At 66.4% G+C, this 56,843-nt stretch carries 50 protein-coding genes, 1 tRNA gene and 1 pseudogene (1 of these 52 running past the window's edge); 14 read left to right on the forward strand and 38 right to left on the reverse strand.

What is annotated here, in order from left to right; translation table 11 throughout:
- From QTI51_RS32545 to QTI51_RS32555, 3 genes are all read left to right on the forward strand, one after another.
- Positions 1-226, forward strand: a 226-nt coding sequence (locus QTI51_RS32545; RefSeq protein WP_286517413.1) for a hypothetical protein, incomplete at its 5' end; no start/stop codon positions are given.
- An 18-nt stretch (positions 227-244) separates the two neighbouring features.
- Positions 245-1,321, forward strand: coding sequence for a PLP-dependent cysteine synthase family protein (locus tag QTI51_RS32550; RefSeq protein ID WP_116914525.1), 1,077 nt, complete (start codon positions 245-247; stop codon positions 1,319-1,321).
- Positions 1,321-2,406, forward strand: a complete 1,086-nt coding sequence (locus QTI51_RS32555; protein WP_116914524.1) for a lipocalin-like domain-containing protein — start codon at positions 1,321-1,323, stop codon at positions 2,404-2,406. Before QTI51_RS32550 ends, QTI51_RS32555 begins: the two co-directional genes overlap by 1 nt.
- A gap of 69 nt (positions 2,407-2,475) precedes the next feature.
- On the opposite strand, the gene QTI51_RS32560 is transcribed toward QTI51_RS32555, so the two are convergent.
- The 8 genes from QTI51_RS32560 to QTI51_RS32595 all read right to left on the reverse strand — a co-directional run bounded on the left by QTI51_RS32560 (position 2,476) and on the right by QTI51_RS32595 (position 12,211).
- Complete coding sequence (locus QTI51_RS32560) at positions 2,476-3,483, reverse strand: branched-chain amino acid ABC transporter permease (protein ID WP_371086528.1); 1,008 nt, start codon at positions 3,481-3,483, stop codon at positions 2,476-2,478.
- Positions 3,484-3,496: 13 nt separating this feature from the next.
- Positions 3,497-4,372, reverse strand: coding sequence for a branched-chain amino acid ABC transporter permease (locus tag QTI51_RS32565; RefSeq protein WP_116914523.1), 876 nt, complete (start codon positions 4,370-4,372; stop codon positions 3,497-3,499).
- A 42-nt stretch (positions 4,373-4,414) separates the two neighbouring features.
- Complete coding sequence (locus tag QTI51_RS32570; RefSeq protein WP_286517429.1) at positions 4,415-5,563, reverse strand: ABC transporter substrate-binding protein; 1,149 nt, start codon at positions 5,561-5,563, stop codon at positions 4,415-4,417.
- Positions 5,564-5,697: 134 nt separating this feature from the next.
- The gene (locus QTI51_RS32575) at positions 5,698-6,894 is read right to left on the reverse strand and encodes an ABC transporter substrate-binding protein (protein ID WP_116914521.1); all 1,197 of its coding nucleotides are present in this window, start codon (positions 6,892-6,894) and stop codon (positions 5,698-5,700) included.
- A gap of 70 nt (positions 6,895-6,964) precedes the next feature.
- On the reverse strand, positions 6,965-7,672 hold the full coding sequence (locus QTI51_RS32580) for an ABC transporter ATP-binding protein (RefSeq protein WP_116914520.1): 708 nt from the start codon (positions 7,670-7,672) through the stop codon (positions 6,965-6,967).
- A gap of 1 nt (position 7,673) precedes the next feature.
- A complete protein-coding gene (locus tag QTI51_RS32585) occupies positions 7,674-8,444 on the reverse strand; it encodes an ABC transporter ATP-binding protein (RefSeq protein WP_013542391.1) in 771 nt (256 codons plus the stop codon).
- A gap of 250 nt (positions 8,445-8,694) precedes the next feature.
- Positions 8,695-9,729 carry a DUF4123 domain-containing protein gene (locus tag QTI51_RS32590; protein ID WP_165840601.1) on the reverse strand — a complete coding sequence of 345 codons (1,035 nt, stop codon included), beginning with the start codon at positions 9,727-9,729 and terminating at the stop codon, positions 8,695-8,697.
- A 1-nt stretch (position 9,730) separates the two neighbouring features.
- Positions 9,731-12,211, reverse strand: a complete 2,481-nt coding sequence (locus QTI51_RS32595; RefSeq protein WP_286517414.1) for a type VI secretion system Vgr family protein — start codon at positions 12,209-12,211, stop codon at positions 9,731-9,733.
- Positions 12,212-12,457: 246 nt separating this feature from the next.
- Here QTI51_RS32595 and QTI51_RS32600 point away from each other — a divergent pair, with 246 nt between their 5' ends.
- Positions 12,458-13,657 (forward strand): AGE family epimerase/isomerase, encoded by a 1,200-nt coding sequence (locus QTI51_RS32600; protein ID WP_116913085.1) that lies wholly within the window; start codon positions 12,458-12,460, stop codon positions 13,655-13,657.
- Positions 13,658-13,715: 58 nt separating this feature from the next.
- On the opposite strand, the gene QTI51_RS32605 is transcribed toward QTI51_RS32600, so the two are convergent.
- Genes QTI51_RS32605 through QTI51_RS32620 form a run of 4 tightly spaced genes read right to left on the reverse strand, consistent with a single transcriptional unit; the run spans position 13,716 to position 18,742 of the window.
- Positions 13,716-15,278 (reverse strand): DHA2 family efflux MFS transporter permease subunit, encoded by a 1,563-nt coding sequence (locus QTI51_RS32605; protein WP_116913084.1) that lies wholly within the window; start codon positions 15,276-15,278, stop codon positions 13,716-13,718.
- A gap of 56 nt (positions 15,279-15,334) precedes the next feature.
- Positions 15,335-16,678: an HlyD family secretion protein gene (locus QTI51_RS32610; protein ID WP_286517415.1), complete on the reverse strand. Its 1,344-nt coding sequence runs from the start codon at positions 16,676-16,678 to the stop codon at positions 15,335-15,337.
- Between the two features lie 38 nt (positions 16,679-16,716).
- Positions 16,717-18,210, reverse strand: coding sequence for an efflux transporter outer membrane subunit (locus tag QTI51_RS32615; protein WP_116913082.1), 1,494 nt, complete (start codon positions 18,208-18,210; stop codon positions 16,717-16,719).
- Positions 18,203-18,742, reverse strand: coding sequence for a MarR family winged helix-turn-helix transcriptional regulator (locus QTI51_RS32620; protein WP_116913081.1), 540 nt, complete (start codon positions 18,740-18,742; stop codon positions 18,203-18,205). The genes QTI51_RS32615 and QTI51_RS32620 overlap by 8 nt, the downstream gene beginning before the upstream one ends.
- Positions 18,743-18,818: 76 nt before the next feature.
- On the opposite strand from QTI51_RS32620, the gene QTI51_RS32625 reads away from it, so the two are divergent.
- On the forward strand, positions 18,819-20,612 hold the full coding sequence (locus QTI51_RS32625; protein WP_116913080.1) for an ABC transporter transmembrane domain-containing protein: 1,794 nt from the start codon (positions 18,819-18,821) through the stop codon (positions 20,610-20,612).
- Between the two features lie 46 nt (positions 20,613-20,658).
- Here QTI51_RS32625 and QTI51_RS32630 read toward each other — a convergent pair whose 3' ends face one another.
- The 25 genes from QTI51_RS32630 to QTI51_RS32750 all read right to left on the reverse strand — a co-directional run bounded on the left by QTI51_RS32630 (position 20,659) and on the right by QTI51_RS32750 (position 44,692).
- On the reverse strand, positions 20,659-21,111 hold the full coding sequence (locus QTI51_RS32630) for a DUF1178 family protein (RefSeq protein WP_116913079.1): 453 nt from the start codon (positions 21,109-21,111) through the stop codon (positions 20,659-20,661).
- A gap of 7 nt (positions 21,112-21,118) precedes the next feature.
- Positions 21,119-21,736, reverse strand: a complete 618-nt coding sequence (locus tag QTI51_RS32635; RefSeq protein ID WP_116913078.1) for an NUDIX domain-containing protein — start codon at positions 21,734-21,736, stop codon at positions 21,119-21,121.
- A gap of 4 nt (positions 21,737-21,740) precedes the next feature.
- Positions 21,741-22,046, reverse strand: coding sequence for a DUF2818 family protein (locus QTI51_RS32640; protein WP_116913077.1), 306 nt, complete (start codon positions 22,044-22,046; stop codon positions 21,741-21,743).
- 24 nt (positions 22,047-22,070) lie between these two features.
- On the reverse strand, positions 22,071-23,558 hold the full coding sequence (gene nuoN, locus QTI51_RS32645; RefSeq protein ID WP_116913076.1) for an NADH-quinone oxidoreductase subunit NuoN: 1,488 nt from the start codon (positions 23,556-23,558) through the stop codon (positions 22,071-22,073).
- Between the two features lie 24 nt (positions 23,559-23,582).
- A complete protein-coding gene (locus QTI51_RS32650) occupies positions 23,583-25,061 on the reverse strand; it encodes an NADH-quinone oxidoreductase subunit M (protein ID WP_116913075.1) in 1,479 nt (492 codons plus the stop codon).
- 25 nt (positions 25,062-25,086) lie between these two features.
- The gene (nuoL, locus tag QTI51_RS32655; RefSeq protein ID WP_116913074.1) at positions 25,087-27,141 is read right to left on the reverse strand and encodes an NADH-quinone oxidoreductase subunit L; all 2,055 of its coding nucleotides are present in this window, start codon (positions 27,139-27,141) and stop codon (positions 25,087-25,089) included.
- 7 nt (positions 27,142-27,148) lie between these two features.
- On the reverse strand, positions 27,149-27,457 hold the full coding sequence (nuoK, locus tag QTI51_RS32660) for an NADH-quinone oxidoreductase subunit NuoK (protein WP_019653383.1): 309 nt from the start codon (positions 27,455-27,457) through the stop codon (positions 27,149-27,151).
- A complete protein-coding gene (locus QTI51_RS32665; protein WP_116913073.1) occupies positions 27,454-28,113 on the reverse strand; it encodes an NADH-quinone oxidoreductase subunit J in 660 nt (219 codons plus the stop codon). The genes nuoK and QTI51_RS32665 overlap by 4 nt, the downstream gene beginning before the upstream one ends.
- Before the next feature lie 37 nt (positions 28,114-28,150).
- The gene (gene nuoI / locus QTI51_RS32670; protein ID WP_116913072.1) at positions 28,151-28,696 is read right to left on the reverse strand and encodes an NADH-quinone oxidoreductase subunit NuoI; all 546 of its coding nucleotides are present in this window, start codon (positions 28,694-28,696) and stop codon (positions 28,151-28,153) included.
- A gap of 17 nt (positions 28,697-28,713) precedes the next feature.
- Complete coding sequence (gene nuoH, locus QTI51_RS32675) at positions 28,714-29,790, reverse strand: NADH-quinone oxidoreductase subunit NuoH (RefSeq protein WP_116913071.1); 1,077 nt, start codon at positions 29,788-29,790, stop codon at positions 28,714-28,716.
- Positions 29,787-31,949 (reverse strand): NADH-quinone oxidoreductase subunit NuoG, encoded by a 2,163-nt coding sequence (nuoG, locus tag QTI51_RS32680; RefSeq protein WP_116913070.1) that lies wholly within the window; start codon positions 31,947-31,949, stop codon positions 29,787-29,789. Before nuoG ends, nuoH begins: the two co-directional genes overlap by 4 nt.
- 17 nt (positions 31,950-31,966) lie before the next feature.
- Positions 31,967-33,307: an NADH-quinone oxidoreductase subunit NuoF gene (gene nuoF / locus QTI51_RS32685; protein ID WP_116913069.1), complete on the reverse strand. Its 1,341-nt coding sequence runs from the start codon at positions 33,305-33,307 to the stop codon at positions 31,967-31,969.
- Complete coding sequence (locus QTI51_RS32690; RefSeq protein WP_116913068.1) at positions 33,307-33,864, reverse strand: NADH-quinone oxidoreductase subunit NuoE family protein; 558 nt, start codon at positions 33,862-33,864, stop codon at positions 33,307-33,309. Before QTI51_RS32690 ends, nuoF begins: the two co-directional genes overlap by 1 nt.
- A gap of 10 nt (positions 33,865-33,874) precedes the next feature.
- On the reverse strand, positions 33,875-35,128 hold the full coding sequence (locus QTI51_RS32695) for an NADH-quinone oxidoreductase subunit D (protein WP_116913067.1): 1,254 nt from the start codon (positions 35,126-35,128) through the stop codon (positions 33,875-33,877).
- A 1-nt stretch (position 35,129) separates the two neighbouring features.
- Positions 35,130-35,741 carry an NADH-quinone oxidoreductase subunit C gene (locus tag QTI51_RS32700; RefSeq protein ID WP_116913066.1) on the reverse strand — a complete coding sequence of 204 codons (612 nt, stop codon included), beginning with the start codon at positions 35,739-35,741 and terminating at the stop codon, positions 35,130-35,132.
- Positions 35,742-35,754: 13 nt separating this feature from the next.
- A complete protein-coding gene (locus QTI51_RS32705) occupies positions 35,755-36,234 on the reverse strand; it encodes a NuoB/complex I 20 kDa subunit family protein (protein ID WP_007837763.1) in 480 nt (159 codons plus the stop codon).
- Between the two features lie 15 nt (positions 36,235-36,249).
- On the reverse strand, positions 36,250-36,609 hold the full coding sequence (locus tag QTI51_RS32710; RefSeq protein WP_012748607.1) for an NADH-quinone oxidoreductase subunit A: 360 nt from the start codon (positions 36,607-36,609) through the stop codon (positions 36,250-36,252).
- A 67-nt stretch (positions 36,610-36,676) separates the two neighbouring features.
- Positions 36,677-36,761: transfer RNA gene (locus QTI51_RS32715), tRNA-Leu, on the reverse strand.
- Between the two features lie 120 nt (positions 36,762-36,881).
- Entirely contained in the window at positions 36,882-37,292 is a 411-nt protein-coding gene (secG, locus tag QTI51_RS32720; protein ID WP_116913065.1) for a preprotein translocase subunit SecG, read from the reverse strand.
- 36 nt (positions 37,293-37,328) lie between these two features.
- On the reverse strand, positions 37,329-38,093 hold the full coding sequence (gene tpiA / locus QTI51_RS32725) for a triose-phosphate isomerase (protein ID WP_116913064.1): 765 nt from the start codon (positions 38,091-38,093) through the stop codon (positions 37,329-37,331).
- Between the two features lie 10 nt (positions 38,094-38,103).
- The gene (locus QTI51_RS32730; RefSeq protein ID WP_286517416.1) at positions 38,104-39,114 is read right to left on the reverse strand and encodes an NAD(P)H-quinone oxidoreductase; all 1,011 of its coding nucleotides are present in this window, start codon (positions 39,112-39,114) and stop codon (positions 38,104-38,106) included.
- Positions 39,115-39,205: 91 nt separating this feature from the next.
- On the reverse strand, positions 39,206-41,527 hold the full coding sequence (pnp, locus tag QTI51_RS32735) for a polyribonucleotide nucleotidyltransferase (protein ID WP_116913062.1): 2,322 nt from the start codon (positions 41,525-41,527) through the stop codon (positions 39,206-39,208).
- A gap of 205 nt (positions 41,528-41,732) precedes the next feature.
- Positions 41,733-41,999, reverse strand: coding sequence for a 30S ribosomal protein S15 (gene rpsO, locus QTI51_RS32740; RefSeq protein ID WP_007837783.1), 267 nt, complete (start codon positions 41,997-41,999; stop codon positions 41,733-41,735).
- Positions 42,000-42,173: 174 nt separating this feature from the next.
- A complete protein-coding gene (locus QTI51_RS32745; protein ID WP_116913061.1) occupies positions 42,174-43,343 on the reverse strand; it encodes a pyridoxal phosphate-dependent aminotransferase in 1,170 nt (389 codons plus the stop codon).
- Between the two features lie 29 nt (positions 43,344-43,372).
- The gene (locus tag QTI51_RS32750; RefSeq protein ID WP_286517417.1) at positions 43,373-44,692 is read right to left on the reverse strand and encodes a branched-chain amino acid ABC transporter substrate-binding protein; all 1,320 of its coding nucleotides are present in this window, start codon (positions 44,690-44,692) and stop codon (positions 43,373-43,375) included.
- 124 nt (positions 44,693-44,816) lie between these two features.
- On the opposite strand from QTI51_RS32750, the gene QTI51_RS32755 reads away from it, so the two are divergent.
- A complete protein-coding gene (locus QTI51_RS32755; protein WP_116913102.1) occupies positions 44,817-45,188 on the forward strand; it encodes an Hsp20/alpha crystallin family protein in 372 nt (123 codons plus the stop codon).
- A 189-nt stretch (positions 45,189-45,377) separates the two neighbouring features.
- Positions 45,378-46,130, forward strand: coding sequence for an alpha/beta hydrolase-fold protein (locus QTI51_RS32760; protein WP_116913059.1), 753 nt, complete (start codon positions 45,378-45,380; stop codon positions 46,128-46,130).
- Here the strand turns inward: QTI51_RS32760 and tsaD are convergent.
- Complete coding sequence (gene tsaD / locus QTI51_RS32765; RefSeq protein ID WP_116913058.1) at positions 46,069-47,127, reverse strand: tRNA (adenosine(37)-N6)-threonylcarbamoyltransferase complex transferase subunit TsaD; 1,059 nt, start codon at positions 47,125-47,127, stop codon at positions 46,069-46,071. The genes QTI51_RS32760 and tsaD overlap by 62 nt on opposite strands.
- 132 nt (positions 47,128-47,259) lie before the next feature.
- On the opposite strand from tsaD, the gene QTI51_RS32770 reads away from it, so the two are divergent.
- The 7 genes and pseudogenes from QTI51_RS32770 to ybiB form a co-directional block, all read left to right on the forward strand.
- Positions 47,260-48,522, forward strand: coding sequence for a nitrate regulatory protein (locus QTI51_RS32770; RefSeq protein WP_116913057.1), 1,263 nt, complete (start codon positions 47,260-47,262; stop codon positions 48,520-48,522).
- 364 nt (positions 48,523-48,886) lie between these two features.
- The gene (locus tag QTI51_RS32775; RefSeq protein ID WP_116913056.1) at positions 48,887-50,131 is read left to right on the forward strand and encodes a CmpA/NrtA family ABC transporter substrate-binding protein; all 1,245 of its coding nucleotides are present in this window, start codon (positions 48,887-48,889) and stop codon (positions 50,129-50,131) included.
- A gap of 10 nt (positions 50,132-50,141) precedes the next feature.
- Positions 50,142-51,077, forward strand: coding sequence for a nitrate ABC transporter permease (gene ntrB / locus QTI51_RS32780; protein ID WP_116913101.1), 936 nt, complete (start codon positions 50,142-50,144; stop codon positions 51,075-51,077).
- Positions 51,074-51,883 carry an ABC transporter ATP-binding protein gene (locus QTI51_RS32785; RefSeq protein ID WP_116913055.1) on the forward strand — a complete coding sequence of 270 codons (810 nt, stop codon included), beginning with the start codon at positions 51,074-51,076 and terminating at the stop codon, positions 51,881-51,883. Before ntrB ends, QTI51_RS32785 begins: the two co-directional genes overlap by 4 nt.
- Before the next feature lie 33 nt (positions 51,884-51,916).
- Positions 51,917-53,164, forward strand: a pseudogene (locus QTI51_RS32790) (NAD(P)/FAD-dependent oxidoreductase); the annotation flags it as partial.
- A 142-nt stretch (positions 53,165-53,306) separates the two neighbouring features.
- Positions 53,307-56,138: a nitrate reductase gene (locus QTI51_RS32795; protein ID WP_116913100.1), complete on the forward strand. Its 2,832-nt coding sequence runs from the start codon at positions 53,307-53,309 to the stop codon at positions 56,136-56,138.
- A 200-nt stretch (positions 56,139-56,338) separates the two neighbouring features.
- Positions 56,339-56,843, forward strand: partial view of a DNA-binding protein YbiB gene (gene ybiB / locus QTI51_RS32800; protein WP_116913054.1) — the 5' portion only. Its footprint extends 401 nt past the window's final position; the window shows 505 of its 906 coding nt (coding positions 1-505); its start codon is at positions 56,339-56,341; its stop codon lies beyond the right edge, outside the window.

Here is a 56,843-nt window from a genome sequence, read left to right on the forward strand (position 1 = left end):
GTTCGTAACTCCTGGTCATGCAAGCTCTTCCTTTCAGGATCGAGTGTGTTGCACTTCAGGTTTGAAACCGCCCTTACTTTCTTTTGGCGAAGCAAAAGAAAGTAAGTCGCCCGCCGGGGCGAGTCCCGGCCCCGAAACCAAAATCCCAAAGCCAATCAACGCCCAGCCAAAAAAATCCGCTCAACAGCCCGACCACGCAAGCGCCATTGGGAGTCACAAGGCATGACTTGTAGACTGACGCGCTATGCAGCAAACCCCCTCCTCCACAGCCATCACCGACTGGCTAGACAGTGCCATCCGCCGCATCGAGGCCGACTACCAGCGCAGCGCCGATACGCACCTCATCCCCTTGCCGCTGCCCTCGCTGGCCGCCGCCGGCATCGACCTGTACCTGAAAGACGAGTCCACGCACCCGACCGGCAGCCTGAAGCACCGGCTCGCGCGTTCGCTCTTCCTCTATGCGCTATGCAACGGCTGGGTGCGCGAGGGCACCACCATCGTCGAGGCCTCCAGCGGCTCCACGGCGGTGAGCGAGGCCTACTTCGCGCGGCTGCTGGGCCTGCCCTTCATCGCGGTCATGCCGCGCACCACCTCGCCCGAGAAGGTCGCGCAGATCGCCTTCTACGGCGCGAGCTGCCACTTCGTGGACCATGCGGCGCAGGTGTACGAAGAGGCCCGCGCGCTGGCCGAGCGCACCGGCGGCCACTACATGGACCAGTTCACCTACGCCGAGCGCGCCACCGACTGGCGCGGCAACAACAACATCGCCGAGAGCATGTTCCAGCAGATGGCGCGCGAGCGGCATCCGGTGCCCAAATGGATCGTGGTGGGCGCGGGCACCGGCGGCACCAGCGCGACCATCGGGCGCTACGTGCGCTTTCGCTGCCACGACACGCAGGTGTGCGTGGCCGACCCCGAGGGCTCGGTGTTCTCGGCCTACCACCGCACCGGCGACGCCACGCTCACCGCCGCCGGCTCGCGCATCGAGGGCATCGGCCGACCGCGCGTGGAGCCCAGCTTCATCCGCACGCTGGTCGACCGGATGATCGAGGTGCCCAACCTCGACTCGGTGGCCGCGATGCATGCGCTGTCGGCGCTGCTGGGGCGCAGGGTAGGCCCGTCGACGGGCACCAACTTCGTCGGCATGCTGGCCGTGGCGCGCGAGATGCGCGCGGCCGGCCAGCAGGGCTCCATTCTTTCGCTGCTGTGCGATGCCGGCGAGCGCTACCTGCCGAGCTACCACGACGCCGCATGGGTGAAGAACGCGTTCGGCGACATCGGCCCCGCGCAGCAGCGCATCGACGCGCTGGTGGCGGCGTGATGCAGCCCGGGCGCACCTCCTTCGCGCTGTCGCGGCGCGGCCTGCTGCTGGCGGCGCTTGCCGCTCCGGCGCTCGGCCCTGTCACGGCATGGGCGTTGCCCGAGCGCAGGCTCGAGTTCCCTCGCGACTTCGGCAGCCACCCCGACCTGCACACCGAGTGGTGGTACATCACCGGGCACGCGAAGACGCCGGCCGGACGCGAGTTCGGTTTTCAGGTGACCTTCTTCCGCTCGCGCGTCGATGCCGCGCTGGGCATGCGCTCGGCGTTCGCGGCGAAGAACCTGGTGTTCGCGCACGCGGCCGTCACCGACCTCGAGGGCCGCGTGCTGCTGCACGACCATCGCATCGCACGCGCCGGCTTCGGCGTGGCCGAGGCCAGCACCAGCGACACAGACGTGCGCATCCGCGACTGGTCTCTGGTGCGCGAGAACGGCCTCTACATCGCGCGCATTCCGGCCGGCGAGTTCGCGCTCGACCTGCGCTTCACGCCCACGCAGCCGGTGTTGCTGCAGGGCAAGGCGGGGCTGTCGCGCAAGGGGCCGGACGAATCGCAGGCGAGCTACTACTACAGCGAGCCTCAGCTGAAGGCGCAGGGCAAGCTGACGCTGAAGGGCCAGGCGTTCGACGTGGGTGGCGCGGCGTGGCTGGACCACGAGTGGAGCGAAGCGCTGATGCACCCCGAGGCCGTGGGCTGGGACTGGATCGGCATGAACCTGGACGACGGCAGCGCGCTGACGGCCTTTCACCTGCGGCGCAGCGACGGCAGTGCGTTGTGGGGCGGCGGATCGTTTCGGCCACGCGATGGCGTGGCGCGCATTTTTGCGAACGACGAGGTGCGCTTCGAGGCGCTCAAGTCATGGGACAGCCCGCGCACGCAGGCCAGGTACCCGACGCAGTGGCGTGTGCAGACGCCAGCAGGTGCGTTCGAGGTGCGGGCGCTGCTCGATGACCAGGAGCTGGACAGCCGTGGCTCTACGGGCGGGGTGTACTGGGAAGGGGTGAGCGATCTGCTCGATGCGCAAGGCCGGCGCGTGGGGCGGGGGTATCTGGAGATGACGGGGTACGCGGCGCCTCTTCGGTTGTAGCGCTTGTTCCTGCTGCTGCCCGGGGCGCGATCGCGCCCTGAGCAACGGCCACGACCCCGCCGACAGCGCTCAGTGCGACTTGCCCGATGCGCCCTTGCGCCGCTCGATGAACGCAATGATCTCGCCCATGATCCCCTTGCGGAAGGCCAGCACGCAGATCACGAAGATCAGCCCCGTCACCATGGTCACCGACTCGCCCAGCGTGTTGAACCAGTCGACCGTGGTGATGCGCGCGAGCAGGTTGCCCAGTTCGCCGATCTTGTTCTCCAGCAGCACCACCACCGCCGAACCCACCAGCGGGCCCGAGAGCGTTCCCAGCCCGCCCACCAGCGTCATCAGGATGACCTGGCCCGAGGCGGTCCAGTGCACGTCCGACAGCGTGGCGAAGCCCAGCACCAGCGTCTTGAGCGAACCGGCCAGGCCCGACAGCGCCGCCGAGATCACGAAGGCCAGCAGCTTGAAGCGGCTCACGTCGTAGCCCAGCGACAGCGCGCGCGGCTCGTTCTCCTTGATGCCCTTGAGCACCTGCCCGAAAGGCGAGTGGATGGTGCGCACGATCAGCAGGAAAGCCAGCACGACCACGACCAGCGCCACGTAGTACATCGTGAGGTCGTTCGACAGGTCGATGAGCCCGAACAGCTTGCCGCGCGGCACGCCCTGCAGGCCGTCTTCGCCGCCCGTGAACTTGGCCTGCAGCGCGACGAAGAACATCATCTGCGCGAGCGCCAGCGTGATCATCGCGAAGTAGATGCCCTGCCGGCGAATGGCCAGCACGCCGAAGATCCAGCCCAGGAAGCCGCCCGCCAGCGTGCCCGCGATGAGGCCCAGCTCGGGCGTGAGGCCCCACACCTTCATGGCGTGGCCCGCGACGTAGGCGGAGCCGCCCAGGAAGGCCGCGTGCCCGAAGGACAGCAGGCCGGTAAAGCCCAGCAGCAGGTTGAACGCCGCCGCGAACAGCGCGAAGCACATCAGCTTCATCACGAACACCGGGTAGGCGCCGAAGAACGGCGCCAGGATGAGCGCGACCAGCAGCAGGCCGTAGACGACGGTGGAGATTTTCTTCATGTTCAGGTTCATGGTGCCGCTCGCCTTACTTCTCTTTGCCGAACAGGCCGGCGGGGCGAATCAACAGCACGATGACCATGATCACGAACACAACCGTAGACGAAGCCTCTGGATAGAAAACCTTGGTGAAGCCCTCGATCACGCCCAGCCCCAGGCCCGTGAGGATGGCGCCCATGATCGAGCCCATGCCGCCGATGACGACCACCGCGAACACCACGATGATGAGGTTCTGCCCCATCAGCGGCGACACCTGGATCACCGGCGCGGCGAGCACGCCGGCGAACGCCGCGAGGCCCGCGCCGAAGGCGTAGGTCAGCGTGATCATCAGCGGCACGTTCACGCCGAAGGCCTCCACCAGCCGCGGGTTCTCGGTGCCGGCGCGCAGGTAGGCGCCCAGGCGCGTCTTCTCGATCACGTACCAGGTGGCGAAGCACACCACCAGCGAAGCCACGACGACCCAGGCGCGGTAGTTGGGCAGCACCATGAAGCCGAGGTCGGTGGCGCTCGACAGCGCCTCGGGCGCGTCGTAGGGCAGCCCCGACACGCCGTACACCGAGCGGAACACGCCCTCGATCAGCAGCGTGAGGCCCAGCGTGAGCAGCAGGCCGTAGAGGTGGTCGAGCTTGTAGATCCAGCGCAGCAGCAGCCGCTCGATGAGCACGCCGAACAGGCCGATGACGATGGGCGCCGCGATCAGCATCACCCAGTAGTTGATGCCGAGGTACTCCATGGCCATCCAGGTGAGGACGGCACCGAGCATGAACAGCGCGCCGTGCGCGAAGTTGATGACGTTGAGCAGGCCGAAGATCACCGCGAGCCCAAGGCTCAGGATGGCATAGAACGAGCCGTTCACCAGCCCCAGGAGGAGCTGGCTCAGCAGGCCGGGAAGGGAAATGGTCATAGGCGTTTCAACGAACCCGGGCGCCGGGGCGCCCGTGAAAAATCACTTCCAGAGGGCGCACTTGCTCTCGGCCTTCGTCGTGTACACGTCCTCGCCCTTGAGCTTCTGGACCACCTTGTAGTAGTCCCACGGCTGCTTCGACTCGGCCGGCGACTTCACCTGCATGAGGTACATGTCGTGCACGAAGCGGCCGTCCTCGCGCACCACGCCCTTGGCGTAGAAGTCGTCGATGGGGGTCTTCTTGATCTGCGCCATGACCGTGTCTGCGTCGGTGCTCTTGGCGGCCTGCACGGCCTTCAGGTAGGTCATGGTGGCCGAGTAGTCGGCGGCCTGGATGTCGGTGGGCATGCGCTTGGTCTTGTCGAAGAACTTCTTGCCGAAGGCGCGCGTCTTGTCGTCCAGGTTCCAGTCCCAGCTGGTGGTGAGCAGCAGGCCCTCGGTGTTCTTCAGGCCCAGGCTGTGCACGTCGGTCACGAAGACCAGCAGGCCGACCATCTTCATGGTCTTGGTGATGCCGAATTCCTTCGCGGCCTTGATGGCGTTGATGGTGTCGCCGCCCGCGTTGGCCAGCGCCAGCACCTGCGCCTTGGAGTTCTGCGCCTGCAGCAGGAACGACGAGAAGTCCGACGTGTTCAGTGGGTGCTTCACGCTGCCCACCACGGTGCCGCCTTTCTCCTTGACCACCTTGGACGCATCGGCTTCCAGCGCCTGGCCGAAGGCGTAGTCGGCCGTCAGGAAGTACCAGCTCTTGTCGCCGCGCGCGATGACCGCGCTGCCGGTGCCCTTGGCCAGCGCCACGGTGTCGTAGGCGTAGTGCACGGTGTAGGGCGAGCACTGCTCGTTGGTGAGCGCCGAGCTGCCCGCGCCGTTGACGATGAACACGCGCTTCTTCTCCTGCGCCACCTTGGCCATGGCCAGGCCTGTGCCCGAGCTGGTGCCGCCGAACAGCATCGTCAGGCCCTGCGTGTCGATCCACTCGCGCGCCTTGGAGGCGGCGATGTCGGCCTTGTTCTGGTGGTCGGCCTGCAGCAGCTCGATGGGCATGCCGTTGACCTTGCCGCCGAAGTCGTCGATGGCCATCTGGATGGCGAGGGCGCCGTTCTTGCCCTCCACGTCCGCGTAGAGGCTCGACATGTCGGTGATGAAGCCGATCTTGACCTTGTCCTGCGCCTGCGCGGCGCCGGCCGCCATCAGGCAGGTGGCGACGAGGCAGGCGGAGGCGATGAGCGTGCGTTTCATGGAAGGGTTCTCCTCGTTGGCTTCGGTGGTGGCTTGGGTGGTGGTGTCTGCGCGGGGGTCAGCGGTCTATGCCGTTTATTTGCCGCTTATTTCCAGGCGGCGCACTTGGTCTCGGCCTTGGTCGTGAAGACCTGGTCGCCCGGCAGCGTCTTGAGCACCTTCAGGTAGTCCCAGGGCTTCTTCGACTCGGCGGGCGACTTCACCTCGACCAGGTACATGTCGTGGATGAAGCTGCCGTCGGCGCGGATCTGGCCCTTGCCGTAGAAGTCGTCGATCTTGGTGCTCTTGAGCTGCGCCATCACCTTGTCGGAGTCGGTGGTCTTGGCGGCGGCCACGGCCTTCAGGTAGGTCATGGTGGCCGAGTAGTCGGCGGCCTGCACGTCGGTGGGCATGCGCTTGGTCTTCTCGAAGAAGCGGTTGGCGAACTTGCGCGACTCGTCGTTCAGGTCCCAGTACCAGCTGGTGGTGTGCAGCAGGCCTTCGGTGTTCTTCAGGCCCAGGCTGTGGATGTCGCTCAGGAAGACCAGCAGGCCGGCGGTCTTCATGGTCTTGTTGATGCCGAACTCCTTCGCCGCCTTGATGGAGTTGATGGTGTCGCCGCCCGCGTTGGCCAGGCCCAGGATCTGCGCCTTCGAGTTCTGCGCCTGCAGCAGGAACGAGGAGAAGTCCGATGCGTTCAGCGGATGGCGCACCGCGCCCACCACCGTGCCGCCCTTTTCTTTCACGACCTTGGTGGTGTCGGCTTCCAGCGCGTGGCCGAAGGCGTAGTCCGCCGTCAGGAAGAACCAGCTCTTGCCGCCGCGGTCGACCACCGCGGCGCCCGTGCCCTTGGCCAGCGCCACGGTGTCGTAGGCGTAGTGGATGGTGTACGGGCTGCACTGCTCGTTGGTGAGCACCGAGCTGCCCGCGCCGTTGTTGAAGTACACGCGCTTCTTTTCTTCGGCCACCTTGGCCGTGGCCAGCGCCACGCCCGAGTTGGTGCCGCCGAAGATCATCGTCACGCCGGCCGTGTCGACCCACTCGCGCGCCTTCGAGGCGGCGATGTCGGCCTTGTTCTGGTGGTCGGCCACCAGCAGCTCGATCGGCTGGCCCAGCGCCTTGCCGCCGAAGTCGTCGATGGCCATCTGGATGGCCGTGGCGCCGCCCTTGCCTTCGAGGTCGGCGTACAGGCTCGACAGGTCGGTGACAAAGCCGATCTTCACTTTTTCCTGTGCCTGCGCGGCGCCCGCGCCGAGCGCGAGGATGCCGATGGCGGTAGCGACGAGGCCGATTTTCTTGTTCATGGTGTTGTCTCCTGGAGGAATCTTTGTGGGATGGGAGTGAGGTCTTGTGGACGTTTCTTTTTTTCTCTTCTCAGACGCCCAGCAGCTCGGTGAGCACGGGCATCTTGGCTTCGAGCTCCGCGGCGCCGAACTTCTCGACGATGCGGCCGTGCTCCATCACGTAGAAGCGGTCGGCCAGCGGCGCGGCGAAGCGGAAGTTCTGCTCCACCATCACGATGGTGTAGCCCTTGGCGCGCAGCGTGGTGATCATGCGGGCCAGCGCCTGCACGATGACCGGCGCCAGGCCTTCGGAAATCTCGTCGAGCAGCAGCAGCTTGGCGCCCGTGCGCAGGATGCGCGCCACCGCCAGCATCTGCTGCTCGCCGCCCGACAGGCGCGTGCCCTGGCTGTGGCGGCGCTCGGCCAGGTTGGGGAACATGGCGTAGATCTCTTCGACCGACATGCCCTGCCCGCCCCCTTTGAGCTCCGGCGGCAGCAGCAGGTTTTCTTCGCACGAGAGGCTGGCGAAGATGCCGCGCTCTTCCGGGCAATAGCCGATGCCCAGATGGGCGATGCGGTGCGTCGGCATGCCGATGGTCTCTTTGCCGTTGACCTCGATGCTGCCCTTGCGCGCGCCCGTCAGGCCCATGATGGCGCGCAGCGTGGTGGTGCGGCCTGCGCCGTTGCGCCCCAGCAGCGTGACGACCTCGCCCGGCTGCACGACCATGTCGACGCCGTGCAGCACGTGCGATTCGCCGTACCAGGCTTGCAGGCCCTTGATTTCGAGTGCGGCGGTCATGTCAGTGGGCGCCCTGCATTTCGCCGTCGGTGGTGCCCATGTAGGCCTCCATGACCTGCGGATTCTTCGAGACCTCGGCGTACGGGCCCTCGGCCAGCACCGCGCCGCGCTGCAGCACCGTGATGGTGTCGGCAATGGTCGACACCACGCTCATGTTGTGCTCCACCATGAGGATGGTGCGGCCCGCGGACACGCGCTTGATGAGCTCGGCCACGCGGTGCACGTCTTCGTGGCCCATGCCCTGCGTGGGTTCATCGAGCAGCATCAGCTCGGGCTCCATGGCCAGCGTGGTCGCGATCTCGAGCGCGCGCTTGCGGCCATAGGGAAGGTTCACGGTCTGCTCGTCGGCGAGCTCCTCGAGGCCCACTTCGGCCAGCAGTTCGCGCGCGCGTGCATCGAGCGGCTTGAGCGACTTCTCGCTCTTCCAGAAGTGGTACGAGGTGCCCAGGCGGCGCTGCAGGCCCAGGCGCACATTTTCCAGCAGCGTGAGGTGCGGGAACACGGCCGAGATCTGGAACGAGCGGATGATGCCGCGCCGCGCGATCTGCGCGGGGCGCTCGCCCGTGATGTCCTGGCCGTTGAAGAGGATCGTGCCGGTGGTCGGCTCGAGGAACTTCGTCAGCAGGTTGAAGCAGGTCGTCTTGCCCGCGCCGTTGGGACCGATGAGCGCGTGAATGGAGCCGCGCACCACCGACAGGTTGACCTTGCTGACCGCGGTGAACCCTTTGAATTCCTTGGTGAGCTGGCGTGTTTCGAGAATGACGTCGCTCATCTCGCGAAGTCGCCCGGATGCGGAAGAAGAAAGTCGGTCATGCGGTCCATCTGAATTCGCCACTACCGGGCGCGGACTGATTGTTGGTGGGCGTTCCGCGCTTGGATACTGGGGCAAATGCCTATGCTGCAGTGCAACCATGCATGGCCCGGCTTGAGCTGTTCAGAGGGACTGTCGTCGCAACGACAAACGGTCGATGCAACGCCTTGCCTGCCTTGGGCGGCATGCAGATGACTGTAGCCGCCGGTGTTCAGTTCACCGCGCCAAGCGCAACCTTCAATTCCTCGCACAGGCGCGCGAGCGCGGGTTGCCGGTCTTGCGCCCACCCGGCGTGCACGCGCGCAGGCAACTTCGCAAGCACATCGACGAGCCGCGTCGGCGCCGTGGCGGACCACACCGAACCGAAGGCCGGATGCTCGTAGAACTTCGGATGGGTCGTCAAGGCGAGCCGGCAGGCGAGCAAGCGGTCGTCCCATCCGAATAACCCAGCGCCACGGGCAAACACCAGTGCATCACGTGCAACCTGCCTGCGCAGCCAGGCGTGCATGCGTGAAAGATCGAGCAACGCCGGGGAGCCCGCCGCCTCCATCTCCTCGAGCAGCAGCGCGACGATCAGTTGCGGCTCGCCCACCTCGTCGACGGCCTTGAGCCATCGGGTGTCCAGTTCGATGGACTCGCTCGACGATGAACCATCGCCGCTTGCAGCGCCGGAGAAGCGGCGAAATTCAAAGCCGCCATCCCAGCCTGCCCACCACGCCAGCGGTGCAAGAAAGCGTTGCCTGACAGCATCCGGCCAATGCACCAGCATGTCGAAGCCGATCCGTGGATCGAACCAACGCAGCAACACCGGGGAACCGTCCGGCAGCACGCCGGACATGAAGCTGCGCAGGTGTTCGGCCAGCTTGGGGATGCGCAGCGCGCTGCACAACAAGGTCATCGACTGCGAGGTCGCCATGTCGGCCAACGCATCGAGCAGCTCAGGCCCAGGCGTGGACGGCAGCTCGATCAGCCAGGGCCCGATGTCCGCCATGTCCGACTCGGGCGTCTGCATGAACAGGCGCTCGTCAGGCAAACGGTGATCGCGTACCGCGGCTGCGACGACGCCTTCATTGCATTGGCCCGCGCTGACGAGCGCGTAACGGCATAGCCCGGCGTTCGCTTCGCCCGGGGCAAGCAACGGGGCAACCTGCGCGCAGAGATAGCGATGCAAGGCCTCGTGAAGCTCGGCGCCATGATTCAGTGCATCGTTCGCACCCAGTGCCGGGAACATCTGCGGGTGGCTCATCTCATGCCCTCGGCGCAGCCGCGGTCCCCCGCCGCATGGCGCGCTGCATGCACTCCCAGCACACCTTGGGTGCCGAGGGAGTCGGCGCGGCATCAGGGCCCGGCGTGGCATGCATGGCGGCATGCTCGATCCAGGTGCCCAGCGTGCCGTGACGAATGCCGCCCTCGTTCCATTCGCTGAAGCTGGTGCCGCCATTGATCGTCACCTTCTTGCTGGCGACGACGTAGACGGTGTCCTGCGTGCTGACGATGTCGACATCTCCCAGCGCCGTGGCCGCCAGCGCATCGCCCTGGGCCTCGATGCGGATGTCACCCTGCAATGCAAAGGCCTTGATGCCGCTCTGGAGCGCGAAGATGCGGATGCCCTCGCCCACGCTCGCCAGGATGCGCTTTGCCGCGCCGATGCACACGTGGCCACCGCTGGTCAGCTGCGTGTGCGCGCCCGTGTGGCTGTGCAGGCTTTGTGCTGCCGTGATCGCCATGCCCGCGGGGCTGGCGAGCACCAGGTGCGGCGCGTCGAGTTCGGGAAAGCTGTGCTGGCTGCGAGGTTCGCCGCCTCCATTGAGCGCATCGTTCTGTTGCTTGGCGGCCCGGGCGACGACGGCTTGGTCTTCGCCCTGCTCCTGCGCGCCGGCCGACTGCGCGGCTTGCGAGAGGCCTTCGATCTGGTCGCGGGCCTGCGCGAGACGCTGGATGGTCTCGCCCATGTCCTTGGCATGGCGGGCCGCATCGGGCCGCGCTTCGGTGGTTATGAGCAGTCCGTCTTGCGCGCGCAGCACGCCGTGGCCGTCCGTGCGCAGTTCGAAGCCCTCGCCTCTCGCCTCCTTTCTCCCCGCGTTGTCCTCCACCCGGGTGATGTTTCCCAGGCTTAGGCTCGAACTCTGGTGGTCGCTTTTCAGTTGCGCCTGGATGCGGCCCTCGGTGTCGTCCATCAGCAGGTGGTTCGATCTGCCCGCTGCGCCGTTGCCGCCACCGTCCTTCGTCAACTCCCGGCTCCTGAAGCCGCTCAGCGCGCTCTGCCCCGGCAGCGCCCACGGCGGCAGGTTCGCCTGGTTATGCACCCGGCCCGTGCAGATCGGCAGGTCCGGGTCGCCCGAGATGAAGTCGACGATCACTTCCTGGCCGATCCGCGGAATGTGGATGCCGCCCAGCTGGTTGCCCGCCCACGGCGAGCTCACGCGCAGCCAGCAGCTGCTGTGCGCGTCGTTCCCGCCGAGGCGGTCCCAGGGGAACTGCACCTTGATGCGGCCCAGCGCGTCGGTCCAGATGTTCTCTCCCGCTGGCCCGACCACCACGGCCACCTGGCACCCGCCCGCGCGGGGTTTGGGCTGGGTGAGCGCGGGGCGCAGGGGTTCGGTGACGGGGTGCGCAGTGAAGTCGACGCTGACGCGCCATTGCTGCTTTTCCTCGTTGTCGACGAGACCGTCCTTGCGCTGGCTTTCTTGCGCGACGTTCTCGATGAGGAAGCGCGTGGTCAGGACCAGGTATTCGGCGTTGGCGGACTCCCTGGGATGCTTCTGCAGCCTGAAGGTGCGCCCGGCCACCATGCCCCGGAGGTTGCCGCTGGCCTGTGCCCTGGCGCCGTGGGTGCGCAGGGCCTGCATGCGCAGCATCGCCAGCAGGTCGCCTTCCGCCTTCGGGTCGTTGTTGCCGGCGCTGCCGGCATTGGGCTGAACGAAATGAGCGCCGCCAGTCTCCGCATGCCACTGGTAGACCTCGCCATCGGCGTGCCCCGTGGGCCTCGGGTCCTTGCGGCTTGCGCTCAGGTCAGCCCGGGGCCGGGTGTAGTCGTAATCCCGTGCCGCATACCGCCCGCTGGTGAGTTGGTGCATCGGCACGAAGCTGTGGATGTATTCCGCATCCAGCTTCCAGCCTGGGGCGTGGTATTCGACCTCGCGGTATGCGGCGCTCTCGGCGGGCTTGAAGGCGCCCATGGCGTCCGACAGCACCAGCCGGTGCCTGCCCTGCGAATGTTCGAAGTGGTAGCTGATGCCCCATTCCTGGCACAGGCGGCTGAAGAACTGGAAGTCGCTCTCGTTGAACTGGGTCTGGTAGTCCCGCGGCGGGTAGCTCTCGGCCAGCCTCTTGTCGACAGGAAACCCGTAGTTCGCCAGCAGCGCGTCGAGGATCTGCGCGACCGTCTGGTTCTGGAAGATCCGGCAGTCGGTGCGCAGGGTGGCCAGGTGCAGCCAGGGGCGCAGGGTGAGCTTGTAATGAACGTGGCGCCCCTGCTCGCCCCACAGCGCCGCATCGGTGATGAGCGCATTGATCTGGCGAGGCGCCGCGCCATCGAGCTCGATCTCGCAACAGATCTCTCGCCCGACAAACCCATCGAGTTCCAGCTCCGCAGCCCCAGACAGCCACAGCTCATAGGCAAACAACCCATCGACGCCTTCTTCGCCAGACAGCCGCACAGGCTCCAGCACTGGGCGACCAAAAACAACAGGAATGGCGGAACAAGAAACAGACAGCGTGCGCGACATCGACGACCTTCCATCACGGACATGAGGTCGCGGCAGTTTGCGGGGGCCTTGCGAAACGCACTGCAAACAATGGTCATACAGCCGAGCGCCGAACACGCGAAGGTGAGGAATTCAGCACTCCATTTGCTTCGCTTCACGCCCAAGGCTGGCGTTCGACATGGCGTCTTGTTCGGGGAAACCACAAGGCCCATTCGCCCATACCCCTGCCTACACTGGTTCGGCAACCCGCATGCCGCTTCATTCCAGATGCCGAACTTTCGCTCCCCCGATTTCCTGGTCGACCACATCCTGCACACGCTCGCGTTCTACGAGCCGCGCAGCCTCGACGCCACGGGCGGCTTCTTTCATTTCTACAAGGACGACGGCACGGTGTACGACCGCCGCACGCGCCACCTGGTGAGCAGCACGCGCTTCGTCTTCAACAACGCGATGGCCTACCGCCGCTTCGGCAACCCGCAGCATCTCGCGGCGGTACGGCACGGGCTGGCCTTTCTTCAGGCGGGCCACGCAAAGCCCGAGGGCGGCCACGCGTGGCAGGTCGACTGGCACCAGCAAGGCGCCACCGTGCAAGACGGCACCAACCACTGCTACGGACTGGCCTTCGTGCTGCTCGCGCATGCGCACGCGCTGATGGCGGGCGTCGAGGAGGCACGCGCCGGCCTCTCGCACACATGGGAGCTGATGGAGCAGCACTTCTGGGAGCCGCGGCACCAGCTCTATGCCGACGAAGCCACGGTCGACTGGCGCGTAGGCGCCTACCGCGGGCAGAACGCCAACATGCACGCCTGCGAGGCGATGCTGGCCGCCTTCGAGGCGACGAAGGACACGCGCTACCTCGACCGCGCGCTCACGCTCGCCGAAGCGGTCACCGGCAAGCAGGCGGCGCTGGCCAACGGGCTGGTCTGGGAGCACTATCGCGAAGACTGGTCGCCCGACTGGGACTACAACCGCGGCGACAAGACCAACATCTTCCGGCCCTGGGGTTTCCAGACCGGCCACCTGACCGAGTGGGCCAAGCTGCTGCTGCAGCTGGAGCGGCAGCTCACCGCGGCGGGCCGCAGCGCCGACTGGGCCGTGCCGCGCGCGCGCCACTTCTTCGACACCGCCATGTTCCGCGGCTGGGACGCCGACAACGGCGGGCTGGTCTACGGCTTCGCCCCCGACGGCACGGTGTGCGACGGCGACAAGTACTTCTGGGTTCAGGCCGAGAGCCTCGCGGCCGCCGCGCTGCTGGCGGTGCGCACCGGCGACGCCGGCTACTGGGACTGGTACGACAGCATCTGGGCGTACAGCTGGGAGCACTTTGTCGATCACCGGCACGGCGCCTGGTATCGCATCCTCACGCCGCAGAACACGAAGATCAGCGACGAGAAGAGCCCGGCCGGCAAGACCGACTACCACACCATGGGCGCCTGCTACGACGTGCTGCGCGCCCTGCAGATGTGAAAACCCCCGGGTCTTCCTGAAGAAGCCCGGGGGTCGAGTGCGTTCTACAGCGTGACGCTCAGTGCGCGCCGGCCGCGGCGTCGCCACCGGCACCGCCCTTTTGCGGCTTGGCCAGCCACACCAGCGGAATCAGCAGCAGGAACAGGATGGCCGACGCATAGAAGATGTCGTTGGTGGCCAGCATGTAGGCCTGCTGGTCGACGATGCGGTTCATCTGCCCCAGCACCTGGTCGGTGCTGAAGCCGCTGCTGGTAAGGCCCGACATGGCGCTCGTGGCGGCGTTGTTGCCCTGGTTGATGGTCTCGGCCAGCTGCGAGTGGTGCAGCGTGGCGCGGTTGTCCCACAGCGTGGTGGTCAGCGACGTGCCCATGGCGCCGGCCGTGATCCGCAGGAAGTTCGACAAGCCCGAGGCGGCCGGAATGCGGTCGGGCGTGAGGCCCGACAGCGTGATGGTCACCAGCGGAATGAAGAAGAACGCCATCGCAATGCCCTGGATCACCGTCGGAATGATGATGGTGACGAAGTCGGCCTGCGTGTTGAAGTTCGAGCGCATCCACAGCACCAGCGCGAACACCAGGAACGAGAAGGTCGCGTAGCGGCGCGGGTCGATCTTGCTCACCGTGAGCCCGACGATCGGCGAGAAGAAGATCGCCAGCAGCCCCACGGGCGCCATGATCATCCCCGCCTGCGTGGCGGTGTAGCCCATCCACTGCTGCAGCCACAGCGGCAGCAGCACCACGTTGCCGAAGAACAGGCCGTAGGCCACCGCCGTCGCCACCGCGCCCGACCAGAAGTTGCGGCGCTTGAACAGCGACAGGTCGACCACCGGGTGCTTGTCGGTCAGCTCCCAGACCAGGAAGAACGCGAAACCCACCACCGCGACCACGGCCATGGTGACGACCTCGGCCGAGTGGAACCAGTCGAGCTCCTTGCCCTTGTCGAGCATCAGCTGCATCGAGCCCACCCACAGCACCAGCAGCGCGAGGCCGATGGCGTCGATGGGCACCTTGTGCGTGGTGCTCTCGCGCTTGCGGTACAGCGCCCACGTGATGGACGCGGCCACGATGCCCACGGGGATGTTGATGTAGAAGATCCACGGCCACGAGATGTTGTCGGTGATCCAGCCGCCCAGGAGCGGCCCCATCACCGGCGCGACCAGCGTGGTCATCGACCACATGGCCATCGCCAGCCCTGCCTTGGCGCGCGGGTAGCTCGACAGCAGCAAGGTTTGCGACAGCGGAATCATCGGCCCCGCGACGAAGCCCTGCAGCGCGCGGAACAGGATGAGCGTGGTCATGTTCGGCGCCAGGCCGCACAGCAGCGAGGCGATCATGAACAGGATCACGCTGGCCATGAACAGGCGCACCTGGCCGAAGCGCTGGGTCATGAACCCCGTGAGCGGCACCGCGATGGCGTTGGCCACCGCGAAGCTGGTGATGACCCAGGTGCCTTGCGTGGTGCTCACGCCAAGGTCGCCCGAGATGGCGGGCAACGACACGTTCGCGATCGACGAGTCGAGCACGTTCATGAAGGTTGCCGCAGACAGCGCTACCGTGCCCCAGATGCGGGCGGAGCCCTCGAGTGGCGGGTGCGCGATGTAGGCAGGAGCAGCGGTGGCCATTGCGGTCGCGCGAACTGTTCAGCTGACTGTGACGGGTGTGCGGGGCGCGCGGGCGATCAGCCCGGCTGGCCCTGCACGGCCACGGATGCCGCAGCGGGCGCGGCGCTGGGCGCGGCCGAGCCCTTGGACGGCACGGCGGCCGTGGCCGGCGCGCTGCGGCCGAGGTTGGCCGCGACGATGCGGTCCACTTCGGCGTCGGCGCCGCGGTCGAGCTGGCTGTACACCGCCGTCTGCGTGAGCGCGGTGGCGCGCGGCGCGTCGGCGAGCATCTTGCCGCTCTTGGACGAGATGTCGATCTCGGCGTCCATCGACAGGCCGATGCGCAGCGGGTTGGCCTTGAGCTGCTCGGGGTCGAGCGCAATGCGCACGGGCACGCGCTGCACCACCTTGATCCAGTTGCCGGTGGCGTTCTGCGCGGGCAGCAGCGCAAAGGCGCTGCCGGTGCCCACGCCCAAACCGGCGACCCGGCCGGTGTACTCGACCTTCTTGCCGTACACGTCGGCCGTGAGCTTCACGGGCTGGTCGATGCGGATGTTGCGCAGCTGCACTTCCTTGAAGTTGGCGTCGACCCAGAGCTGGTTGAGCGGCACGATCGACATCATGGGCGTGCCGGCGGCCACGCGCTGGCCGAGCTGCACGGTGCGCTTGGCGACGTAGCCGTCCACCGGCGCGGGCATGGCGACGCGCTGCGTGGCCAGGTAGGCCTCGCGCACCTTCGAGGCGGCGGACAGCACGCTGGGGTGCTGCGCCACGCTGGTGCCTTCGGTGAGCGACTGGTTGCTCACCAGGGCCTCCTTGGCGGCCACCACGCCGGCCTGGGCCGCGGCGAGCTGGCTCTTGGCGGTGTCGAGCTGGGTTTCGGCGTGGTTGAGTTCTTCCTTCGACACGGCGCCGTTGCCCGACAGCGCGCGACGGCGTTGCAGGTCGTCCTGCGCCTTGGCGATGTCGCTCTGCGCCTTGACGATGTCCGACTGGCGCAGGGTGACCTGCGCGGCCAGCGAGCCGTTGTTGGCGTACAGCGTGCGCACCTGGCGCACGGCCTGCGCGAGCGCGGCCTCGGCCTGCTCCAGCGCCACCTTGGCGTCGGCCGGGTCGAGCTGCACCAGCGGCTGGCCAGCCTTGACGAAGTCGGTGTCGTCGGCGCCGATGGACATCACGGTGCCGCCGATCTGCGGGGTGATCTGGATGACGTTGCCCGACACGTAGGCGTTGTCGGTGTCCTCGTAGTGGCTGGCGACCAGCCATTCGTACAGGCCCCAGCCGCCGCCGGCGACGATGACCACCGCGGCGAGCGCGGTGAGGGCGCGACGGCGCTTGCCGTTGCTGGCGGGCGCCTCGGGCGCCGTCGGGTTCGCGGAGGCTGCGGCAGCAGCGGGCGTCGGAGTGTTGTTATCGCTCATGGTGAAGTTCTTTCCGAAGACGAAGGAGTCGGGTCTGTTCAGTTGGTCAGTGCGGCCGTGGCGGTGGCCGGGGGCTGCCAGCCGCCGCCCAGTGCGCGCGCCAGCGCCACCTGCGTGTCGAGCGCGCGCGCGGCGAGGTCGACCGCCAGGCGGCGTTGCGCCAGCACGGCGGTTTCGGCCGTCAGCACGTTCAGGTAGTTGCCCAGGCCCGCGCGGTAGCGCTGCACGGCGATGTCGTAGGCACCTTCGGCCGCGGTCTGCGCGGCGCGCTGCTCGGCCTGCTGGCGCGTGATGGACTGGGCGCTGGCCACCTGGTCGGCCGCGTCGCGCACGGCGTCGATCACGGCGGCGTTGTAGCTTTCGATGGCCACGTCGAGGTCGGCCGACTTGCCGCGCAGGTTGGCGCGCAGCTTGCCGCCCTCGAAGATCGGCAGGCTGATGGCCGGGCCCACGCCCCACTGCTCGCTGCCCGACTTGAGCAGCTTGCCGAAGCCCAGGCTCTGGAAGCCGGCGAAAGCCGTGAGGTTCACGTTGGGATAGAAGAGCGTCTTGGCGTTCTTCACGTCGCTGGTGGCGGCCTCGACGCGCCAGCGCGCGGCGGCGATGTCGGCGCGGCGGCCCAGCAGGTCGGCCGGAATGTTGGACTGCAGCGCCATCGTCTTCACGCTGTCGAGCACCGGCGGCTTCAGCGAAACCGACACGTTGGGCTGGCCCACGAGGGCGTCGAGCGCGTGCTGCTGCAGCGCGATCTGCTCGTTGAGCGCTTCGATCTGCTGGCGCGCCTCGGGCAGGCCGCCTTCGCTCTGGCGCAGTTCGAGGCGGGTGTCCAGGCCGGCGGAGACGCGGTCGCGCACCAGCTTCAGGGTTTCGTCGCGCTGGGCCAGCGTGCGCTTGGCCACGGTGAGCTGGTCGTTCAGGCGCGCCCACTGGAAGTAGCTGCGCGCGACGTTGCTGGCCAGCAGCACACGGGAGGCGTCGGCATCGGCTGCGGCGGCGTTCACCGCGCCGATGGCGGTGTCGAGCGCGCTGCGGTTCTTGCCGAAGAAGTCGAGCTCCCAGCTGGCGCTGAGCTGCAGCAGGCCGATGTTCTGCGTGGAGCCGCCCAGCGGTGCCGGGTAGATGTAGTTGCTGTTGAACTTCTGGCGGTTCAGGTCGAGATCGCCCTTCACCTGCGGCTTGAGGGCCGCACCGGCGATGTCCGCAGAAGCCTGCGCGCGCGCGAGGCGGGCTTGCGCGATCTGCAGGTTCGGGTTGCCGGCCACGGCCTGGTCGATCAGCGAATTGAGCTGCGTGTCGCCGAAGGCGAGCCACCACTGGCTGTCGAGCGTGGCGGCCGGCGCGGCGGCGCTGTCGGGCGCGATGCCCAGCGAGGACGCGTCGCGCAGCTTGGCCTGCGAGCCGATGCCGGACATGTCGGCGCAACCGGCGAGCGCGATCACCAGCAGCGCGGCGGCTGCGACGGTAGTGCGGCGCTGCGCGACAGCTTCGACAGGAGTGCGACGCTGCGCGCGCACGGCGAGGGAATCAGTCATTTTTATCTCCACGGACCGCGAGGGCCTGTGCGTTGTCGAGGATGCGGCGCAGATAGCCTTTCAGCTGCTCCCACTCCTCATTGGAAAAACCTGCAAGGTGTTCGTTCTGCACGCGGCTGAGCACGTAGGGCACTTCCTTGGCGGCGGCACGGCCTTCGTCGGTGAGCTCGATGTTGACCACGCGCCGGTCTTCGAGCGAGCGCACGCGCCGGCACAGGCCCTTGGCCTCCAGGCGGTCGAGCAGGCGCGTCATGGCGCCGGTGTCGAGCTCGCAGGCACGGGCCAGTTCGGCCACCGTGGTGGCGGCGCCCACATGCAATTTATAGAGGGGCACCCACTGCGGATAGGTCGGGCTGCCAGGCTCGCAGATGCGGCTCTCGATCGACTGGCCCACGGCCGTCACGATGCGGCGCATGAGGTAGCCGATGCTCTCTTCGGTCTGGTAGGTTTCCGGCCGGTAGAAGGCGGCAGGCGCGCGACGCTCGGCGTCGGCTTGCGCCGACGTGGCTTGGGTTGAATTGGCATCGCTCATGGCCGAAATATTAGTTGCCGCGGCAGTTATTGTCAAGGCTTCCTTTGTAGAGGCAAGGGATCGTTAGAATCGCCGGATGGCTTCTACCCCCCCGTCTTCCCAGGTATCGCAGGCCAAGGGCTCGCCCCGCTCTCTGTCGGGCCTGAGCCCTTTTCTTCGCCCCTACCGAGTCCAGATCGTCCTGGCGGCTGTCTTTCTGGTGATGGCGGCGGTCACGACGCTGGCTTTTCCTATCGCCTTGCGCAGCCTGATTGACGGCGGCTTGATCAACCCCGACAAGGGCGCCCAGACCATGGCGCTGCGCGAGCACTTCGGCGCGCTGTTCGCGGTGGCGGTGGCGCTGGGGCTTTTCTCGGCGGCGCGCTTCTATACGGTGAGCTGGCTCGGCGAACGCGTGACGGCGGACATCCGCAATGCGGTCTACGGCCACGTGCTCAAGCAAAGCCCGGCATTCTTCGAAACCACGCAAACCGGCGAAGTGCTCTCGCGCCTCACGGCCGACACCACGCTGGTGCAGACGGTCGTCGGCTCTTCCCTGAGCATGGGCCTGCGCAACGCGGTGATGGGCGTGGGCGCGCTGGCGGTGCTGGTGTGGACCAACCCCTATGTGATGGTGCAGGTGCTGGGCATCCTCGTGCTGGTGGTGTTGCCCAGCATGTGGTTCGGCCGTCGCGTGCGCAAGCTGTCGCGCGCCAGCCAGGATCGCGTGGCCGACTCCAGCGCCATCGCGGCCGAGGTGCTGAACGCCATTCCCGTGGTGCAGAGCTATACCGCCGAAGACCGCGAGGCCGCGCGCTTCAACGGCTCGACCGAAAACGCCTTCCGCACCGCCGTGCGCCGCACCAAGGCGCGCTCGGTGCTGGTGGCGTTCATCATCATCGCGACCTCGGCCGCGCTGCTCTGGGGCCTGTACCAGGGCACGCAAGCAGTGCTGCGCGGCGACATCACAGCAGGCCATCTAGGCCAGACCGTGGTCTACGTGGCCATCCTGGCCAGCGCGACGGCCGTGCTCGGCGAGGTCTACGGCGACCTGCTGCGCGCCGCCGGGGCTACCGAGCGGCTGATGGAACTGCTGCACGCGCCCGCGGCCATCGTGTCGCCCACGCGGCCGGCGGTGTCGCCCGTGCCCGTGGCCGGCAGCGCCATCCGCTTCGATGCGGTGACCTTCCACTACCCATCACGGCCGGGCACGCCCGCGCTGCGCGACTTCAGCCTTGACGTCGCGCCCGGCGAAACCGTGGCGCTCGTGGGCTCCAGTGGCGCGGGCAAGAGCACGGTGTTCCAGCTGCTGCTGCGCTACTACGACCCGCAATCGGGCAGCCTGCTGCTCGACGGCACGCCGCTGGCGTCGCTCGCCCTGCCCGACCTGCGCACGCGCATCGGCCTGGTGCCGCAAGACGCGGTGATCTTCTCGGCCAGCGCGTTCGAGAACATCCGCTACGGCCGCCCGGAAGCCACCACCGAAGAAGTGCACGCCGCCGCGCGCGCCGCCTTCGCGCACGACTTCCTGCAGGCATTGCCCGAGGGCTACGACACCTTCCTGGGCGAGCGCGGCGTGCGGCTGTCGGGCGGACAACGCCAGCGCATCGCCATTGCACGCGCCATCCTGAAGAACCCGCCGCTACTGCTGCTCGACGAAGCCACGAGCGCGCTGGACGCGGAGAGCGAGCGCATGGTGCAGGCCGCATTGGAGTCGGCGATGGAGAACCGCACCACCGTCGTCATCGCGCACCGGCTCGCGACCGTGCAGAAGGCCGATCGCATCGTGGTGCTGGACCACGGCGGCATCGTCGAACAAGGCACCCACGCGACGCTGGTCGCGCAAGGCGGGGTCTACGCGCGGCTGGCCGCGCTGCAGTTCACGGCCTGAACTGCGTCTTGCTGTTCCGGCGCCGAATTGCGCGCCGCAGCGATGACTACTGCAGCGTCTCCTTGAGCGCCGCCGGCATCGGCAGCGCCATCACCGCGATGCCTTCGTCGAGCAGCGCCTCGGCCTGCTCGGGCGTGGCCTGGCCGCGAATGCCGCGCTCCTCGGTCTCGCCGTAATGCATCTTGCGGGCTTCGTCGGCAAAGCGTTCGCCGACGTCTTCGGTCTTCGACAGCACCTCGCGCACCGCACGCATCCAGCGCGCCTCGGGCGAAAGCTCGGCCGGAACGTTCGAGGAAGCGATGGGTGTGGCCGCTTGTTGCGGTGGCTTCGCGTTGCCGAGATTCAGCCGCGGTGCGCTCAGCAGCTTGACGATGGCGGTGTCGCCACACACCGGGCACTCGACCTGGCCGTTGGCCAGTTGCGTCTCGAAGGCTTCGCTGGACGCGAACCAGCCCTCGAAGCCATGGCCATGCGTGCAGCGGAGATCGAGAACCTTCATGCGCGGATTATCCCGCGCGGCCTTCTGCAGGCACCGGCTGCCAGTCCAGAGCCCATGCGCCGGAAAGGACGTTCTGCAACCACAGCGTGCAGGTCAGCGTCTTGGCGTCGGTCACGCTGCCGTCGCGGCACCAGCCGGCCAGCTCGTCGGGCGTGGCCGTGAACACGTCGAGAAACTCGCCGTGATCGAGCTTGCGCTCGCCCAGCGAGAGGCCGCGCGCAAAGTAGATGTGGATGATCTCGGTCGAATACGCCACCGCCAGGTGCATCGCACCCGCATGCGCCCATTCGCGCGCGGTGTAGCCCGTTTCCTCGAGCAGCTCGCGCCGGCCGCACACGAACGGGTCTTCGCCCGCGTCGATCTTGCCCGCCGGAAACTCGACCATCACGTGGCCGATCGGGTAGCGGAACTGGCGCTCGAGCACCACGCGCCCGTCGTCCAGCAGCGGAATCACCACCACCGCGCCCGGGTGCACCACGTACTCGCGGGTGGCGGTGTGGCCGTCGGGCAGGCGGATGGTGTCGCGCTTGGCGTGCAGGAAGTTGCCCTTGACGAGCTCCTCGCTGCTGACGAGCTCCTCGCGCAGGTGCGAGTCGGTGGCCGATGCGGGCGTGGGTGATGTCATGTCGTCAGTGCCTGTGCTTCATCAGGTAGCGCCAGGTGAACCCCGGAAAGGCCAGCACGATGAAGAGCGCGCCGGTCACCGCATAGAACTCCCAGCCCTGCGGGGCGATCTGCCCTGCCCTGCGCTCGAACAGCAGCCCGACAGCGCCAGCCAGAAAGTACAAGACCACCAGTTCGGCGAGGCGCACCGCGAGCGACTTGGGTTTCGTCGACAGCGGCACGACCCCGAACAGGCGGTCGTTGAAGAAAGGCAGGTTGGCGGCCACCAGGGCCACCAGCAGGACCACCCAGACCGACGCGGTTTGCGACACCGTGAGTGAGCGAGCGTGGCGCCGTCAGTGGGCCAGCGTCGCCACGATGGCGTCGTAGCACAGCGTCATCAGGCCGCCGGGCACGATGCCCAGGATCAGGATCAGCGCGCCGTTGATCGTCAGCACCGCACGCACATCGCGCGGGGCCGACACGGTGGTGGCCGTGACAGGTGCGTCGAAGTACATCACCTTGACCACGCGCAGGTAGTAGAAGGCGCCGATCAGCGACATGATCACCGCGAACACGGCCAGGCCGATGTAGATGGCCTGGCCCGAGGCGATCAGTGCCTGCAGCACGGCCAGCTTCGCGTAGAAGCCCACCAGCGGCGGCAGGCCGGCCAGCGAGAACATGGCGATGGCCATCACGCCGGCGTACAGCGGGCTGCGCTGGTTCAGGCCGGCCAGGTCGGTGATCTCTTCGCTTTCGAAGCCTTCGCGCGCCAGCAGCAGGATGATGCCGAAGCTCGCCAGCGTCGTCAGCACGTAGGTCACGATGTAGAACATCGAGGCGCTGTAGGCGTACTGGGCGTTGTAGGTGCCCTGCTGGTCCGAACCGGCGACCAGGCCGAGGAGCATGAAGCCCATCTGCGAGATGGTCGAGTACGCCAGCATCCGCTTGAGGTTGCTCTGCGCAATGGCGGCCAGGTTGCCCACCAGCAGCGAGGCGATCGCCAGCACGGCCAGCATCTGCTGCCAGTCGATGGCCAGCGGCTGCAGCGCGTCGACCAGCAGGCGGATGATGATCGCGAAGGCGGCCAGCTCGGGCGCGGCGCCGATCAGCAGCGTGATCGCCGTCGGAGCGCCCTGGTACACGTCGGGCACCCACATGTGGAACGGCGCAGCGCCCACCTTGAATGCCAGGCCGGCGACGATGAACACCAGGCCGAACACCAGCACCTGGTGGTTCACCTTGCCGCTGGCAATGGCCTTGAACACCTCGTTCACGTCCAGCGAACCGGTCGCGCCGTACATCATCGACAGGCCGTACAGCAGGAAGCCGCTGGCCATGGCGCCGAGCACGAAGTACTTCATGGCGGCCTCGCTGGCCACCGCGTTGTCACGGCGCAGCGCCACCAGCGCGTAGCTCGAGAGCGTGAGCAGTTCCAGGCCCAGGTAGATCAACAGGAAGTTGCTGCCCGAGATCATCACGAACATGCCCAGCAGCGCGAACATGCTCATGGTGAACATTTCGCCGCCGCGCAGCATGTCGCGGTCGGCCGCGTAGGGACGACCGTAGACCAGCGTGACCATCAGGGCGATGGTGGCGAAGCACTTGAGCCAGTTGCCCATCGGGTCGCTGACGACCATGCCGCCGAAGCCGTAGGAGGTCTTGCCATTGAGGGCCGCGAGGCCCGACAGCACGCCCACCACGGCGAGCGTGAGCAGCGTCAGCACATAGGTGCGGGTGCGGCGGTGGCTCGTGGTCGACAGGTCGACCAGCGCAATGATGCAGGTCATGACCAGCAACACGATTTCAGGGTAGATCGTGACCCAGCTGATTTTGTCAATCATCTCGTTCTCTTCTTCAGCGTGGAATCAGGAAGGCAACTTCGAAATCGCCACATGGCGCAGGAGCCCGCTCACCGAGGCGTCCATGGCATCGGTGAAAGGCTTCGGATACAGGCCCATCCACAGCACCGCGATGGCGAGCAGCGACAGCATCAGGAACTCGCGGGCGTTGATGTCCTTCAGTTCCTTGACATGGTCGTTGCCGACCGGGCCAAGATACACGCGCTTGTACATCCACAGCGTGTAGGCCGCACCGAAGATCAGTGCGGTGGCGGCGCCCAGGCCGACCCAGAAGTTGGCCTTGACGGCACCCAGGATCACCATCCACTCGCCCACGAAACCGGCGGTGCCCGGCAGGCCGCAATTGGCCATGGCGAACAGCAGCGCGAACGCTGCGAACTTGGGCATGGTGTTGACCACGCCGCCGTAGTCGGCGATCTGGCGCGAGTGCACGCGGTCGTACAGCACGCCGATGCCCAGGAACATCGCGCCCGAGACGAAGCCGTGGGCAATCATCTGCACGATGCCGCCGGACACGCCGAGCTCGTTGAAGATGAAGAAGCCCAGCGTCACGAAACCCATGTGAGCCACCGACGAGTACGCCACCAGCTTCTTCATGTCCTGCTGCACCAGCGCCACCAGGCCCACGTAGATCACGGCGATCAGCGACAGCGCGATCATGAGCCAGGCCCACTCGTGCGAAGCGTCGGGTGCGATGGGCATCGAGAAGCGCAGGAAACCGTAGGCACCCAGCTTCAGCATGATCGCGGCCAGCACGGCCGAGCCGCCGGTGGGCGCCTCGACGTGCACGTCGGGCAGCCAGGTGTGCACCGGCCACATCGGGACCTTCACCGCGAAGGCCGCGAAGAAGGCGAAGAACAGGAAGGTCTGCGCGGTCGACCCCAGCGGCAGCTTGTGCCAGGCCAGGATGTCGAAGCTGCCGCCCGACTTGTTGTACAGGAAGATCAGCGCCACCAGCATCAGCAGCGAGCCGAGCAAGGTGTACAGGAAGAACTTGAACGCCGCGTAGATCTTGTTCGGGCCGCCCCAGATACCGATGATCAGGTACATCGGGATCAGCGTGGCTTCGAAGAACACGTAGAACAGGATGCCGTCGAGGGCGGAAAACACGCCGATCATGAAACCCGACAGGATCAGGAACGCGCCCATGTACTGGTTCACGCGCTCGGTGATCACTTCCCAGGCCGAGATCACGACGATGACCGTGATGAACGACGTCAGCAGCACCAGCCAGAGCGACATGCCGTCGATCCCGAGGTGGTAGTTGACGTTGAAGCGCGCGATCCAGCTCGTCTTCTCGACGAACTGCATGGCGTCGGTTCCGTTCTGGAAGCGCGTAAACAGCGGCACCGTGACCAGGAAGCTCACGATGGCACCGACCAGCGCGACCCAGCGGACGCCCCTGGCGTGCTCGTCACGGCCGAACGCCAGCAGCGCGGTACCGAATGCGATCGGCACCCAGATGGCAAGGCTCAACAAACCCATTTTTCTTTTTCTCCAGCGTTCAGGCTCAGCGTTTGAACCAGACGAAGTACGTCATCAGGATGAAGATGCCGAGCAGCATCGCGAAGGCGTAGTGATAGATGTAGCCCGACTGCATCCAGCGCACCACACCCGAAATACGGCCGACCAGCTTCCACGAACCATTGACCACGGCGCCGTCGATGATGGCCTGGTCGCCGCCCTTCCAGAGGCCGGTGCCGAGCGCACGCGTGCCGCGGGCGATGATGTTTTCGTTGATCCAGTCGAGGTAGTACTTGTTTTCCAGCAGGCGGTAGATCGGGCCGCAGGCACGCTTGATCGCGGCCGGCACGGCCGGGTTGATCATGTACATGTACCAGGACAGGACCACGCCGGCCAGCGCCAGCCAGAACGGTGCCGTCGTCAGGCCGTGGATGGCCATAGCCACCGGACCGTGGAAGCCCTCTTCCAGCTCCTTCATGGCGTGGTGCTTGGCACCGTCCACGAAGATCGCGTTCTTGAAGAACTCGCCGAACAGCATCGGCTCGATCGTCATGAAGCCGATCACCACCGAGGGAATTGCCAGCAGCACCAGCGGCAGCCAGACCACCCAGGGCGACTCGTGCGGCTTGTGGGCGTCATGGCCGTGGCCGTGGTCGCCGTGACCATGTGCGTCGTGCGCGTCGTGACCATGGTCGTCATGGTGCGCATCGGGGTTCTGGTCGTAGCGTTCCTTGCCGTGGAAGACCAGGAAGTACATGCGGAACGAATAGAACGCCGTGATGAACACGCCGGCCAGCACCGCGTAGTACGCGAAGTTCGCGCCCCACAGGTGGCTTTCGTGCACCGCTTCGATGATGCTGTCCTTCGAGTAGAAGCCTGCGAAGAACGGCGTGCCGATCAGCGCGAGCGAACCCAGCAGCGACGTGATCCAGGTGATGGGCATGTACTTGCGCACGCCGCCCATCCAGCGGATGTCCTGGTTGTGGTGCATGCCGATGATGACCGAGCCGGCACCGAGGAACAGCAGCGCCTTGAAGAACGCGTGCGTCATCAGGTGGAACACTGCCACCGAGTAGGCAGAGGCACCGAGCGCCACCGTCATGTAGCCGAGCTGCGAGAGCGTCGAGTACGCGACCACGCGCTTGATGTCGTTCTGGATGATGCCCAGGAAGCCCATGAACAGCGCGGTGATGGCACCGATCACGAGGATGAAGCTCAGGGCCGTGTCGCTCAGCTCGAACAGCGGCGACATGCGCGCCACCATGAAGATGCCGGCGGTCACCATCGTTGCCGCGTGAATCAGCGCGGAGATGGGGGTCGGGCCTTCCATCGAGTCGGGCAGCCACACGTGCAGCGGGAACTGCGCGCTCTTGCCCATCGCGCCGATGAACAGGCAGATGCAGATCACGGTGATCAGCATCCACTCCGTGCCCGGGAAGGTGATGCCGGCCAGCGTGCCCGCCTTGGCGAAGGCTTCGGTGTAGTTCAGCGTGCCTGCGTAGGCGGCGATCAGGCCGATGCCCAGGATGAAGCCGAAGTCGCCCACGCGGTTGACCAGGAAGGCCTTCATGTTCGCGAAGATCGCGGTCGGCTTGTTGAACCAGAAACCGATCAGCAGGTACGACACCAGGCCCACCGCTTCCCAGCCGAAGAACAGCTGGAGCATGTTGTTGCTCATGACGAGCATCAGCATCGAGAAGGTGAACAGCGAGATGTACGCGAAGAAGCGGTTGTAGCCGTCGTCTTCTTCCATGTAGCCGATGGTGTAGATGTGGACCATCAGCGACACGAAGGTCACGACGCACATCATCATGGCGGTGAGGCCGTCGACCATGAAGCCGACTTCCATCTTCAGGCCGCCGACAACCATCCACTCGTAGAGGGTGGCATTGAAGCGGGCACCGTCGGCTACCACGCTCTTGAGCGTCATGGCCGAGATGATGAAGGCGACCAGCACGCCCAGGATGGTCAGCGAATGCGTGACCTTGCGGCCGATGTGATTGCCGCCGAACTTGGTGCCGAACAGGCCGGCGACAGCGGCGCCGACCAGGGGTGCCAGCGGCACGGCCAGCAAGGTGGATGCGGAAAGGGTTGCGCTCATGTTGCTTTCAACCCTTGAGCGAGTTGAGTTCGTCCACGTTGATGTTCGACTTGTTGCGGAACAGCAGAACCAGCAGCGCCAGCCCGATGGCCGACTCGGCCGCGGCCACCGTCAGGATGAAGAACACGAAGATCTGTCCGTGCATGTCGCCCAGGAAGTGGGAGAACGCCACGAAGTTCATGTTGACCGCCAGCAGCATCAGCTCGATGGCCATCAGCAGCACGATCAGGTTCTTGCGGTTCAGGAAGATGCCGATCACGGACAGCGCGAAGAGCATCGCGCCGAGCGAAAGAAAGTGTCCTAGCGTGAGCGTCATGCCTTGTTTTCCTTTGCAGCATCCGCAGCTGCAGCTTCAGCCACAGGTTCGGCCGCACGCGTCGCCTGCATCTGCACGATGCGCACGCGGTCGCGCGCCTTCACGCGCACCTGGTCGGCCGGGTTGACGTACTTGCTGTCCTTGCGGGTGCGCAGCGTCAACGCGATGGCGGCCACGATGGCCACGAGCAGGATGACCGCGGCAATTTCCAGCGGGTAGAGGTATTCGGTGTACAGCAACTTGCCCAGTTCGAGCGTGTTGGATGCGTTGGCCGCCATCGGGCCCGAGGCGGCGCGAGGTGCTTCGCCCAGGCGGAAGCCGCCCATGAGCACGGCCGCCATTTCGAGTGCGATGAGCGCGCCCACCCCTGCCGCCAGCGGGAAGTGCTTCCAGAAGCCCTCTCGCAAGCCGTCGACGTTGATGTCCAGCATCATCACGACGAACAGGAACAGCACCATCACGGCACCGACATACACGAGCACGAGCGAGATCGCTAGGAACTCGGCGCGCAGCAGCAACCAGATGGCCGAGGCCTGGAAGAAGGCCAGCACCAGGTACAACGCGGCGTACACGGGGTTGCGGGCGGTAATGACGCGGAAGGCTGCAAACAGCAGCACCGCGGCAAACAGATAGAACAGACCGGTCTTGACGTCCATGGAATTCGAATGGGTACGGGGTTCGGGCTGGTCGGGATCAGCGGTACTTGGCGTCGGCCGCCTTGTTCGCTGCAATTTCGTTTTCGTAGCGATCGCCCACCGCCAGGAGCATGTCCTTGGTGAAGTACAGGTCGCCACGCTTCTCGCCGTGGTACTCGAAGATGTGCGTCTCGACGATCGAGTCGACCGGGCAGCTTTCTTCGCAGAAGCCGCAGAAGATGCACTTGGTCAGGTCGATGTCGTAGCGCGTCGTGCGGCGCGAGCCGTCGTCGCGCACATCCGATTCGATGGTGATGGCCAGGGCCGGGCAAACGGCTTCGCAGAGCTTGCAGGCAATGCAGCGCTCTTCGCCGTTTTCATAACGGCGCAGTGCATGCAGGCCGCGAAAACGCGGCGACAGCGGCGTCTTCTCTTCGGGGAACTGCACCGTGATCTTGCGGGCGAAGGCGTACTTGCCGGTCACGGCCAGGCCCTTGAACAGCTCGAACAGCATGAAGCTGCTCAGGAAGTCCTTGAGCGAGAAAGGCGCGGAGGCGAGTTTGGAAGGGCGCGCGGACGCGCCGGCGGTATGCGCAGCAGACATGGTATTGGCGCTTCCTGTTATTTCCAGATGTTGAACGGCGTCTGCATCCAGCCACCGACCACGACCAGCCACACGAGGGTGACGGGAATGAAGATCTTCCAGCCCAGACGCATGATCTGGTCATAGCGGAAGCGCGGGAATGTCGAGCGGACCCACAGGAACATGGTGACCACGCAGAAGGTCTTGGCACCCAGCCAGATCCAGCCCGGAATGAAGCTCAGGAAGTCGAACGGCGGCAGCCATCCACCCAGGAACAGCACCACGGTGAGGATCGACACGAGCCACATGTTGGCGTACTCGGCCAGGAAGAACATCGCGAAGCTCATGCCCGAGTACTCGATCATGTGGCCGGCCACGATTTCGGACTCGCCTTCCACCACGTCGAACGGGTGGCGGTTGGTTTCGGCGAGGCCCGAGATGAAGTAGACGACGAAGATCGGCAGCAGCGGCAGCCAGTTCCACGACAGGAAGCCCACGCCCAGGTTGGCGAACATGCCCTTGCCCTGAACGTTCACGATCTCGCTCATGTTCAGGCTGCCGGTGACCATCAGCACCACGACGAAGCAGAAGCCCATCGCGATTTCGTAGCTCACCATCTGCGCCGAGGCGCGCAGCGCGCCCAGGAACGCGTACTTCGAGTTCGACGCCCAGCCGGCGATGATCACGCCGTACACCTCGAGCGAGGTGATGGCCATCACGAACAGCAGGCCGGCGTTGATGTTGGCCAGCGCCACATCGGGACCGAAGGGAATCACGGCCCATGCGGCCAGCGCCGGCATGATGGTCATGATGGGGCCGAGCAGGAACAGGCCCTTGTTGGCGACCGTCGGAAGAATGATTTCCTTGGTCATCAGCTTGAGCGCGTCGGCCATGGGCTGCAGCAGGCCCATGGGACCGATGCGGTTCGGGCCGATGCGGATCTGCGTGAAGCCGATGGCCTTGCGTTCCCACAGCGTGAGGTACGCCACGGCCAGCATCAGCGGGATCACGACCACGATGATCTTAATCAGCGTCCAGATCACGGGCCAGACCACTGCCGTCCACCAGCCTGCGGCAACCAGGCCCTGGCCGAAGCCATGAATAGCGTCGATCATGCCAATGCCTCCTCGGCACGGGCCGGTGCGGTCGATGCGTTGCGCGCATCGGCAGTCAGTTGCAGCGACGGTGCGCGGCGCACGATCGAGTCGAGCTGGTAGATGCTTGCGACCACGGGTGCAGCAGCCTCGCCGTTCGACGCGACAGCGCCGGCGGACGTGACATTGCTCAGCGCATTTGCCGGCAGCGCGCCCTTGTCTCCGATGGTGGCGAGCACTTCGGCGGTCGATTCGAACGCGAAGCCCGGCAGGCCCAGCAGGTTGGCCAGCACGCGCAGCACCTTCCACGCCGGACGCGTTTCGCCTTGCGGCTTCACGACGGCATGGAAACCTTGCAGGCGGCCTTCGGCATTGACAAAGGTGCCGGGGGTTTCGGTGAACGGAGCAATCGGGAGCAGCACATCGCTGAACGCGAGGTTGGCCTTGAAGGGGCTGAGCGTGACCACCATTTGCGCATTGCCGATGACATCGGCAGCGGCAACGCCAGCGGCCGAGTCGAACACCGGCTCGGTGTTCAGCAGCAGCACCGCCTTCAGGCCGGAGCCCGCGGCGAGCATGCGGCCGGCATCGAGGCCGCCGTTCTTCGGGAACGCACCGACGAGCTGCGCGCCCACGGTGTTGGCGGCTTCGGTCAGGTAGCCGACGGTGGCGCCGGTCTGCGTGCCGATCCAGTTCGCCAGGGCCAGCAGGCTGGCGGCCTGGGCGTGGTGGGCGGCGGCGTTGCCGAGCAGCACGGCCTTGCGTTCGCCGCTCAGCAGCGACGCGGCGATGGCCTTGGCGGCATCGTCCGGCGTGTTCTTCGGTGCCAGCGGCGCGGCTGCGCCGTTGGTTTCGCCGATGGCGGCCGCCACGGCGGCCAGCGCCTCGACCCATTGGTCGGCTTCGACGATGGTCGATTGCGCCACGTCGATGGCCCACGCGTCGCGGTCGGCCATCAGGCCGGCCGAGGTGATCACCGACAGCTTGGCGCCCTTGCGCACGGCCTGGCGGATGCGCTGTGCGAACAGCGGATGGTCCTTGCGCAGGTTGGAGCCGACGACCAGCGCGCGCTGCACTTGCGTGAGCGAAGCGATGGAAGTGCCGAGCCAGCGCACGCCTTCGAAGGCCGTGAATTCGGCGTTGCGCAGACGGTAGTCGATGTTGTCGCTGCCGAGTTCACGCGTGAGCATGGCGGCGAGCTGCAGCTCTTCGAGCGTGCTGTGCGGGCTGACCAGCGTGCCGATGCTTTGCGCGCCGTGGTCGGTCTTGATCTGGCGCAGGCCGTTGGCGACGTACTCGAGCGCCGTCTGCCAGTCGACCTGTTGCCATTGGCCGCCCTGCTTCAGCATGGGCTGCGTCAGGCGTTCCGGGCCGTTGAGCGCTTCGTACGAGAAGCGGTCGCGGTCGGCGATCCAGCATTCGTTGACGTCTTCGTTCTCCAGCGGCACCACGCGCATCACGCGGTTGTTCTTGACCTGGACGATCAGGTTGGCGCCGGTGGAATCGTGCGGGCTCACCGACTTGCGGCGCGACAGTTCCCACGTGCGGGCGCTGTAGCGAAACGGCTTGCTCGTGAGCGCGCCGACCGGGCAGATGTCGATCATGTTGCCCGAGAGTTCGGAGTCGACCGAGTCGCCCACGAAGGTCTCGATTTCGGAGTGCTCGCCGCGCTGGGTCATGCCGAGCTCCATCACGCCGGCCACTTCCTGGCCGAAGCGGACGCAGCGCGTGCAGTGAATGCAGCGGCTCATCTCTTCCATGCTGATCAGCGGGCCCACGTCCTTGTGGAACACGACGCGCTTTTCTTCTTCGTAGCGCGAAGAAGAACCGCCGTAGCCCACCGCCAAGTCTTGCAGCTGGCATTCGCCGCCCTGGTCGCAGATGGGGCAATCCAGCGGGTGGTTGATCAGGAGGAACTCCATGACCGACTGCTGCGCCTTGATGGCCTTCTCGCTCTTGGTGCGAACGATCATGCCTTGCGTGACGGGCGTGGCGCAGGCCGGCATCGGCTTGGGCGCCTTTTCCACGTCGACGAGGCACATGCGGCAGTTGGCCGCGATGCTCAGTTTCTTGTGATAGCAGAAGTGCGGAATGTACGTGCCCGCCTTGTCGGCCGCATGCATGATCATGCTGCCTTCGGTCACGTCGACCTTCTTGCCGTCGAGTTCGATTTCAACCATATGTGTGTTTCTCGCGCTCAGGCCTGGACCGGCGCTTTGGGAACGTAGCCCGGGATCAGGGCTTCGAACTCATGACGGAAGTGCTTGATCATGGCGCGCACCGGCATGGCCGCCGCGTCGCCGAGCGCGCAGATCGTGCGGCCCTGGATGTTGTCTGCCACGGAGTTCAGCAGGTCCATGTCGGTCGCCCTGCCCTGCCCGTTGTGAATGCGGTCCACCACGCGGTACAGCCAGCCCGTGCCTTCGCGGCAAGGGGTGCATTGGCCGCACGACTCGTGCATGTAGAAGTACGACAGGCGCTTGAGCGACTCGACCATCGAGCGGCTGTCGTCCATGACGATCACCGCGCCCGACCCCAGCATGGAGCCCGCCTTGGCGATGGAGTCGTAGTCCATGGTGCAGGCCATCATGATGTCGGCCGGCAGCACGGGAGACGACGATCCGCCGGGAATCACGGCCTTCAGCGTGCGGCCCTTGCGAATGCCGCCGCACAGCTCGAGCAGCTTGGAGAACGGCGTGCCCATGGGCACTTCGTAGTTGCCGGGCAACTCGACGTCGCCGCTCACCGAATAGATCTTGGTGCCGCCGTTGTTCGGCTTGCCGCATTCGAGGTACGCCGGGCCACCGTTGTTGATGATCCAGGGCACCGCCGCGAAGGTCTCGGTGTTGTTGATGGTGGTCGGCTTGCCGTACAGGCCGAAGCTGGCCGGGAACGGCGGCTTGAAGCGCGGCTGGCCCTTCTTGCCTTCGAGCGATTCGAGCAGCGCGGTTTCTTCGCCGCAGATGTAGGCGCCGAAGCCGTGGGCCGCGTGCAACTGGAAGTTGTACGTGCTGCCCATGATCTTGTCGCCGAGGTAGCCCGCGGCGCGCGCTTCTTCGAGGGCTTCCTCGAAACGGTCGTAGCTCTGGAAGATCTCGCCGTGGATGTAGTTGTAGCCCACGCTGATGCCCATCGCATACGCGGCGATGGCCATGCCTTCGATCACGATGTGCGGGTTGAACTGCAGGATGTCGCGGTCCTTGCACGTGCCCGGCTCGCCTTCGTCCGAATTGCAGACGAGGTACTTCTGGCCCGGGAACTGGCGGGGCATGAAGCTCCACTTCAGGCCGGTCGGGAAGCCCGCGCCGCCACGGCCGCGCAGGCCCGAGGCCTTCACTTCGGCGATCACCTGGTCGGGCGTGAGGCCCTCGGTCAGGATCTTGCGCAGCGCCTTGTAGCCACCGCGCGCTTCGTAGTCGGCCAGGCGCCAGTTGGTGCCGTTCAGGCCCGCGTAGATCTGCGGCTCGATGTGGCGGTCATGAAAACAGGTCTGGACACCCGTTGCCTGGAACTGCTGGAGAACTTGTTCGGGCGACATCAGGAAGCCTCCCCTTTGGTGGCGGGCGTGGCACCGCGCAGGCCGTCGACGAGCTGGTCGAGCTTTTCGTTGCTCATGAAGCTGCACATGGTGCGATCGTTCACCAGCATCACGGGCGAGTCGGCGCACGCGCCCAGGCACTCGCTCTGCTGCAGCGTGAACAGGCCGTCGGCCGTGGTCTCGCCCATCTTGATGCCGAGCTTCTTCTCGAGGTGCACGAGGGCGGTCACGCCGTCGCGCAACTGGCAAGGCAGGTTGGTGCACACGTTGAGCTTGAACTTGCCCACCGGGTGCTGGTTGTACATGTTGTAGAAGGTCGTCACTTCATGCACGGCGATGGGCGCCATGCCGAGGTAGTCGGCAATCTCGCGCTCGCGCTGCAGGCTGACGTAGCCTTCGTCCTGCTGGACGATCGACAGGCAGGCCATCACTGCGGATTGCTTGCCTGCCTCTGGGTACTTGGCCACCTCGCGCGCAAAACGCTCGAGGATCGCAGGTTGCAGAGGGGAAGAAGGCGCCGAGGGCGCCGTTTCATGGTGGGTCGAGGAAGTCGTCATTCGCTCTTTCTCACCTGTCGATCTCGCCGAACACGATGTCCATCGTGCCGATCACCGCGACAGCGTCGGCGATCATGTGACCGCGCGACATTTCGTCAAGGGCGGCGAGGTGCGGGAAGCCAGGGGCGCGGATCTTCAGGCGGTACGGCTTGTTGGCGCCATCGCTCACCAGGTAGATGCCGAACTCGCCCTTCGGATGCTCGACGGCGGCATACGCCTCGCCTTCGGGCACATGGAAGCCTTCGGTGAAGAGCTTGAAATGGTGGATCAGCTCCTCCATGTTCGCCTTCATCGATTCGCGCGCAGGCGCGGCGACTTTGTGGTTGTCGGTAATGACGGGGCCCGGGTTGGCACGCAACCAGGCCGAGCACTGCTCGATGATCTTGTTGGCCTGGCGCATCTCTTCGACGCGAACCAGGTAGCGGTCGTAGCAGTCGCCGGTCCTGCCGACGGGCACGTCGAACTGCATGCGGTCGTAGACGTCGTAGGGCTGCTTCTTGCGCAGGTCCCATTCGATGCCCGAGCCACGCAGCATGGGGCCGGTGAAACCGAGGTTCAGCGCGCGCTCCGGCGTGACCACGCCGATGCCCACGGTGCGCTGCTTCCAGATGCGGTTGTCGGTGAGCAGCGTTTCGTACTCGTCGACCATCTTCGGGAAGCGCTTGCAGAACGCGTCGATGAAGTCGAGCAGCGATCCCTGGCGATCTTCGTTCAGGCGCTCGATGGCCTTGGCGTTCTTGATCTTGCTGACCTTGTACTGCGGCATCGCATCCGGCAGGTCGCGGTAGACGCCGCCCGGACGGAAGTACGCCGCATGCATGCGCGCGCCGGACACGGCCTCGTACATGTCGAACAGGTCTTCACGCTCGCGGAAGCAGTAGATGAGCATGTTCATCGCGCCGCAGTCCAGACCGTGCGCACCGAGCCACAGCAGGTGGTTCAGCAGGCGGGTGATCTCGGCGAACATCACGCGGATGTACTGTGCGCGAATCGGCACGTCCAAGCCCATCATCCGCTCGATGGCCAGGCAGTAGGCGTGCTCGTTGGACATCATCGACACGTAATCGAGGCGGTCCATGTAGGGCAGCGACTGGATGAAGGTGCGCGATTCGGCGAGCTTCTCGGTCGCGCGGTGCAGCAGGCCGATGTGGGGGTCGGCGCGCTGGATCACTTCGCCGTCCAGCTCGAGCACCAGGCGCAACACGCCGTGGGCCGCCGGATGCTGGGGACCGAAGTTGAGTGTGTAGTTCTTGATTTCGGCCATATCAGTGCAAACCGCCGCCGTAGTTGTCTTCGCGGATCACGCGCGGGGTGATTTCGCGCGGCTCGATCGATACCGGCTGGTAGACCACGCGCTTTTGTTCTTCGTCGTAACGCATCTCGACGTGACCCGACACCGGGAAATCCTTGCGAAACGGGTGGCCGATGAAGCCATAGTCGGTCAGGATGCGGCGCAGGTCGTCGTGACCGTCGAACACGATGCCGTACAGGTCGAAGGCCTCGCGCTCGAACCAGGTGCACGAGCTCCAAACGGGCTGCAGCGAGTCGACCACAGGCAGGTCTTCGCTAGGCGCGAACACCTTCAGGCGCACACGCTGGTTGAGCGTGACGGACAGGAGGTGCGAGACGACGCAGTAGCGCTCGCCCTGCCACTCGCCTTCACGGTAGTCGGAATAGTCCATGCCGCAGAGGTCGATCAGTTGCTCGAAGCGGCAGCCGGGCGCATCGCGCAGCAGCGTGGCGGCTTCGAGGTAATCAGCCGCACTCACCACCACGGTCACTTCGCCCAGGGCGAGCGTCACGCTCTTGGCCTTGGCGCCGAGCGTCTCGGTGATGGTGGCGCGCAGCACGTCCGGCGAAATTGCAAAGTCAGTCATCGTCGGCAATCTCTCAGGCGCGGGCAATGGTGTTGGTGCGGCGAATCTTCTGCTGCAACTGGATCACGCCGTAGAGCAAAGCTTCGGCGGTGGGCGGGCAACCCGGCACATAGACGTCGACCGGCACGATGCGGTCGCAGCCGCGCACGACCGAATAGCTGTAGTGGTAGTAGCCACCACCGTTCGCGCACGAACCCATCGACAGCACCCAGCGCGGCTCGGGCATCTGGTCGTAGACCTTGCGCAGCGCCGGCGCCATCTTGTTGCACAGCGTGCCGGCCACGATCATCAGATCGGACTGGCGCGGGCTGGGACGGAACAGCATGCCGAATCGGTCGATGTCGTAGCGGGCAGCGCCCGCGTGCATCATTTCCACCGCACAGCATGCGAGGCCGAATGTCATCGGCCAGAGAGATCCGGTCTTCGCCCAGTTCACCACCGAGTCATAGGTGGTCGTGACGAAACCTTCTTTGAGAACGCCTTCAATGGCCATCGTGTGCTTTCTTTGTCATTCCCAGTCGAGCGCGCCTTTTTTCCACTCGTAGGCGAAGCCCACGACGAGGATGGCGAGGAAGATCATCATGGCCCAGAAGCCGACAGCACCGATCTCCTTGAGCGCAATGGCCCACGGAAAGAGAAAGGCAATTTCGAGATCGAACAGGATGAAGAGAATGGCGACGAGGTAGTAGCGCACGTCGAACTTCATGCGCGCGTCCTCGAAGGCTTCAAAGCCACACTCGTAGGGAGCGTTCTTTGCGGCGTCGGGCCGGTTGGGGCCGAGAATGTATCCGATGACCTGAGGTGCGACGCCTACGCCGACTCCGACCAAAATGAACAAAAGGACGGGGAGGTAGGAGTCGAGATTCATCGAGAGTTTTTCACCGCTTGCCACCGGCAAGAAGAACCTCTGGATGAGGTTTTCTGCCGATGAGATTTGGTGCGGTCGGCGAGACTCGAACTCGCACAGCTTTCGCCACTACCCCCTCAAGATAGCGTGTCTACCAATTTCACCACGACCGCGGTTTTTACTGTTCAGATGGCATGAGGTACCTGGTTACAGGCATTTGGCTTTCCGAACAGATTTAGAGTTTACCCTGAAATGAAGTCATTTTTCACAGGGGACTCATGAAAACGAGATGATTACTTCGCCGGGATCTGGCCAGCACCCGAAACCGGTGCCGCAGGCGCCGAAGCAGGTGCGCTCGGTGCTGCTGCACCCGGGATTTCGTTCGCCGCGCCAGTGGCCGGCTTGGCCGGTGCGGCGGGCGTGCCGATGGCTGCGCGCTCGAGCAGGCTGCCACCGCCCGCGGGCCGTGCGTGGCTGAAGTAAGCCAGCAGCAGCGTGCACGCGAAGAAGACCGCAGCAAGCACTGCCGTGGTGCGCGACAGGAAATTCGCACTGCCGCTCGCACCGAACAGGCTGCCGGCACTGCCGCTGCCGAAGGCCGCGCCCATGTCGGCACCCTTGCCGTGCTGGATCAGGATCAGGCCGATCATCGCGAGGGCGGACAGCATCTGCACGCCGACGAGAAGGTTGAGGACCACGTTCATTCGTTCTTACTCCTAAGTGATACAGCCGTTGCGCGTTCAGCGCGCAGCGGCAGAAATGATCTGCAGAAAATCGGCGGCCTTGAGCGACGCGCCACCGATGAGACCGCCGTCGATGTCGGCCTGCGACAACAGCTGGGCGGCGTTCGCCGCGTTCATGCTGCCGCCATAAAGAATCTGGATGCCCGCGGCATGCTCGCTCGCCGCATGGTGCAGTTGCGCGCGCAGAACGGCATGCACCGCTTGCGCCTGCTCCGGCGTGGCCGTCTTGCCCGTGCCGATGGCCCAGACAGGCTCGTACGCCACGACGATCTCGCTGATGCAATGGCCGTTCACGTGGATCACCGCGGCCAGTTGGCGCTTCACGACCTCTTCGGTCTGCCCTGCTTCGCGCTGTGCCAGCGTTTCGCCGACGCACACGATCGGGGTGATGCCGTTGGCCAGCGCGGCAGCCGCCTTGGCCGCCACCGTTTCATCGGTTTCACCGTGGTACTGGCGACGCTCGGAGTGACCGACGATCGCATAGCGCACGCCGAAATCCTTCAGCATCGCAGCCGATTGCTCGCCCGTGAACGCCCCTTGCGGATGCGCCGAGACGTCCTGCGCACCCAACGCCAATGCCGGCGAACCCGCCAGCAGCGACTGCAGTTGCGCAAAGTACGGCGCAGGCGCGCACAGCGCGATGTCACAGGCGGCAGGGCTTGCCGCCAGGCCTTGCTGCAAAGCCTTCACCAGCGCCTCGTTGGCGGCCAGGCCGCCATTCATCTTCCAGTTGCCGGCGATCAGTTTCTTCTTGGTTGTCATCGCGTTTTCGTCACCATGTCAGCACGATCTTGCCGATGTGCTGGTTCGATTCCATGAGCGTGTGTGCCTGCGCCGCGCCACTCGCCGCAGCGCCAGGTTCACCCACCGCCGCAAAGCTGCTGTGGATCACGGGCTTGATGGCACCGCTTTCGAGCAACGGCCAGACCTTCTCTCGCAGCGCCTTGGCGATCGCGCCCTTGAACGCCACCGGCCGGGGCCGCAGCGTCGAGCCGGTGATCGTGAGACGCCTGCGCAGCACGAGGCCTGCATTGATCTCGCTCTTCACCCCGCCCTGCACTGCGATGATCACGAGCCGGCCGTCTTCGGCCAGGCATTCGATCTCGCGCGCCACGTAGTCGCCAGCGACCATGTCGAGCACCACGTCCACGCCTTTGCCGCCGGTCAGCTTCTTCGCCTGTTCGACGAAATCGCTGGTGCGGTAGTTGATGGCATGGTCGGCGCCGAGCTTCTTGCAGGCTTCGCACTTGTCGTCGCTGCCGGCCGTGACGATCACGGTCGCACCGAGCGCCTTGGCGATCTGGATCGCCGTGACGCCGATGCCGCTCGAGCCACCGTGGATCAGCAGCGTCTCGCCCTTTTGCAGGCGGCCGCGCTCGAACACATTGCTCCAGACGGTGAAGAAGGTCTCGGGCAGCGAGGCCGCGTCGGCATCGCTCCAGCCCTTGGGCACCGGCAGGCATTGCACCACGGGCGCCACGCACAGCTCGGCATAGCCACCACCCGCGATCAACGCGCAGACGTGATCGCCGATCTTGAAGCCCGCTTCGGCAAGTGCCGCGGCGTCGCCCGACACGATCTCGCCGGCCACCTCGAGGCCCGGCAGGTCGGACGCACCCGGCGGCACCGGGTAGTGGCCCATGCGCTGCAGCACGCCGGGGCGATTGACGCCACTCGCCGCAACGCGGATCAGCAGTTCGCCCGCGCCGGCCACCGGGTCGGGACGCTCTGCCACGCGCAGCACCTCGGGGGCGCCGTACGAAGTGATTTCAATGGCTTTCATGGTCTTTCGGCCTCCAACGCCCGCAGATGGGGCGAAGCTTGCTGTTCAAAAGATTGCAACGGCGGCATCTGGCGCCGCCGTTGCGCCCTTCTTACTCCTGAGGCTCGCGCGGGGCCTGTTGCTGCTCGCCGGCCGGGGCCTGCGGCTGCTCGTTGCGCGGCTGCTGTTGCTGCTCGTTGTTGAAGCGCGGTGCGCGCTCGCCACGATCACCACCACGGTCGCCGCGGTCGCCACGGTCCGAACGTTCGCGGCGGTCGCCGCCACGGTCACCGCGGTCTTCACGCGGCGGGCGCTCGCTGTATTCCATGCCGGCCGGACGCTCGGTCAGTGCCTTCATGGACAGCTTGACGCGGCCCTTTTCGTCGGTCTCGAGAACCTTGACCTTCACGATCTGGCCTTCGCTCAGGTAGTCGGTCACCTTCTCGACGCGCTCGTGCGCGATCTGGCTGATGTGCAGCAGGCCGTCCTTGCCGGGCAGCAGGTTGATGAGCGCGCCGAAGTCCAGGATCTTGGTGACCGGGCCTTCGTAGACCTTGCCGATTTCGACTTCGGCCGTGATCTGCTCGATGCGCTTCTTGGCCAGCTCGGCCTTTTCGGGATCGGTGGACGCGATGGTGATGAGGCCCGGATCTTCATCGGAGATGTTGATCGTCGTGCCGGTCTCTTCCTGCAGGCCACGGATGACCGCGCCGCCCTTGCCGATCACGTCGCGGATCTTCTCGGGGTTGATGCGCATCGTGGTCAGGCGGGGCGCGAAGTTCGAAACCTCGGCTTTGGCCTCGCCCATGGCTTCCTGCATCTTGCCCAGGATGTGCATGCGCGCTTCCTTGGCTTGCGCCAGTGCGACCTGCATGATTTCCTTCGTGATGCCCTGGATCTTGATGTCCATCTGCAGCGCGGTGATGCCGTTGGTGGTACCGGCCACCTTGAAGTCCATGTCGCCCAGGTGATCTTCATCGCCCAGGATGTCGGTCAGCACGGCGAAGCGGTTGTCTTCCTTGATCAGGCCCATGGCGATACCGGCCACGTGCGCCTTCATGGGCACGCCGGCGTCCATCAGGGACAGGCAGCCGCCGCAGACCGAAGCCATCGACGACGAGCCGTTCGACTCGGTGATTTCCGACACGACGCGAACCGTGTACGGGAACTCTTCCTTGGTCGGCAACACTGCGACGAGCGCGCGCTTGGCCAGGCGGCCGTGGCCGATTTCGCGGCGCTTGGTCGAGCCCATGCGGCCCACTTCGCCGGTGGCGAAGGGAGGCATGTTGTAGTGGAACAGGAAGCGGTCTTCGTACTCGCCGGCCAGCGCGTCGATGCGCTGCGCGTCGCGTTCGGTGCCCAGCGTGGTGATGACCAGCGCCTGCGTTTCACCGCGCGTGAACAGGGCCGAACCGTGGGTGCGGGGCAGCACCGAGTTGCGGATTTCGATGGGGCGCACGGTGCGCGTGTCGCGGCCGTCGATGCGGGGTTCGCCCGACAGGATCTGGCTGCGCACGATCTTCGATTCGATGGCGAACAGCAGGTCGCTGACCTTGCCGGCGTCGAAGGGCTCGCCGCTTTCCTTCAGCGAGGCCAGCACACCGGCGTTGGCTTCGCGCAGGGCTTGCGTGCGGGCTTGCTTGCTGCGGATTTGGTACACGGCGCGCAGCTTTTCTTCGGCCAGGCCCTTGACCTTGGCGACGAAGGCTTCGTCTTCGGCGGGTGCCTGCCAGTCCCACACCGGCTTGCCGGCGTCGCGCACGAGGTCATGGATCGCGTTGATGGCGATGTTGGCTTGTTCATGGCCGAACACCACGCCACCCAGCATGATTTCTTCGCTGAGTTGCTGAGCTTCGGACTCGACCATCAGCACGGCGGCTTGCGTGCCGGCCACGACGAGGTCCATCTGCGAATCCTTGCGGGCCGTCTGGCCCGGATTCAGCACGTACTGGCCGTTGATGTAGCCCACGCGGGCGGCACCGATGGGGCCGCTGAACGGAATGCCGGAGATTGCGAGCGCTGCGCTCACGCCGATCATGGCGGCGATGTCGGCGTCGACTTCAGGGTTGAGCGACACGGTGTGGATGACCACGTGCACTTCGTTCAGGAAGCCTTCGGGGAACAGCGGGCGGATCGGACGGTCGATCAGGCGGCTGGTCAGCGTTTCGTGTTCGCTGGGCTTGGCTTCGCGCTTGAAGAAGCTGCCGGGGATCTTGCCCGCGGCGTAGGTCTTCTCGATGTAGTCGACGGTCAGCGGAAAGAAGTCCTGGCCGGGCTTGGCCGACTTGGAGGCGACCACGGTCGCGAGGATGACGGTGCCGTCGATGTCGACCAGCACGGCGCCGTTGGCCTGGCGGGCAACTTCGCCCGTTTCCATGACGACGGTCTTGTCGCCCCACTGGAAGGACTTGGTAACTTTGTTGAAGAGGCTCATTTTCGCTCCTGTTTTAATAGCAGACCACACAGGATCTGCAAGGGCCGGAGGCTTCTCAGAACACGATGCCATTCCAGTGAAGATCGCCCGAACTTCATTGGAATGACACAGCTTCGCTCTGCTTGGGCACTCCGAAAAGTGGATCGCGAAGTAAAAAACGCCTGAGCTAGCGGACTAACCCAGGCGTTTTTTCATGCGATTCGAATTACTTGCGCAGACCCAGCTTGGCGATCAGCGCGGTGTAACGGTCGGCGTCCTTGGACTTGAGGTAGTCCAGGAGCTTGCGGCGGCGGCTCACCATGCGCAGCAGACCGCGACGGCCGTGGTGGTCCTTGGCGTGAGTCTTGAAGTGGGGGGTGAGCTCGTTGATACGGGCGGTCAGCAGTGCGACTTGCACTTCGGGGCTGCCAGTGTCGTTGGCGGCGCGGGCGTTGTCCTTGACGACTTCGGCCTTGATGGAGGCTGCGATCATGTTTGATTTCCTTGTTCCGGGATGTTTGACTTGCGGTGAGCGCTGGAACTGCCCTCACCGTGCGCCTTGCGGCATGCAAAGCCTCGGGATTATAGCCCGGGGACTTTCAGCGGGCTTTCACCTCCCCTTTTCGCCTCTTTCGTGCCAGCTCAACGCCCACATCAAGCCCCGTGATCAGCTCGCCCGCGACTGCTCCGCCAGCCAGGTGCGCAGCCGCTCCACGCCCCGCACCAGCCGCTGCGGGTCCTTCGACGCGAAGCACCAGCGCAGCCAGCCCTGCGCCTCGGGCGCGAAGGCGTTGCCAGGCGCGAGCCCCAGGGCGGCCTCGGCCACCAGCCGCTTCGCCACCTCCAGCGAATCGCCGAAACCCTCGAGCCGGAAGAAGGCATACATGCCGCCCTTGGCCGGCGCCACCTGCACGCCCGGCAAGGCCGCCAGCAGCGGCACCAGCGTGTCGCGGCACTGCTTCAGGTGCGCCACCACGCGCGGCGTGATCTCGCCCGTGTGTTCGATGGCGGCAATGGCCGCGCGCTGCGTGAACACGCTGGCGCACGAGGTGTTGAACTCGATCAGCTTGCCGATGCCCTCCACCATCGCGGGCGGCAGCACCAGCCAGCCCAGGCGCCATCCGGTCATCAGGAAGCTCTTCGAGAAACTGTGCGTCACCACGAGCCGGTCGTCGGCCTTCGAGATGTCCAGGAAGCTGGGCGCGCAGCCGTTGGGCGTGGGCTCGTAGTACAGGCGCTCGTACACCTCGTCGGCCAGGATCCAGGTGCCGGTGTGGCGGCAGTGGTCGAGCACGGCCTGCTGCTCGTCGCGCGTCATGGTCCAGCCCGTGGGGTTGTTGGGCGCGTTGACGATCAGCAGCTTCGTGTTCGACGTGACGGCCGCGCGCAGCGACTGCAGGTCGAGCGTCCATTGCCCGTTCACCGGCACCAGCGGCAGCGTGCGCACCTGCGCGCCCATGATCGCGGGCTGCGCCGTCAGGTTGGGCCACACCGGCGTCACCGCGACCACCTCGTCGCCCGCGTCGACCAGCGCCTGCACCGCGAGCATCAGCGCGCTCACGCCGCCAGATGTGACGGCGATGCGCGACGCATCCACCGCCGGATGCAGCGCGCTGGTGTAGCGCGCGATGGCCTCGCGCAGCTCGGGCAGCCCGAGGTTGTGCGAGTAGAAAGTCTCGCCTCGCTGCAGCGACTCGATGGCCGCCTGGCGGATCACCTCGGGCGTGACTTCGTCGCTTTCGCCGAACCAGAAGGCCAGCACGTCGTCGCGGCCCATGCCGGCATTGGCGACTTCGCGGATCTTCGAGGCTTCGAGGTTGTGGATGGCTTCACGCATGGTTCGGGGTCCTGTGGTTCATCGATCGATCAAGGTCTTTTCATCTTGCACGAGGTCGGCAGTTCGGCGCGCTCGGCGGCAATGGTCTTCACCACGCGAAAGCCGTAGCCCGAGCCCTCGACGTCGAACTGCACGCCCGGGCGGCCCTGCCGGTCCATCACGCCGACCACGAGCTGCTGCTGGAACTGGTGGTCGGCGGCGCGCATGCGTCCGCGCTGGCCGTACAGGCTCACGTCGGCCTGCTCGAGGGCGCGCGCGACCGGCACCGCATCGACGCTCCCGGCACGCTCGATGGCCTGCGCGAGCGCCTCGACCAGCAGCTGCAGCCGCATGTGCACATAGTCGTCGGCCGGCTTGGGAAAGCGCGTGCGAAAGGCGCGATAGAACGCCTCCGACTGCGAGGTCTGCACATTGGGCAGCCAGTCGGCCACCGCCACCACGCGGCCGATGCCCGCGTCGCCGATGGCCGCGGGCGCACCCAGCGCGTTGCCGTAGAAGGTATAGAAGGTGCCGTTGAAACCCGCCTCGCGCGCCGCCTTCACCAGCAGCGTGAGGTCGTTGCCCCAGTTGCCCGTGACCACGGCCTGCGCGCCGCTCGCGATGATCTTCGTGGCGTAGGGCGCGAAGTCTTTCACCTTGCCCATCGGGTGCAGCTCGTCGCCCACGATGTCCACGTCGGGCCGCTGCACGCCGAGCTGCCGGCGCGCCTCGCGCAGCACGGCCTGGCCGAAGCTGTAGTCCTGCCCGATGAGGTACACGCGCTTGAGCGACGCGTCGTCCTTCACCGCCGACATCAGCGCGGCCACGCGCATGTCGGCATGCGCGTCGAAGCGAAAGTGCCAGAAGCTGCAGCGCTCGTTCGTCAGCACCGGATCGACCGCGGCGTAGTTGAGAAAGATCACGCGCCGCGACGGGTCGCGCTCGTTGTTCTTGTCGATGGCAGCGACCAGCGCCGACGCGGTGGCCGACGAGTTGCCCTGCAGCACGATGCGCGCGCCGTCGTCCATGGCCGCGCGCAGTGCGGAGAGCGCCTCTTCGTTCTGGCCCTTGCTGTCGTACCGGTCGAGCTGCAACGGCCGCGCACCGCCCGGCACGCCGGGCAGCTTGATGCCGCCGCGCGCATTCACGCGCTCCACCGCCCACAGCAGGTTGCGGAACACCGCTTCACCGGTGTTGGCGAAGGGGCCGCTCATGCTTTCGATGAGGGCCAGGCGGATGGGTGCGGGAGGTGCGGAAGGTGTGGACGGTACGGCGGAAGCCGCCTGCGCGAGCGCGGCGAAGGGCTTCGCGCATAGCGCCAGCGCCGCGAATTTCAAGGCCTCGCGACGCCAAATAAAGGGGGGATTCATTGTCTTGAAACGCCTGCCGATGCGCCTAGATGAGGTGTCAAGCGGCACTCACGATTGAACGGCCGCGCAGTGTAAGGGACACACATTCCTTGTCCCCATTGTGTTGATTCAGGAGTTCTTCATCATGTTTTTTGCCCCCACCCTTCGCACCGCCCGCTTCGCTCCCCGCGCCTACGACCAGGCCTTCGAACGCTTCGCCAGCGAGGCCTTCGCGGGTGCCCGCCGTTCGCCGCTCGTGGAGCAGGACGACACCAGCTGGACCCTGTCGCTCGACGTGCCGGGCCTTGCGCGTGAAGACCTCGTCATCAACATCGAAGGCGCCGTGGTGCGCATCGACAGCAAGGCCGAAGCCAAGCGCCAGTTCAAGGCCGCCTACGAGCTGCCGCTGGACATCGACGTGACCGCGAGCGACGCCAAGCTCGAGAACGGCGTGCTCACGCTGAAGCTCGGCAAGCGCGTTCCCGTGAGCCAGGCCGCACAGTTGCAAATCAACTAGTTCGACCTAAGCCCACAAGAAGAAAGTGTCAGTAAACGTTCCTTTTGACTTTGAACATGCTCCCTATTCACAATAGGGCCGCATAACGTCACATCATGTGACGTTTTCTTAGTACTTTCTTCTTCGTGGGCGTCTCGTAAACGCATCGAGTTCCATGACGGTGCGGGTCGGGTGCCCCCTCACGGCACCATGCAAACACATCTCCAACCCGCCCATCCCAACGAACAGTCCGACACGCTCCTGATCTTCCTGCCAGGCGCGTACCTCAAGCCCGACGAATTCGAGCGCGAAGGTTTCATTGCCGCCGTGCGCGAACGCCACCTGGCGGCCGACGCGCTGCTGGTCGACGCCGACGTCTCTTACTACTACGAGCAGACGCTCAGCGAGCGGCTGCACGCCGACGTCATCGAGCCGCAGCGCGCCAAGGGCTACAAGTCGATCTGGCTGGTGGGCATTTCCATCGGCGGCTTCGGCGCCTTGATTCATGAACTGGCGCGACCGGGCTCAGTCGACGGCATCGTGGCGCTGGCGCCCTACCTGGGCCGGCGCGTGCTCGGCGCGGAAATCAAGAAGGCCGGCGGCCTTCGCATGTGGCAGGCCCCCACCGGCCCGCAGCCCGATGAGGAACCCGACCGCAAGCTGTGGCCCTTCTTCCAGCAGTACCTGCAGGACCAGCCCGTCAAGAACCTGCCGCCGCTGTACCTGGGCTTTGGCCTGGAAGACCGCTTCGTCAACAACCACAAGCTGCTGGCCGACGCCCTGCCCTCGGGCCAGGTGTTCACCACCGAAGGCGGCCACGACTGGCCGCAATGGCGCCAGCTGTGGCGCAACATGCTCGACGTGTTGCCGCTGCCTTCGAGCGCCCGCGCGCGTCAGCCGCTTACGCAGTCTCCGGTATCGGCGGCTCGGCCGACAGCATCGCCATGGGCCATCGCGGCTTGACGTCGAAGGCATAGCGCTCGCTGGCCTGCGACAGTCCCGATTGCAGGCGCATGGCGGCGGCCATGGCGATCATGGCGCCGTTGTCGGTGCACAGGTGCAGCTCGGGGTAGTGCACCCGCACCTTGCGCTTGGCGCAGGCGGCATTGAGCTGCTCGCGCAAGTTCTTGTTGGCCCCCACCCCACCCGCCACCACCAGGCGCTTGAGCCCGGTCTGCTCGAGCGCGGCGAGCGACTTCTTCAGCAGCACCTCCACGATGGCCGCCTGCGTCGAGGCCGCCAGGTCGGCCTTGTTCGACTCGAGCGTGTCGCCCAGCTTCTTGGCCTGCGTGAGCACGGCCGTCTTCAGGCCGGCGAACGAAAAGTCGAGGTCGCCGCTGTGCAGCAGCGGGCGCGGCAGCTTGAAGGCCGTGGCGTTGCCGCCCTCGGCCAGCTTGGCGAGCCAGGGGCCGCCGGGGTACGGCAGGCCCATGAGCTTGGCGCTCTTGTCGAAGGCCTCGCCGGCCGCGTCGTCGATGGTCTCGCCGAGCAGTTCGTAGCGGCCCACGCCGTCCACCCGCATCAGCTGCGTGTGGCCGCCGGAGACCAGCAGCGCGACGAACGGAAACTCCGGCGGATCGGCACTGAGAAACGGCGACAGCAGGTGCCCTTCGAGGTGATGCACGCCCAGCACCGGCTTGCCCAGCGCCACGCCCAGCGCGCAGGCCACGCCCGCGCCCACCAGCAGCGCGCCCGCCAGGCCGGGGCCGCGGGTGTAGGCCACCACGTCGATCTCGGCGAGCGAGCGGCCGGCCTCGGCCATCACGGCCTCGGTCAGCGGCAGCACGCGGCGGATGTGGTCGCGGCTGGCCAGTTCGGGCACCACGCCGCCGTAGGCCTGGTGCATGGCGATCTGGCTGTGCAACGCATGCGAGCGCAGCAGCGGCAGCGCGTTGCCGTGCGACTCGACCAGCGCCACGCCGGTTTCATCGCAGGATGATTCGATTCCCAACAAGAGCATGCTGCCGAGTGTAGGTGGCGCCCGCCGCGCCCGTCCCCCGAAGGGGCAAGGCTGCGGGGCCGCAAGGCCGCTGCGCCGGCGGGGGCACGGATGTTGCAGTGCCGCTACGTACCCCGCGCACCGACCCCACCCATGAAATCCGGACTGAGCTTCCTCATCGCCGCCCGCCGTTGCGAAATCGACGAGCTCGACCAGCTTGCGCGCACCAGCGAGCTGGTCGGGCTGATTGGCCGCCTCGTGCATGCGCTGCAGCGCGAGCGCGGCATGTCGAACATCTTCCTTGCCACGCGCGGCAGCCGCTTTGCCGAGCAGCGCGCCCCGCAGATCGCCGAATGCCTGGCGCTGGAGCGCGAGGTGCGCGCCGGCTTCGACCAGCTCGAAACCGACAAGCACCGCGGCGTGGGCGCGGGCAACGGCGCGCGGCTGTTCAGCCGCATCGCCTGGGTGCTGCCGGGGCTGGACGCGCTGCCCACCCTGCGCAAGCGCATCGACGCGCTCGAGCTCAAGCCGGCGCAGGCCGTCGCCGCCTTCGCCAAGCTCATCGCCGGGCTGCTGTCGGTGGTGTTCGAGGCGGCCGACGGCGCGGCCGACCCCGAGATCTCGCGGCTGCTGGTCGCCATGTTCAATTTCATGCAGGGCAAGGAATTCGCCGGGCAGGAGCGTGCCTTCGGCGCCGCGGCGCTCGCGCTGGGCCGCAGCGACGAGGCGCAGCGCCTGCAGTGGCTGCACCTCATCGAATCGCAGGAGCGCTGCTTCCAGGTGTTCACCGACTTCTCGGGCGACGCCGTGCTCGCGCTGTGGCGCGACAGCCAGCCCGACGCCATGCTGGCCGAGCTGGAGCGCATGCGCCGGCGCGGCACCACCTCGGCACCGGCCGACGCGCCCCTGAGCCAGGCCTGGTTCGACTGCTGCACCCGCCGCATCGACGCCATGAAGACCGTCGAAGACCGCCTGGCCGCCGACCTGCGCGCGCTGTGCGAGCGCAAGACCGCGCAGTCGCGCGCCGAGTTGCAGGACTACCAGCAGCTGCTCGACACGCTGGCCCCGCAGGCCGCCGCGCTGTTCTTCGACGACGCCGACGCCCAGGCCGCGGCGCCCGCCCAGTTCGGCCGGCACCTGGAGCGCTCGGTGCTCGACATGGTGCAGGAGCAGTCGCACCGGCTGCAGGCCATGAGCGACGAGCTGGAAACCGTGCGCGCATCGCTCAACGAACGCAAGATCGTCGAGCGTGCCAAGGGCCTGCTGATGGCGCACCGCCGCCTCAGCGAAGAAGAGGCGCACAAGATGCTGCGCCAGACCGCCATGAACCAGAAGCGGCGCCTGGTCGACGTGGCCGAGTCGATGCTGGCCATGGCCGACTACCTGCCCGTGGTCGAGCGCACGCCGCCGCGCTGAAAGCGTTCAACTTGGTGCGGTGCACAACAACTGTGCCCAGATCGTGTCCTCGACGTGTCCATAGCGTGTCCGCAAGACACCGTCCGTCCACCCGCGCCAGCCCTGCCGAACCCTTTCCATGCGGCCGCGCCATTGGCCGCGCGCCGTGAACGCACCAGCTGGCACGCCGTTTGCAAGCACCCAGCCCACAGGCCCCCCAATGGGTCTTGAGGCAGGCGGCACCCAACGGCGGGTGCTTCCCGCCGAACCGGACAAAGGCGTCCCCATCCCGCAAGGGCTCGTTTTCGAGCAGCCCCTGCGCGGTGCGGACGCCTTTTTTGTTTTTGTCTTTCCAGTCTGTTCGTCTTCAACCGGAGCCCGCCCCATGACCGATCTGCTCACCACCCGCCTCAGCCGACGCCGCGTATTGCAAGCCGCCGCCATCGGCGCCGTGGGCATCGACCCCGCCCTGCGCGCGGCCGTCTGGGCCGCGGGCTCGGACAAGCCCGAGAAGGAGGAAGTGAAGATCGGCTTCATTCCACTCACCGACTGCGCCAGCGTGGTCATGGCCTCGGTGCTGGGCATCGACAAGAAGTACGGCGTGAAGATCGTTCCCAGCAAGGAGGCCAGCTGGGCCGGCGTGCGCGACAAGCTGGTGAACGGCGAGCTCGACTTCGCCCATGTGCTGTACGGCCTGGTCTACGGCGTGCACGTGGGCGCCGGCGGCCCGAAGAAGGACATGGCCGTGCTCATGACCCTGAACAACAACGGCCAGGCCATCACGCTGTCGAAGAAGCTGGCCGACAAGGGCGCGGTCGATGCCGCCTCGCTCGCCAAGCTCATCGCCAGCGACAAGCGCGAATACACCTTCGCGCAGACCTTTCCCACCGGCACGCATGCCATGTGGCTGTACTACTGGCTCGCGTCGGCCGGCATCGATCCGTTCAAGGACGTGAAGAACATCACCGTGCCGCCCCCGCAGATGGTGGCCAACATGCGCATCGGCAACATGGACGGCTACTGCGTGGGCGAACCCTGGGGCCAGCGCGCCATCATGGACGGCATCGGCATCACGGCCATCACCACGCAGGACATCTGGAAGGACCACCCCGAGAAGGTGCTGGGCACCACCGGCGACTTCGTCAAGAAGTACCCCAACACCGCGCGCGCCGTGACCGCCGCCGTGCTCGAGGCCAGCAAGTGGATCGACGCCGGCCTGCAGAACAAGAACAAGATGGCCGAGACCATTGCCGACAAGAGCTACGTCAACACCAGCGTGGACGCGATCAACCAGCGCATCCTGGGCCGCTACACCAACGGCCTGGGCAAGAGCTGGGACGACCCCAACCACATGAAGTTCTACGGCGACGGCGCCGTGAACTTCCCCTACCTGTCGGACGGCATGTGGTTCCTCACGCAGCAAAAGCGCTGGGGCCTGCTGAAGGAACACCCCGACTACCTGAAGGTGGCCGGCGAAATCAACCGCATCGACATCTACAAGCAGGCCGCCGCCGCCACGCAGACGCCCGTGCCCAAGGACGCGATGCGCACCAGCAAGCTGTTCGACGGCACGGTGTGGGACGGCAAGGACCCGAAGAAGTACGCCGAGTCTTTCAAGCTGCATGCCTGAGGAGAACACCATGGTCAGCGCTGTTTTTCATTCGCCCCTGGATGCGTCCCTTTCGGCACCACCCTCGCCCACTCTTCCTCTCGCCCGTGCGGAAGCCGCTCCTCACCCGCTCCCGAACTCCGTCGCCAGAGCGGAGCGGGAGCCCAGGCCGCGCACGCCCATCGACCTGCGCGCCTTCTGGATGCGCGTGCTCCCGCCGCTCGCCGGCTTCGGCCTGCTGCTGCTGGTGTGGGAGCTCATTGCCGTGAACAGCACCACCGGCTTTCCCACGCCGCTGGCCGTGTGGCACCAGGCCGTGACCGTGTTCAGCGACCCGTTCTACAGCAAGGGCCCGAACGACCAGGGCGTGGGCTGGAACGTGCTGTCGTCGCTGCAGCGCGTGGCGTTGGGCTTCGGGCTGGCGGCGCTGGTGGGCATTCCGGCGGGCTTCGCCATCGGGCGCTTCGAGTTCCTGGCGCGCATGTTCAACCCGCTCATCAGCCTGCTGCGCCCGGTGTCGCCGCTGGCGTGGCTGCCCATCGGGCTGCTGGTGTTCAAGGGCGCCAACCCGGCGGCCATCTGGACCATCTTCATCTGCTCGATCTGGCCGATGGTCATCAACACCGCCGTGGGCGTGCAGCGCGTGCCCAGCGACTACATGAACGTGGCCAAGGTGCTGAACCTGAGCGAATGGAAGATCCTCACCAAGATCCTGTTTCCCGCCGTGCTGCCCTACATGCTCACCGGCGTGCGGCTGGCCGTGGGCACCGCGTGGCTGGTGATCGTGGCGGCCGAGATGCTCACCGGCGGCGTCGGCATCGGCTTCTGGGTGTGGGACGAGTGGAACAACCTGAACGTCGCCAACATCATCATCGCGATCTTCGTGATCGGCATCGTCGGCCTGGTGCTGGAGTTCGCGCTCGTCAAGCTCGCCACCGCGTTCACGTTCGAAGAGGTGAAGTCATGATCGACGACAGCAAGTACATCGAGATCCACGGGGTGGAGCAGGCGTTCAAGACGCCCAAGGGCCGCTTCGTGGCGCTGCGCGACGTGAACCTGAATGTGGCCAAGGGCGAGTTCATCACGCTCATCGGGCACTCGGGCTGCGGCAAGTCGACGCTGCTGAACCTGGTGGCCGGCCTCACCACGCCCACGCAGGGTTCGCTGCTGTGCGCCAACAAGGAAATCAAAGGCCCGGGCCCCGAGCGCGCGGTCGTGTTCCAGAACCACTCGCTGCTGCCCTGGCTCACCTGCTTCGAAAACGTGTACCTCGCGGTCGAGCGCGTGTTCGCGGTCACCGAAGGCAAGGCGCAACTGCGCGAGCGCACCGACGCGGCCCTGGCGCTGGTCGGCCTCACCCCTGCCGCGCAGAAGCGCCCCGGCGAGATCTCCGGCGGCATGAAGCAGCGCGTGGGCATTGCGCGCGCGCTGTCGATGGAGCCCAAGGTGCTGCTGATGGACGAGCCCTTCGGCGCGCTCGACGCCCTCACCCGCGCCAAGCTGCAGGACGAGCTGCTGGCCATCGTGCAGAAGACCCGCAGCACCGTGGTCATGGTGACGCACGACGTCGACGAGGCCGTGCTGCTGAGCGACCGCATCGTCATGCTCACCAACGGCCCCGCCGCCACCATCGGCGAGGTGCTGAGCGTGGGCATCGCGCGCCCGCGCAACCGCGTGGAACTGGCCGAAGACCCGGCCTACGTGCACGCGCGCAAGGCCGTCATCGACTTCCTCTACACGCGCCAGGCGCACGTGGAAAAGACCGCGGCCTGAGCCACGGCGCGGCAGGAACCCGGCACCATGGACATGCGCGTGAAGAAGCAGAAGCTCGTGATGGTCGGCAACGGCATGGCCGGCGTGCGCACGCTGGAGGAGCTGCTGAAGGTCGAGCCCGATCTGTACGACATCACGGTGTTCGGCGCCGAGCCGCATCCCAACTACAACCGCATCCTGCTGTCGCCGGTGCTGGCGGGCGAGCAGACGGTGGACGAGATCATCCTCAACCCCTGGGCCTGGTACGCGCAGAACGGCATCACGCTGCATGCCGGCAAGACGGTGACCCGCGTCGACCGCGTGAAGCGCGTTGTGCGCGCGGTGGACGCGCAAGGCACCGTCACCGAGGCCGCCTACGACCGCCTGCTGCTGTGCACCGGCTCCAACCCCTTCATGCTGCCGGTGCCGGGCGCCAAGCTCGAGGGCGTCATCGCCTACCGCGACATCGCCGACACCCGCCTGATGATCGAGACCGCGAAGACGCACCGGCATGCGGTGGTCATCGGCGGCGGACTGCTCGGGCTGGAGGCCGCCAACGGGCTCATGAAGCGCGGCATGCAGGTCACGGTGGTGCATGTGAACCCCTGGCTCATGGACCGCCAGCTCGACGAGGTCGCCGGCAAGCTGCTGCAGAAGTCGCTGGAAGAACGCGGCATGCAGTTCCTGCTGGGCGCGCACACGCAGGAGCTCGTGGGCGACGCGCAAGAAGGCAAGGCCGGCCGCGTGAAGGCCATTCGCTTCAAGCACGGCCTCGAAGTGCCGACCGACCTCGTCGTGATGGCCGTGGGCATCCGCCCCAACACCGCGCTCGCGCAAAGCATGCGGCTGCATGTCGATCGCGGCATCGTGGTGAGCGACACCATGCAGACCGTGACCGACGCGCGCATCTACTCGGTGGGCGAATGCGCGGCGCACCGCGGCATCGCCTACGGGCTGGTGGCGCCGCTGTTCGAGCAGGCCAAGGTGGCGGCCAACCACCTGGCGATGTCCGGCATCGGCCGCTACCTGGGCTCACTCACTTCCACCAAGCTGAAGGTGACGGGCATCGACCTGTTCAGCGCGGGCGACTTCCGGGGCGGCGAAGGCACCGAGGAAATCGTCATGAGCGACCCCTTCGGCGGCGTGTACAAGAAGCTGGTGATCAAGGACGACAAGCTCGTGGGCGCCTGCCTGTACGGCGACACGGTCGACGGCGGCTGGTACTTCGAGCTGCTGCGCGAAGGGCGCAACGTGCAGGGCATTCGCGACCGGCTGATGTTCGGTGAATCGAGCATCGGCGACGCAGCTTCCAATGTCTTGTCCCCTCTCCCGCTAGCGGGAGAGGGCTAGGGTGAGGGCCAGCGGCATGAGCATGACCCACCGCGTGTCCATCGACCAGGCCGCGAGCCCCCACCCGAACCCTCCCCCGGAAGGGGAGGGCGCGATGCGGGAAACGAAGTCCACCTGCCCTTACTGCGGCGTCGGCTGCGGCGTCGTCATCGAATCGCGCGGCGACCAGATCACCGGCGTGCGCGGCGACCCCGACCACCCCGCCAACTTCGGCCGCCTGTGCACCAAGGGCTCGACGCTGCACCTCACGGCCAGCGCGACGGTCACGCGGCAGACGCGGCTGCTGCAGCCGCTGCAGCGCCTGGCGCGCGGCGACGCACCGACCGCCGTGCCGTGGGACACCGCCCTGGACAACGCCGCCGGCAAGTTCGCCCAGGTGATCCGCGACCACGGGCCGGACGCGGTCGGCTTCTACGTGTCGGGCCAGCTGCTGACCGAGGACTACTACGTCTTCAACAAGCTCGCCAAGGGCCTGGTGGGCACCAACAACATCGACACCAACTCGCGCCTCTGCATGAGCAGCGCGGTGGCCGGCTACAAGCAGACGCTGGGCGCCGACGCACCGCCGGCCTGCTACGACGACCTGAAGCACGCGCAGTGCCTGTTCATCACGGGCAGCAACACGGCGTGGGCGCACCCCATTCTTTTCCGCCGCATCGAAGACGCGAAGGCCGCCAACCCGGCTATGAAGATCGTGGTGACCGACCCGCGCCGCACCGACACGGTGGAAATCGCCGACCTCTTCCTTCCGCTGCAGCCCGGCACGGACGTGATGCTGTTCAACGGCATGCTGCACCTGATGCTGCGCGAAGGCTGGACCGACACGGCCTACATCGCCGCGCACACCAGCGGCTTCGACGCGCTGGAGGCCACGGTGCGCGGCTGCACGCCCGACACGGTGGCGCAGGTGTGCGGCATCTCGAAGGCAGACCTGTTCGAGGCGGCGCGCCTGTTCGCGACCTCCCAAGCCACGCTGAGCCTGTATTGCCAGGGCCTGAACCAGTCGTCCAGCGGCACGGCGAAGAACGCGGCGCTCATCAACCTGCACCTGGCGACGGGGCACATCGGCCGCGCCGGCGCCGGGCCCTTCTCGCTCACCGGCCAGCCCAACGCCATGGGCGGGCGCGAGGTGGGCGGCCTGGCCAACCTGCTGAGCGCGCACCGCGACCTGGCCAACCCCGCGCACCGCGCCGAGGTGGCCGCGCTGTGGGGCCTGAACCGGCAGGGGCGCTCCGTGCCCGGCAAGCCGGGCAAGACCGCCATCGAGATGTTCCAGGCGGCGGCCGACGGCGAGATCCGCGCGCTGTACATCGCCTGCACCAACCCCGCCCAGTCGATGCCCGACCAGGCCACCGTGCGCCGCGCGCTGGAACGCGCCGAGTTCGTGGTGGTGCAGGAGGCCTTCGCCACCACCGCCACCTGCGCCTACGCCGACCTGCTCCTGCCCGCCACCACCTGGGGCGAAAAGGAAGGCACCGTGACCAACAGCGAGCGCCGCATCTCGCGCGTGCGCCCCGCGGTGCCGGCGCCGGGCGACGCGCGCAACGACTGGTCGATTGCGGTGGCGTTCGCGCGCCGGCTCGAGCGGCAGCTGGGCCGCAACGTGGGCGAGGGGGTCGACGAGACCACGCTGTTCCCCTACGACACGGCCGAGTCGGTGTGGAACGAGCACCGCGAATCGACGCGCGGGCGCGACCTGGACATCACCGGCATGAGCTACGCCATGCTGGAAACCGCCGGCCCCCAGCAATGGCCGCTGAAGCAAGGCGAAAGCACCGGCCGCGCGCGCCTGTACGAAGACGGCGTGTTCCCCACGTCCGACGGTCGTGCGCGCTTCGCCGACACCGTCTACCAGCCCGTGGCCGAGGCCCGCGAGCCGCGCTACCCCTTCTCGCTGAACACCGGCCGGCTGCGCGACCAATGGCACGGCATGAGCCGCACCGGCACGGCCGGGCGGCTGTTCGGGCATGTGTCGGAGCCCGTGGTGCAGATGCACGCGCAGGACATGGCCCGCCGGCAGCTCCAGGAAGGCGACCTGGTGCATGTCACGTCGAAGCGCGGCTCCATCCTGCTGCCGGCACGCGCCAGCGCCGAGGTGGGCCTGGGCCAGGCCTTCGTGGCGATGCACTGGGGCGAGGAGTACCTGAGCGGTTGTTCGTCGACCGGCGAGCGGCTGGCAGGCATCAACGCGCTGACCACGCCGGCGTATTGCCCCACGTCGAAACAGCCCGAGCTGAAGCACACGCCGGTGAAGATCCTGAAGGCCGAGCTGCCATGGTCGCTGCTAGCCATGGCCTGGCTGCCCGCAGACGCGGCGCTGACCGCGCAGCGTGCGCTGCGGCCGCTGATGACGATGTTTCCATTCGCCACCTGCGTGCCTTTCGCGGGGAACACCCAGGGCGATGAACGCTGCGGCCTGCTGTTTCGCGCCGCCGCCCACGAAGCGCCCGACGCCGCGCTGCTCGAGAAGATCGAAGCCCTGCTCGGCCTGCAGGCCGCCGACACCCTGCGCTACGCCGACCGCCGCCGCGGCCAGCGCCGCGCCGCCCGGCTGCTGCGCCGCGCCGACGGCAGCGTGGGCCTGGAGGCCTTCTTGCTGGGCGGCGACACCAGCGCCGAAGCCTGGATCGCCACGCTGCTGCGCGAGGAGCTGCCGGCGCAAAGCTACGGCCGGCTGCTGCTCTCGCCGGGCGCGCGGGCGCCGGTGGCGGTGCAGTCGCGCGGCAAGACGGTGTGCACCTGCTTCAACGTGGCGGACGTGGCGATACAGGCGGAGCTGGGGCGCTGCGGCGGCACGGCGGAAGAGCGGCTGGGCAAGCTGCAAGGGGCGCTGAAGTGCGGGACGAACTGCGGGTCGTGCATTCCGGAGCTGAAGCGGATGGTGCGGGCGGTGGCGGTTGAAGCGCAGGCGGAGGTGGCGCTGTGAGGCTCCTGCATTGCTCCCTCTCCCCTTGGGGAGAGGGCTGGGGTGAGGGTGAGCGGCAATGACGCCCACGCGACGTTGGAAAGCCGCCGCCCTCACCCTAGCCCTCTCCCCGAGGGGAGAGGGGACAAAACCAGAAGCCGACCCCATGCATAAGCCGAATGACATTCCGGCATAAGCCTTGCAGGACAATCCCCCCACCCATGGGAATCAGCCAATACATCAAGGAAATCGGCCGCGGCGCGCGAGGCGCCAAGCCGCTCACGCGCGAACAGGCCACCGACCTGTTCGCCCAGGTGCTGGACGGCACCGTCACCGACCTCGAAATCGGCGGCTTCTGCCTGGCCATGCGCATCAAGGGCGAGACGCCCGAGGAGATGGCGGGCTTTCTGGACGCCACCCACGCGCGGCTGAACCGCATTCCGGCCGGCGACCGCCCGCTGGTGGTGCTGCCCAGCTACAACGGCGCGCGCAAGCTGCCGGTGCTCACGCCGCTGCTGGCGCTGCTGCTGGCCCGAGAAGGCCTGCCGGTGCTGGTGCACGGCAGCGCCAGCGAAACCTCGCGCGTGCTGGCGTCGAACGTGCTGGCCGCGATGGACCTGCTGCCGCTCACCGCCATTCGCTCCATCGCCAACGGCGAAGCGGCCTTCGCACCCACCGAGCTGCTGAACCCTGCCCTGAAGCGCCTGCTCGACGTGCGCCGCGTGG

It is taken from the genome of Variovorax sp. J22G73, from assembly GCF_030317035.1.
Taxonomy (GTDB): domain Bacteria; phylum Pseudomonadota; class Gammaproteobacteria; order Burkholderiales; family Burkholderiaceae_C; genus Variovorax.

Excerpts from the sequence above, each read along its gene's own strand:
- secG (WP_116913065.1), bottom strand. The coding sequence starts at position 37,292 with ATGAACGTGGTCCTCAACCTTCTCGTCGGCGTGCAGATGCTGTCCGCC.
- QTI51_RS32665 (WP_116913073.1), bottom strand. The coding sequence starts at position 28,113 with ATGGACGTCAAGACCGGTCTGTTCTATCTGTTTGCCGCGGTGCTGCTG.
- QTI51_RS32620 (WP_116913081.1), bottom strand. The coding sequence starts at position 18,742 with ATGAGCGATGCCAATTCAACCCAAGCCACGTCGGCGCAAGCCGACGCC.
- nuoG (WP_116913070.1), bottom strand. The coding sequence starts at position 31,949 with ATGGTTGAAATCGAACTCGACGGCAAGAAGGTCGACGTGACCGAAGGC.
- QTI51_RS32755 (WP_116913102.1), top strand. The coding sequence starts at position 44,817 with ATGTTTTTTGCCCCCACCCTTCGCACCGCCCGCTTCGCTCCCCGCGCC.
- QTI51_RS32650 (WP_116913075.1), bottom strand. The coding sequence starts at position 25,061 with ATGGGTTTGTTGAGCCTTGCCATCTGGGTGCCGATCGCATTCGGTACC.
- QTI51_RS32785 (WP_116913055.1), top strand. The coding sequence starts at position 51,074 with ATGATCGACGACAGCAAGTACATCGAGATCCACGGGGTGGAGCAGGCG.
- QTI51_RS32750 (WP_286517417.1), bottom strand. The coding sequence starts at position 44,692 with ATGAATCCCCCCTTTATTTGGCGTCGCGAGGCCTTGAAATTCGCGGCG.
- QTI51_RS32610 (WP_286517415.1), bottom strand. The coding sequence starts at position 16,678 with ATGAGCGATAACAACACTCCGACGCCCGCTGCTGCCGCAGCCTCCGCG.
- pnp (WP_116913062.1), bottom strand. The coding sequence starts at position 41,527 with ATGAGCCTCTTCAACAAAGTTACCAAGTCCTTCCAGTGGGGCGACAAG.
- QTI51_RS32625 (WP_116913080.1), top strand. The coding sequence starts at position 18,819 with ATGGCTTCTACCCCCCCGTCTTCCCAGGTATCGCAGGCCAAGGGCTCG.
- QTI51_RS32690 (WP_116913068.1), bottom strand. The coding sequence starts at position 33,864 with ATGACGACTTCCTCGACCCACCATGAAACGGCGCCCTCGGCGCCTTCT.
- QTI51_RS32595 (WP_286517414.1), bottom strand. The coding sequence starts at position 12,211 with ATGTCGCGCACGCTGTCTGTTTCTTGTTCCGCCATTCCTGTTGTTTTT.
- QTI51_RS32590 (WP_165840601.1), bottom strand. The coding sequence starts at position 9,729 with ATGAGCCACCCGCAGATGTTCCCGGCACTGGGTGCGAACGATGCACTG.
- QTI51_RS32580 (WP_116914520.1), bottom strand. The coding sequence starts at position 7,672 with ATGACCGCCGCACTCGAAATCAAGGGCCTGCAAGCCTGGTACGGCGAA.
- QTI51_RS32550 (WP_116914525.1), top strand. The coding sequence starts at position 245 with ATGCAGCAAACCCCCTCCTCCACAGCCATCACCGACTGGCTAGACAGT.
- QTI51_RS32695 (WP_116913067.1), bottom strand. The coding sequence starts at position 35,128 with ATGGCCGAAATCAAGAACTACACACTCAACTTCGGTCCCCAGCATCCG.
- nuoL (WP_116913074.1), bottom strand. The coding sequence starts at position 27,141 with ATGAGCGCAACCCTTTCCGCATCCACCTTGCTGGCCGTGCCGCTGGCA.
- QTI51_RS32760 (WP_116913059.1), top strand. The coding sequence starts at position 45,378 with ATGCAAACACATCTCCAACCCGCCCATCCCAACGAACAGTCCGACACG.
- QTI51_RS32775 (WP_116913056.1), top strand. The coding sequence starts at position 48,887 with ATGACCGATCTGCTCACCACCCGCCTCAGCCGACGCCGCGTATTGCAA.
- nuoI (WP_116913072.1), bottom strand. The coding sequence starts at position 28,696 with ATGTCTGCTGCGCATACCGCCGGCGCGTCCGCGCGCCCTTCCAAACTC.
- tsaD (WP_116913058.1), bottom strand. The coding sequence starts at position 47,127 with ATGCTCTTGTTGGGAATCGAATCATCCTGCGATGAAACCGGCGTGGCG.
- QTI51_RS32555 (WP_116914524.1), top strand. The coding sequence starts at position 1,321 with ATGCAGCCCGGGCGCACCTCCTTCGCGCTGTCGCGGCGCGGCCTGCTG.
- QTI51_RS32560 (WP_371086528.1), bottom strand. The coding sequence starts at position 3,483 with ATGAACCTGAACATGAAGAAAATCTCCACCGTCGTCTACGGCCTGCTG.
- nuoK (WP_019653383.1), bottom strand. The coding sequence starts at position 27,457 with ATGACGCTCACGCTAGGACACTTTCTTTCGCTCGGCGCGATGCTCTTC.
- nuoF (WP_116913069.1), bottom strand. The coding sequence starts at position 33,307 with ATGTCGCCCGAACAAGTTCTCCAGCAGTTCCAGGCAACGGGTGTCCAG.
- nuoN (WP_116913076.1), bottom strand. The coding sequence starts at position 23,558 with ATGATTGACAAAATCAGCTGGGTCACGATCTACCCTGAAATCGTGTTG.
- rpsO (WP_007837783.1), bottom strand. The coding sequence starts at position 41,999 with ATGATCGCAGCCTCCATCAAGGCCGAAGTCGTCAAGGACAACGCCCGC.
- QTI51_RS32565 (WP_116914523.1), bottom strand. The coding sequence starts at position 4,372 with ATGACCATTTCCCTTCCCGGCCTGCTGAGCCAGCTCCTCCTGGGGCTG.
- QTI51_RS32575 (WP_116914521.1), bottom strand. The coding sequence starts at position 6,894 with ATGAACAAGAAAATCGGCCTCGTCGCTACCGCCATCGGCATCCTCGCG.
- QTI51_RS32710 (WP_012748607.1), bottom strand. The coding sequence starts at position 36,609 with ATGAATCTCGACTCCTACCTCCCCGTCCTTTTGTTCATTTTGGTCGGA.
- QTI51_RS32605 (WP_116913084.1), bottom strand. The coding sequence starts at position 15,278 with ATGGCCACCGCTGCTCCTGCCTACATCGCGCACCCGCCACTCGAGGGC.
- tpiA (WP_116913064.1), bottom strand. The coding sequence starts at position 38,093 with ATGACAACCAAGAAGAAACTGATCGCCGGCAACTGGAAGATGAATGGC.
- nuoH (WP_116913071.1), bottom strand. The coding sequence starts at position 29,790 with ATGATCGACGCTATTCATGGCTTCGGCCAGGGCCTGGTTGCCGCAGGC.
- QTI51_RS32615 (WP_116913082.1), bottom strand. The coding sequence starts at position 18,210 with ATGACTGATTCCCTCGCCGTGCGCGCGCAGCGTCGCACTCCTGTCGAA.
- QTI51_RS32635 (WP_116913078.1), bottom strand. The coding sequence starts at position 21,736 with ATGACATCACCCACGCCCGCATCGGCCACCGACTCGCACCTGCGCGAG.
- QTI51_RS32795 (WP_116913100.1), top strand. The coding sequence starts at position 53,307 with ATGCGGGAAACGAAGTCCACCTGCCCTTACTGCGGCGTCGGCTGCGGC.
- ntrB (WP_116913101.1), top strand. The coding sequence starts at position 50,142 with ATGGTCAGCGCTGTTTTTCATTCGCCCCTGGATGCGTCCCTTTCGGCA.
- QTI51_RS32745 (WP_116913061.1), bottom strand. The coding sequence starts at position 43,343 with ATGCGTGAAGCCATCCACAACCTCGAAGCCTCGAAGATCCGCGAAGTC.
- QTI51_RS32600 (WP_116913085.1), top strand. The coding sequence starts at position 12,458 with ATGCCGAACTTTCGCTCCCCCGATTTCCTGGTCGACCACATCCTGCAC.
- QTI51_RS32585 (WP_013542391.1), bottom strand. The coding sequence starts at position 8,444 with ATGAGCGACGTCATTCTCGAAACACGCCAGCTCACCAAGGAATTCAAA.
- QTI51_RS32570 (WP_286517429.1), bottom strand. The coding sequence starts at position 5,563 with ATGGCGGCCGGCGCCGCGCAGGCGCAGGACAAGGTCAAGATCGGCTTC.
- QTI51_RS32770 (WP_116913057.1), top strand. The coding sequence starts at position 47,260 with ATGAAATCCGGACTGAGCTTCCTCATCGCCGCCCGCCGTTGCGAAATC.
- QTI51_RS32705 (WP_007837763.1), bottom strand. The coding sequence starts at position 36,234 with ATGGCCATTGAAGGCGTTCTCAAAGAAGGTTTCGTCACGACCACCTAT.
- QTI51_RS32630 (WP_116913079.1), bottom strand. The coding sequence starts at position 21,111 with ATGAAGGTTCTCGATCTCCGCTGCACGCATGGCCATGGCTTCGAGGGC.
- QTI51_RS32730 (WP_286517416.1), bottom strand. The coding sequence starts at position 39,114 with ATGAAAGCCATTGAAATCACTTCGTACGGCGCCCCCGAGGTGCTGCGC.
- QTI51_RS32700 (WP_116913066.1), bottom strand. The coding sequence starts at position 35,741 with ATGACTGACTTTGCAATTTCGCCGGACGTGCTGCGCGCCACCATCACC.